Origin of the sequence: Vibrio taketomensis (genome assembly GCF_009938165.1) — a bacterium.
In the GTDB taxonomy this organism is placed as follows: Bacteria; Pseudomonadota; Gammaproteobacteria; order Enterobacterales; family Vibrionaceae; genus Vibrio; species Vibrio taketomensis.
On the sequence record NZ_AP019649.1, the window covers coordinates 1 to 57,671 of the forward strand.

Consider the following 57,671-nt stretch of genomic DNA (forward strand, 5'->3'; position numbering starts at 1 on the left):
GAACTGACCTCTGGTATTCAAGAAAAGTCGGACAGATAAAAGAGCGATATTCTACCCATTTTCTAGACGATAGAAAAATGCTTTTGTGCTTTTTAAGTTTAGGGGAGTAAGTAAATATATATAAGATTCATATATATGATCTCTTTATTAGATCTACTATTAGGATCGGTGCGATCTGTGGATAAGTGAAAAATGATCAACAAGATCATGGTTCTTCTTTGGATCATATCATGTGATCTTGTTTTGATCTGATCGAGGATTAGCTGGGATCAAAATGGCTAGTTATGCACAGGGTGGATCGAGCTTCAAAGTTATTCTTTGGATAACTATAGGTTAGTCACCGGATAAACGCTAAGTTATACACAGATGGTTTGCTGGTTTTTTGTGCAAACAGTTTTCACTTTGTTGGTTTTTTCTGTCCACAAGTCAAAAAATAGGCCAGCAATGCTGACCTAATCGACGTTAATCACTTATTTAAGATGAGTTGTTGGCGCTATTTTGGTATTAAAAACGCTCAATATTTGCCAGTAACCACTCTTCTGCGGCATCTTCTGGCACTGAATGGGCTAATACATCAACAGTCAAACAGTCACTGATTGGTGTGGCACCAATATCTTCTAGTAGCTCAAACGCATGTTTGCCTGCTGCACAGAAGGTGTCATAACTTGAGTCACCAATCGCAATGACAGCAAATTTTACTTCAGACATGCGCGGTGGCGTATCTTGCAGCGCTTGGATAAATGGCTTGATGTTATCTGGATAGTCACCCGCACCATGGGTCGATGTGATGATCAACCACGTACCTAAAGCGTCGATCTCATCGAGGCTTGGTTGGTTATAAATGGTGGTTTCAAAGCCTTTTTCGACCAGCAGATCGCTAAGATGATCGCCAACGTACTCCGCACCGCCTAACGTGCTGCCTGTAATGATATGAATCATACTGTTTTGATCCCTCGCTGATTCTATTACTGATTTTTAATCGATAAAAAACGCGCACCGATGGCGCGCGTTTGATAGTTATTTGCCGATACAGAAAGAAGAGAAGATTCGGCCGAGTAGGTCGTCAGAACTAAACTCGCCGGTAATTTCATTGAGGTGTTGCTGAGCAATGCGTAACTCTTCCGCTAAGATTTCACCCGCCATATAGCCTTCAAGTTGTTGCTGACCGATATCAAGGTGCTCTGATGCTCGTTCTAGTGCCTCTAGATGGCGTCTACGCGCCATAAAGCCGCCTTCATGACCACCAGCAAACCCCATACACTCTTTTAAGTGGCTGCGCAGAGCATCGACACCTGCGCCAGTCTTGGCTGACAGGCGGATCAGGGTTGGTGAGTTGACATGGCAAATGCCCAGCTCTTCACCGGTTTGATCGGCTTTATTGCGGATCACAGTCATGCCAATGCTGTCAGGCAGACGATCAACGAAGTCTGGCCAAATCTCTTTTGGATCGGTCGCTTCAGTGGTCGTGCCATCAACCATAAACAGCACGCGGTCAGCTTGAGCTATTTCATCCCACGCGCGCTCAATACCAATTTTTTCCACTTCATCTGATGCATCACGTAGACCTGCTGTGTCGATGATGTGCAGTGGCATGCCATCAATATGGATGTGTTCACGCAGCACGTCGCGCGTGGTACCGGCAATATCGGTTACGATGGCTGATTCTTTACCTGATAGGGCATTGAGTAAGCTTGATTTGCCTGCGTTCGGACGACCGGCAATCACCACTTTCATCCCTTCACGCATAATTGCGCCTTGGTTGGCTTCTTTGCGCACCGCATCGAGGTTGTCGATGATGGCTTGTAGATCGGCTGACACTTTGCCGTCGGCAAGGAAATCAATCTCTTCTTCTGGAAAATCAATCGCGGCTTCTACGTAGATGCGTAAATGAATTAGTGATTCCACCAGCGTATTGATGCGTTGTGAGAAGGCACCTTGTAGCGACTGCAGTGCTGATTTTGCCGCTTCTTCTGAGCTAGCATCAATCAGATCGGCAATGGCCTCTGCTTGGGCTAAATCGAGCTTGTCGTTTAAAAAGGCACGCTCTGAGAACTCACCAGGACGCGCTGTGCGAATGCCGTCGATTTTTAGAATACGCTTGATCAGCATATCCATCACAACAGGACCGCCATGACCTTGCAGCTCAAGCACGTCCTCACCCGTAAATGAGTGTGGGTTAGGGAAGTAAAGTGCGATGCCTTGGTCAAGTTGATTGCCCGCTTCATCACTAAATGGCAGATACTCTGCATAGCGAGGACGCAGTGTTTTGCCGGTCACCTCTAGCGCAACTTTTTCTGCTAGCGGACCTGAGACGCGGATAATACCGACACCGCCACGACCGGGTGCAGTAGCTTGGGCGACAATGGTATCTGTAGTCATAAAGAGTGTGCCTATGATTGATTGGCTCTATTGAGCTAAATAATGCGATTAGCTGAATTGTAATCAGCTCCAATAAAAAAGGCGACCTTTTGGTCGCCTTTGTGCTTTATTCGAACTTACTTAGTTTTCGTATGTAAGCCTTTTTTCTCCAGAGACTTGTAGATTAGCGTCTGCTGGATAAGCGTTACGATGTTCGATACCAACCAGTACAGTACTAGGCCTGATGGGAAGAACAGGAAGAAGAAAGTAAACATAACCGGCATAAAGGTCATGATCTTCTGCTGCATTGGGTCAGTAACCGTTGTTGGGCTCATCTTCTGAATCATGAACATCGACGCACCCATCAGTAGCGGCAAGATGTAGTATGGGTCTTGCGCTGATAGATCGTGAATCCAACCGAAGAATGGTGAGTGACGAAGCTCAACCGATTCCATTAGTGCCCAGTAAAGAGCAATGAAGATTGGCATTTGTAGAAGTAGAGGTAGACAGCCGCCTAGCGGGTTTACTTTCTCTTTCTTGTACAGTTCCATCATCTCTTGGCTCATGCGTTGACGGTCATCGCCGATACGCTCACGCATTGCTTGCAGTTTAGGTTGCAGCATGCGCATTTTCGCCATAGAGGTGTATTGCGCTTTCGTTAGTGGGTACATTGCACCACGAACAACGAATGTTAGCAGGATGATTGCTAGACCCCAGTTGCCGACAAAACCGTGAATGGTTGATAGCAACCAGTGTAGTGGTTTCGCGATAAACCATAGCCAGCCGTAATCCACAACTAGGTCTAGGTTTGGAGCTACTGCAGCCATTTGGTTTTGCAGTTTTGGACCAACCCATAGCGTTGCTTTCATTTCAGCAGTGTCGCCAGTCGCGATAGTTTGGTTTGGCATACGAACACCAATGTCCGCTAGGTTGCCAATGACGCGAGTGTATAGGTTTGTACCAGGTGCTTCACGTGGAACCCACGCACTTGCGAAGTAGTGTTGGATCATCGCCGCCCAACCTTGACCGTCAGTCAGGTTGATATTTAGGTTGCGATCTTCCATATCTTCGAAGCTGTATTTCTTGTACTTAACGTCTTGCGTTGAGTATGCACCACCACGGTATGTTGGCATGGTGATGCTGCCGCCATCATCCATTACGTTTTGGCGTAGGTGTGCGTACATACCAAACGTTGCGTTGCTGCCAGAGTTGTTGACTACATTGTATTCAACATCGACTGCGTAGCTGCCACGTTTTAGAACGAACGTCTTGATGTACTCGATACCGTTTGCTGCGTAAGTCATTGGTACGCGTAGTTCATCTTGACCATCAGCGAGCGTAAAGCTGTCTGCGCTCACAGTGTAGTGAGGGCGGTTTGCACTGCTCAGATCGATGCCTTGCGGACCCACTAGGCCACTTTGAGCAATAAACTGGTGACCCGGTTCATTTTTCAAAAGCTCAAACAACGCTGGAGAATCAAGTTCTGCAGTGTATTTGTTTAGGTCAGCCTGAACGACGTCACCACCAACCGTATCAATAGACAGAGTTAATACATCCGTTGTTACAGTAATCGCTTTCGCTGTAGCTTGTTGAGTTGGCGCTGGGTCAAGCTCATCGGCTAAAGATGGTGCAGGTAGGGAGCTGCTTGATTGTGCCTGTTCAATCGCTTGCGGAGCTGGGTTCTTAGCTACATTCCATTGTTGGTAAAGTAGGAATGATACCAATGCCAAAGCGATTAACAGGATATTACGTTGAGAATCCATCGTTATTTATCTCTGTCTTGTTTTTGAACTGGTGGAACGGGGTCGTAGCCCCCTTCATTTAGAGGGTGGCATTTTAATAGACGTTTGCTAGATAACCAACATCCTTTTACAAAACCGTGAGCTTTCAGAGCTTCTACAGCATAAGTTGAGCATGTTGGTTGAAAACGACAACGTGGTCCGATAAGAGGACTAATAAGGCCTTGGTAAAGTCGGACTACACCGATTGCTAGCCACGCGAGGGGCGAGACAGTCGTTGCCATAGCTTGTCAAACAATTTGAACATTTCATCATTGCTTAAATCTTGAGCGCTTTTCTTAGCGATCACAACAAAATCTTTGTTTGGAAGGTTATGTTGTTGATTACGGAAACTCTCACGAGCAAGACGTTTAAAGCGGTTGCGACCAACGGCCGTTTTGATTTGCTTTTTAGGGACAGCTAAACCTAGTCGAGGATGAGTTAGGTTATTGTTGCGTGCAATGATGGTAAAATGGGGTGAGCCAGCTCGATGAGCTTGCTTGAAGACATTTTGATAATGCTCGGGAGTTAACAAGCGTAACTCCCGATTGAACGCGTACGTATTCAAAATAAACTAGTTATTATTTTGATAGGCGCGCACGGCCTTTAGCACGACGTGCATTAATTACTTTACGACCGTTCTTAGTTGCCATGCGAGCACGGAAGCCGTGAGTACGCTTGCGCTTTAGAACTGTAGGTTGAAAAGTGCGTTTCATGATAATTACCTTACTGATCAGTAGTTTTAGGTTCTTTCGTTAACCCGGCGTGGGCACAAAGTCTTCTTATATATAAAGAGGACAACCGACGCCTCTCAACAAAGAGGCGGAATTGTAATCACACTCACAAATTGTGTCAACGACTCATGTGTATGAAATTCCGCGTCGGGCGATTATACGTAGTGTGAGCAAAATCTCAAGGATCAAGCGATCCTTATGTTGGATCTTTAGTCAATTTTCACTCGACACCAACTTGATTGAGGAATTTTTTTAGTCTTGGATCTTGTGGATTTTCGAAAATTTCCGCTGGCGATCCTTGTTCGACGATATTTCCCTCTGCCATGAAGATCACTCGGTCAGCGACTTCTTTGGCAAATTGCATTTCATGAGTGACGACCAGCATGGTCTGGTGCTGGGTTGCTAATTGCTTCATTAGGTTCAGCACTTCGCCCACCCATTCTGGATCCAAGGCCGACGTCGGTTCATCAAATAACAATAATTCTGGCTGCAGTGCCATTGCGCGGCCAATGCCGACTCGCTGCTGCTGGCCACCGGACAGGGCCGCAGGGTAGCTGTCTCCTTTGTCGCCAAGGCCAATGTCATCTAAGATTTGTTGCGCTTTTGCTAGCGCCTCGGCTTTATTCCAACCACGAACGGTAATCAAGCCTTCAGCAATATTCTGACGAGCGGTCATATGGGCAAACAAAGCGTAGTTTTGAAATACAAAGCCAGTTTTACGTCGCAGAGCGAGAACTTCAGCTTTGGTGTGCTGCTGCGTATTAACGCTGACATCATCAATGGTAATGGTACCTTGGTTGGCTTGCTCTAAAAAATTGACGCAGCGCAGTAGGGTTGATTTACCAGTACCGCTAGAGCCAATAATGACAATGATCTCACCTTTTTTTATCTCAAGATCGATGCCTTTTAAGACTTCGCTGTCGCCAAAGCTTTTGTGAATGTTATCTAGTTTGATCATCGTACATATGCCTTATTGAGTTTGGCTTCAGCCCAAATTTGCATGCGTGTCAGTATGACCACCACACCCCAGTAAATAAGAGCTACTGCAAGGAATGCTTCAAAAAAGCGGAAACTCGAAGAGGCTTCCATTTGTGCTTTGGCCATTATCTCTGGCACACCAAGGGTAAATGCTAAGGAGGTAGATTTAATCATGTCGATGAAGTAATTCATCAATGAAGGCAGTGCAACTCGAGTTGCTTGCGGCAAAATAATGCGGCGCATGGCTTGGCTGGTCGTCATACCTACCGACAAACTCGCTTCCATTTGGCTGCGGTCAATACCGATAATTGCAGCGCGAATGCTTTCTGCCATGTAAGCAGCAAAGTGTAAGGTTAAGCCAATAATGGCGGCACTAAACGCATCAATGCCGACCATGATAGGGAATACTTGCGGTAGGCCGTAGTAGAGTAAGAACAGTTGAACCAGCAGCGGAGTGCCACGAAAAAAGCTGATGTAGAGTTGGCTAAGCTGATCCAATACTGGAATACGAAAACACGAATATTGGCAAGAACAAGCGCTAAAATCAGCGAAAAAACCAAACCTAGAAGTGCCATTTCCATGGTGGTGCCCAAATATTTGAGCAGAATTGGCATCAGTTCCAGCATGTAATTAAAATCAAAGCCCATAGTGCCTTCTTAGAAAAGAAAAGGTGGAAACAAATTCCACCTTGGTAAAATTGATTGGTTTAATTTTAGTTGGTGATATCAGCACCAAACCATTTTTCAGAGATGCGCTGTAGAGTGCCGTCAGCACGCATTGCTGCTAGCGCTTTATTTACTTCCGTTTGTAACTGTTTACCACGAGCGTTATCAACAAATGGCCACGCATTTTCAATCGTTTCAAATGGTTTGCCAGCTAGTTGTAGTGGTAATCCGGTCTTTTTAATCAGTTCCAGCGCAGAAAGACGGTCCATGATGAATGCATCTGCACGACCAAGAATCACATCTTGTTCGATGCCGGTATCGTAAGTTTTGATATTAATTTTGCCGTCTTTATCGTGTTTGCGCAGTAATTGTTCAAAGTTAGAACCTAAGTTAACCGCGACGGTTTTTCCTGCTAAATCTGTCACCGCTTGGATCGAGTCATTGCCCTTGCGTACGGTAATTTGCGCGCCATCGATAACGTAAGGATCAGCAAACAAAAACTTCGCTTTGCGTGCATCAGTGATGGTGATTTGGTTAGAAATCGTATCGATGCGACCTGTCTCTAATAGACCAAATAGGCCAGAAAAGTTCGCAGTCACATATTCGACCTGATAGTCATTGCGCTTGCCTATTTCATCCCAAAGGTCGACCTCAAAACCTTGCAGCTTGTCCTTTTCTACAAATGTGAATGGGAAGTAACGGCCAGACATTCCGACTTTTACTTGGTCAATTTTACTTTCAGCAGCTGCTTGTGTGGCAGACACCGATGCCGCAAGGGCAATTGTAGTAACGAAGGTTTTTATCCAGCTTTTCATATTACATCCTCATAAATTTATGGTTACAAATACTACATACTGGAAATTCGTTAGATAAATAACAAAGGGTGATAATTTATTCCCAAGTGACATCAAGAGGCTGAATTCAGCGCGTTTAGTCATCAGTTTATAACTTATGAGAGTGACTCGATTCATTTCATAAACTTGTGGATAAGCCATGCAAAAAGAGAATCATTCACAGAGTTATCACCAAATGCTGGATCTGTCGAAAAATGGTCATTTGTGGATCAATGTGTGGGTAATAGCGGGATTGAATGTGATGATCTATCGAATAATGACAAAAAAATTGTGAATAACTTAGATCTTATTCACTGGATCCTCGATCAATTGCTGGCGATCTCGGTTATCAACAGGTAAAATCTGTACTCTTTTCCGATCAATTATCTCGAGTGGGGTTTCCGTGTCATCTTCGCTTTGGTTGCAATGCTTGCAACAGCTTCAAGAAGAGTTACCAGCTACAGAATTCAGTATGTGGGTACGTCCGTTACAAGCGGAGCTTAATGACAATACACTCACCTTGTTTGCCCCAAACCGCTTCGTATTGGATTGGGTTCGCGATAAGTATCTAAATAGTATCAATCGTTTACTGCAAGAATACTGCGGTAATGATATCCCAAACCTTCGTTTTGAAGTGGGTAGCCGTCGTGTGGCTGCGCCAACACCTGCACCTAAGCGTACGCCAGCAGATGTGGCAGCGGAATCTTCAGCGCCCGCGCAACTGCAAGCGCGTAAACCAGTACATAAAACCTGGGATGACGATCCACAAGCGATGGCAGACATTAACCACCGCTCAAATGTGAACCCAAAACATAAGTTCAATAACTTTGTGGAAGGTAAGTCAAACCAACTTGGTTTAGCGGCAGCGCGCCAAGTAGCAGACAACCCTGGTGCGGCATATAACCCACTGTTCCTCTATGGTGGTACCGGTTTAGGTAAAACTCACTTGCTACACGCGGTAGGCAATGCGATCGTCGATAACAAACCAAATGCAAAAGTGGTGTACATGCACTCTGAGCGTTTCGTGCAAGACATGGTTAAAGCGCTGCAAAATAACGCAATTGAAGAATTCAAACGCTACTACCGCAGTGTGGATGCTCTGCTTATCGATGATATTCAGTTTTTCGCTAATAAAGAGCGTTCTCAAGAAGAATTTTTCCATACCTTCAATGCGTTGCTTGAGGGTAACCAACAGATCATTCTTACCTCTGACCGCTATCCAAAAGAGATCAGCGGGGTAGAAGATCGTCTAAAATCGCGCTTTGGTTGGGGTCTAACGGTTGCGATCGAGCCACCTGAATTAGAAACGCGCGTGGCGATTTTGATGAAGAAAGCTGAAGATCACCAAATTCACTTGGCCGATGAAGTGGCATTCTTTATCGCGAAGCGTCTACGTTCGAATGTTCGTGAGCTTGAAGGCGCACTGAACCGTGTTATCGCTAATGCGAACTTTACTGGTCGTCCGATCACGATTGATTTTGTACGTGAAGCACTGCGAGATTTGCTTGCTCTGCAAGAAAAGTTGGTGACGATTGATAATATTCAAAAGACAGTCGCAGAATACTACAAAATTAAAGTGGCGGATCTGCTTTCAAAACGTCGTTCGCGTTCAGTTGCTCGTCCACGCCAATTAGCTATGGCGCTAGCAAAAGAGCTTACTAACCACAGCTTACCTGAAATTGGTGATGCGTTTGGTGGTCGTGACCACACCACGGTATTGCATGCATGTCGTAAGATTGAGCAATTACGCGAGGAAAGCCACGATATTAAAGAAGACTACTCGAACTTGATTCGTACCCTTTCTTCTTAATTCACTGTATTCTTATCCGTTGCTAGTATTGGCGAATAACTATTACGCCATCCAGAATTCAAATAAGAGCGCACTATGAAATTTTCCATTGAACGCAGTCATCTACTGAAACCACTTCAACAAGTGTCGGGTGCATTAGGCGGCCGACCAACGTTACCTATTCTCGGTAACCTATTGATTAAGGTTGAAGATAATACCTTATCTATGACCGCTACCGATTTGGAAGTAGAACTGATTAGCCGCGTAACCCTAGAAGGTGACTTTGAAGCAGGCAGCATTACCGTGCCTTCGCGTAAGTTCCTTGATATCTGCCGTGGCTTGCCTGACGATTCAGTGATCACTTTCGTGTTAGAAGGTGATCGTGTTCAAGTGCGTTCGGGTCGCAGCCGTTTCTCATTGGCGACACTTCCGGCTAACGATTTTCCAAATATTGAAGATTGGCAAAGTGAAGTTGAAGTTTCACTGACTCAAGCCGAATTACGTGGTTTGATTGAGAAAACTCAATTCTCAATGGCTAACCAAGATGTTCGTTACTATCTCAATGGTATGTTGTTTGAAATTGATGGCACCACATTGCGTAGCGTAGCGACGGATGGTCACCGCATGGCGGTATCTTTGGTTGAGCTTGGTGCCGACTTTGCGACCAAACAAATCATTGTGCCACGTAAAGGGGTTCAAGAGTTAGTTAAGCTATTGGATGCGCCAGAGCAGCCAGTCGTACTACAAATTGGTAGCTCGAATGTGCGTGCTGAAGTGAATAACTTTGTGTTTACCTCTAAGCTGGTTGATGGTCGTTTCCCTGACTACCGCCGCGTTATGCCACAAAGCACGACCAAAACGTTGGAAGCGAACTGTGATGAACTGCGCCAAGCATTTTCACGTGCAGCGATTCTTTCTAATGAGAAGTTCCGTGGCGTGCGAGTGAATCTCGCAGATAACGAAATGCGCATTACAGCCAACAACCCTGAGCAAGAAGAAGCGGAAGAGATGTTGGATGTCAGCTTTGACGGTGATGCGATCGAAATCGGCTTCAACGTCAGCTATGTGTTAGATGTACTTAACACTCTACGCTGTGAAAAAGTGCGAGTGTCGATGTCAGATGCCAACGCCAGTGCGTTAATTGAAAACGCTGACGACGACAGTGCGCTTTACGTGGTTATGCCGATTCGATTGTAGAATGCCACTATCTCGCCTGATAATTAACCAGTTTCGCAACATTAAAGCCTGTGATATTCACCTATCAGCAGGCTTTAACTTTCTTATCGGCCCTAATGGCAGCGGTAAAACCAGTGTACTGGAAGCGATCTATTTACTCGGTCATGGACGCTCATTTAAGAGCAGTCTCACGGGACGAGTGATCCAAAACGAGTGTGACGAGCTGTTTGTACATGGCCGTTTTTTGAACTCGGATCAATTTGAGCTACCGATTGGGATTAATAAGCAGCGTGATGGGTCAACAGAGGTTAAAATAGGCGGTCAATCTGGGCAAAAGTTAGCACAACTGGCACAGGTATTACCGTTGCAACTGATTCACCCGGAAGGGTTTGATTTGTTGACTGATGGACCTAAACATCGCCGCGCATTTATCGATTGGGGTGTGTTTCATACCGAATCGGCATTTTATGATGCATGGGGGCGTTTTCGTCGACTGAATAAGCAGCGTAACGCGTTATTGAAAACGGCACGTGACTATCGAGAACTCAGTTACTGGGATCAAGAAATGGCACGGTTGGCAGAAAATATTAGCCAATGGCGAGCCACCTATGTTGAACAAATGAGTGCAAAGGCACAGCAGATCTGTGGCGTGTTTTTGCCCGAATTTGATATTCAATTGAAGTACTATCGAGGCTGGGATAAGGACACGCCTTATCAACAAATTCTCGAGAAGAACTTCGAGCGTGATCAGGCGTTAGGCTACACCTTTAGTGGGCCAAACAAAGCCGATTTGCGGATAAAAGTGAACGGTACACCAGTAGAAGATGTGCTTTCACGGGGTCAGTTAAAACTGATGGTGTGTGCGTTGCGCGTGGCGCAAGGGCAGCACTTAACCGAAATGACCGGAAAGCAATGCATTTACCTAATTGATGACTTTGCATCGGAATTAGATAGTCAACGTCGCAAGCGCCTAGCGGATTGCTTGAAAGAGACGGGGGCTCAAGTTTTTGTAAGCTCTATTACTGAGGGTCAAATTGCCGATATGTACGACGATAAAGGCAAGATGTTCCATGTGGAACATGGCACAATAGAGCAACTATAAATAGCGGAAGATAACTCATGTCTGAAAATTACGATTCATCGAGTATTAAAGTACTGAAGGGTCTGGACGCGGTTCGTAAGCGCCCAGGTATGTACATCGGCGACACGGACGACGGCACCGGTCTTCACCACATGGTCTTTGAGGTGGTGGATAACTCAATTGATGAAGCGTTAGCAGGTCACTGTAAAGACATCATTGTGACAATCCATGAGGATAACTCTGTTTCTGTTAGTGATGATGGCCGTGGTATTCCAACCGAGCTACACCCAGAAGAGAAAGTGTCAGCAGCCGAAGTTATCATGACGGTTCTACACGCAGGTGGTAAGTTCGATGACAACTCATACAAAGTATCGGGTGGTCTACACGGTGTAGGTGTTTCTGTAGTAAACGCACTGTCTGAGAAAGTGGAACTAACGATTTATCGTGGTGGTCACGTTCACAAGCAAACCTACCATCATGGTGAGCCTCAAGCACCACTAGCGGTTGTGGGTGATACTGACAAGACTGGTACCACCATCCGTTTCTGGCCGAGTGATCAAACCTTCACTAATGTGGAATTCCACTACGACATCCTAGCAAAACGTCTACGTGAGCTATCATTCCTAAACTCAGGTGTGTCTATCAAGCTTTCTGATGAGCGTGAAGAAGACAAGAGCGACCACTTCATGTACGAAGGTGGTATTCAAGCGTTTGTTGACCACCTAAATACCAACAAAACACCGATCCATGAGAAAGTGTTCCATTTCAATACTGAGCGTGACGATGGCATCTCGGTAGAAGTGGCCATGCAATGGAACGATGGTTTCCAAGAAAACATCTACTGTTTCACTAACAACATTCCACAACGCGATGGTGGTACGCACCTAGCAGGTTTCCGTGCGGCGTTAACTCGTACACTGAACACCTTTATGGATAAAGAAGGCTTCTCGAAAAAAGCCAAGACTGCGACATCGGGTGATGATGCGCGTGAAGGTCTAACTGCCGTTGTTTCGGTAAAAGTACCGGATCCAAAATTCTCAAGCCAAACCAAAGACAAGCTTGTTTCATCTGAAGTTAAATCTGCAGTTGAGTCGGCGATGGGCGAGAAACTGTCAGAGTTCCTAGCAGAGCATCCGTCAGAAGCGAAGATGGTTTGTTCGAAGATCATTGATGCAGCGCGTGCTCGTGAAGCGGCGCGTAAAGCGCGTGAAATGACTCGCCGTAAAGGTGCGTTAGATCTTGCAGGCCTTCCAGGTAAACTTGCTGACTGTCAGGAAAAAGATCCTGCACTGTCTGAACTATACATAGTGGAGGGTGACTCTGCGGGTGGTTCAGCGAAACAAGGTCGTAACCGTAAGAACCAAGCTATCCTGCCACTAAAAGGTAAGATCCTAAACGTTGAGAAAGCACGTTTTGATAAAATGCTTTCTTCACAAGAGGTTGCAACGCTAATTACCGCACTGGGTTGTGGTATCGGCCGTGACGAATACAACCCTGATAAGCTGCGTTACCACAACATCATCATCATGACCGATGCTGACGTCGACGGTTCGCACATTCGTACGCTACTGTTGACCTTCTTCTACCGCCAAATGCCTGAGCTGATTGAGCGTGGCTATGTATACATCGCTCAGCCACCACTATACAAAGTGAAAAAAGGCAAACAAGAGCAGTACATCAAAGACGAAGATGCGATGAACCAATACCAAGTGGCATTGGCGCTAGATAACGCTGCTCTGCACGTCAATGCACAAGCTCCAGCGCTAGGTGGCGAAGCGCTAGAGAAGCTTGTTCAACAATACAATGCAGGTATTAAGCTGGTGGATCGTATGAGCCGTCGCTACCCACGTGCATTGGTGCATGAATTTATCTATGTACCACGTCTAACGTCTGAGCAATGCCAAGATGCAGCAGCGGTCGAAGCGTGGACAAAACAGCTTGTTGAACAACTTAATGCTAAAGAAGTGGGCGCAAGCCAATACAGCTTTGAAGTCGAGCAGCACGCAGAGCTAGGTATTCATCTACCGAAAATCATCGTACGTACTCATGGTGTGACTTACGACTACGCACTAAGTGCCGATTTGCTTAACTCGAAAGAGTACAGCAAGCTGGCTGATCTATCTGAAGCTTTGGATGGTCTAGTGGAAGAGGGTGCTTACATTCAACGTGGTGAGCGTACTCAACCAGTATCAAGCTTTGTCGACGCACTAGAGTGGTTAATCAAAGAGTCACGTCGTGGTCTAAGCCTACAACGCTACAAAGGTCTAGGTGAGATGAACCCAGATCAGCTTTGGGAAACCACGATGGACCCAGAGACTCGCCGTATGATGCAAGTAACAATTGAAGATGCCGTAGGTGCAGACCAATTGTTTACTACATTGATGGGTGACCAAGTTGAGCCGCGTCGTAACTTCATTGAAGAGAACGCCCTCAAGGTAGCCAACCTAGACGTTTAATCACTGCGATGCGTCGTTATTTCGCATGATTTCTGCGTTAGGCGTACTCACATACACTTGTATGCTGCGTGCGCCTTGCTTGAACTAATGCGAACTAACTTAGCCTCGAGCCATTAAAATGTCATTGTAATTGGGTTATAAAAGCACTGCCTTCGGGTGGTGCTTTTTTATTGGCTGAGGGAATGATAAAGGGATCCGTCCTACGGATGTTGCTGCGCTTTTTTTCGACATGCGGAAGGTGTGTAAGGCATTGAAATGGCGTGGATCTAAAAAATTTTTCAGATGATCCCTTGAAAGGGGTTTGATCGGTCCATATATCTATCTGTGAAGAGGGATAGCTGTCTTGCTCAACAAGAGAAGAAACACAACCTCTGAAATCGCCAATAAAGTATCGCTCATGAGAGGATAGATTTAGCGGCATATTTAAACTTGGTTTTGTTTCAGTAAAGCAAAACCGACGATTCAAAACTATGTCCCCGAGTTGACCATCGAGGTAACCAGAGGAATGGCGATGAATCCCTTAGTCGGCAGCCTTTTATCAAAAGTTAAATGGTAAAGGCGATGCAAACTCACGACTAAGACTATTGCTTACTAAGAGGATAGCATTATGAGAACTGTAGATTTCACTCCTTTATACCGCAGCGCAATTGGCTTTGACCGTCTATTCAACATGATGGAAGCGTCATCAGCGAAAAACTCATCTGGCGGTTACCCTCCATACAATATTGAGCAAAAAGACGAGCACAATTTCCGTATTACTATGGCAGTTGCCGGTTTTGCTGAAGACCAACTCGATCTGACTCAAAAAGATAATATGCTAATCGTAAAAGGTGAGCGTAATGTTGAAGAGGGTAAAAACTACGTTTACCAAGGTATTGCCGAGCGTGACTTTGAACGTAAATTCCAACTTGCGGATTACGTGAAAGTGGTTGGTGCAAGCATGGAAAATGGTCTTCTACACATTGACCTAGAACGTGAAATTCCAGAGGCAATGCAACCACGCAAGATTGCGATTAATGGTAATAACCTGCTAGAAGGCTAATTAAATCGCCTTAATATAAAGAGTGAAAGAGCACCTGATGGTGCTCTTTTTTATTGTTTGGAAGTCTTGATTAGATGAGTGATTGAGAGCGGCTATTATGCTTGTTGGTACGCTTTCGCCACTTCTTCTGCGATCACTGCAATGCCTTTTTGCATCATGTCATCATTTTGTACGTAGTTCATACGCAAGCATTGATGAGCATGATCCCATTCATCTTCTTGGCCAATAAAGAAATATTCTCCTGGCACAATCAGTACCCCACGATCTTTGAGGCGCTTATAGAGTTCCATGGTGGTGATCGGTAATTCATCGAACCATAACCATAAGAATATAGCGCCTTCAGGTTTATGAATTCGAAAACGTGTGTCAGTAATCGCTTGTTGCAGCAGTTCCACCGCTCGCTGTGCTTTGTGCTTATAAAACGGTTTAATCACATTGCTGCTGAGTGCCAGCAGATCACCTTGCTCAATCATGTGTGCAGCGTAAGTTGGGCCGACGCCACTTGGCGCCAAGCTGATGATGCCATTCATATTGGTCATCGCTGCGGTAATCGCTTCGCTGGCAATCACAATGCCACAACGCACACCAGGCAGACCCAGTTTAGACAGGCTCATGCACAGAATGGTGTTTTCGTTCCAGAATGGCTCAACGTCTTCAAAAATGATATTTGGAAATGGTAGACCGTAAGCGTTATCCAGAATTAGCGGAATATTATGTTGGCGAGCCAGTTTATCTAACTTACGAATTTCTTCATCCGTTAGTACATTACCGGTTGGGTTCGTTGGGCGAGAGGCGCAAATTGCCGCAATTGAGTCATCCACCGTTAGTTGTTCAAAATCGACGTAGTATTTGAACAATCCGTTTTCGAGAATCTCAATCTCTGGGCGATAAGAGACAAAAATATCTTCATCAATCCCCGCATCACCATACCCAATATATTCTGGAGCCAGTGGTAGCAGTACTTTTTTATGTGAACCGTCAGGCTGCTGACCTGCAAATAGGTTAAACAAGCTAAAGAAACCACTTTGGCTGCCGTTGGTTAGGCTGATGTTCTTTTCACTGATGTCCCATCCGTAAGTCTGCTTGAGCAGTTTAGCCAATGCAGAGACAAAGCGGTCATTGCCTTGTGGGCCATCATAATTGGTTAATGCGGCTACCAGCTCTCCATTGGCGAGCATGGCCTCACTGGCTTGGCGAAAGTAATCAAGCATGGCTGGAATCGGGGCTGGGTTACCGCCACCGAGCATGATGGCACCAGGCGTGCGTAGACCATCATTTAAGTCATCCATTAACTGTGTAATACCGGAATACTGATTGAATTTTTCACCAAATCTTGAGAATTGCATGTGCTGTTAACCTAATACATTGTGTTTGCTTTCATGTGTCTGAAGTCAGTACGTTGCTGACAAATCGAATAATCCTTGAACATACCGTAATGGGATTGAGAGGCAAAGCACAAATTGGAAAATGGTTAAAAATAAAGCCCAACTTTTTCGAGTTGGGCTTCGTTATTGCGCATTACCATCTAGGGATAGATGGTAAGAAGATTATTTCTGCAGTAGAGAAATATCTGCGATCTGTAGGAACAGGTTACGTAGGTTGTTTAGTAGCGTTAGACGGTTAGTCTTCAGTGCTTCATCATCAGCCATAACCATTACGTTGTCGAAGAACGCATCTACAGGCTCGCGTAGGTCAGCCAGTTTGCTTAGTGCTTCTTGGTAGTTACCTGTTGCAAATGCTGGTTCAAGCGCTTCCGTCATCACTTCCACGTTTTCAGCCAGTACTTTCTCGGCATCTTCTTGTAGAAGGGCAAGATCGATTTCAGCAGCCAGTTCACCGTCGAATTTCGCTAGGATGTTACCGACACGTTTGTTCGCCGCTGCCAGTGCTTCTGCTGCTTCCAGTTCACGGAAGTGAGAAACCGCTTTAACACGTTGGTCAAAGTCCGCAGGTTTTGTTGGACGACGTGCCAGTACTGCTTGAATGATGTCTACGCTGAAGCCTTCATCTTGGTACCATGCACGGAAACGACCCAGCATAAACTCAATCACTTCTTGCTCAACGTTGTCGTTAGTCAAACGATCGCCAAACAGTGATTTCGCTTTCGCTACTAGGTCAACAAGGTCTAGGTTGTAGCCGTATTCAACGATGATACGCAGTACACCTAATGATGCACGGCGTAGTGCAAATGGGTCGCTGCCTTTAGGTGCTTGACCGATACCGAAGATACCTACGATAGTGTCTAGCTTGTCTGCCATCGCAACTGCAGCAGATACACCGTTTGATGGAAGGTCATCACCAGCGAAACGAGGCATGTATTGCTCGTTTAGTGCGACTGCCACTTCTTCTGCTTCACCGTCGTGGCGAGCGTAGTGCATGCCCATAACACCTTGAGTATCAGTAAATTCAAATACCATTGATGTCATTAGGTCACATTTTGCTAGTAGACCAGCGCGTTTTGACTTCTCAACGTCCGCACCGATTTGCTTAGCAATGTAGCCAGCCAATTCAGTGATGCGATCGGTTTTGTCTTTAATCGTACCCAGTTGCTGTTGGAAAATCGCATTTTCTAGCATTGGTAGACGATCGATCAGCTTGCTCTTACGGTCGGTGTTGAAGAAGAACTCAGCGTCAGCAAGACGTGGACGAACCACTTTCTCGTTACCTTCAATCACGTAACGAGGCTCTTTTGATTCGATGTTTGATACGAAGATGAAGTTCGGTAGTAGCTTCTTGTTCTCGTCGTACACTGGGAAGTACTTTTGGTCACCTTTCATGGTGTAAACCAAAGCTTCAGCTGGCACTTTTAGGAACTCTTCTTCAAACTTCGCGGTCAGTACCACTGGCCATTCAACCAGAGACGTTACTTCTTCAACTAGGTCATCTTCTAGATCAGCGATACCGCCGATTGCTGCTGCCGCTTTTTGTGCATCAGCAAGAATGATGGCTTTACGTGCTTCATAATCTGCCATCACTTTACCGCGCTCTTCTAGGATCGCTGGGTATTGCTCTGCAGAATCGATAGTGAACTCACGCTCACCCATAAAGCGGTGACCACGGATAACGCGATCAGAGGCTACGCCTAGGATTTCACCTTGGATAAGGTCAGAGCCCATTAGCATAGTCAGCGTTTTTACTGGGCGAATAAACTGAGTCGTTTTGTTGCCCCAACGCATAGGTTTTGCAATTGGCAGACCTGCTAGCGCTTTTGCTGCTAGTTCAACTACGATATCCGAAGTTGGTTGGCCTTTTACTTCTTGTTTGAACAGTAGCCATTCGCCTTTGTCTGTTACCATGCGTTCTGCTTGGTCAACAGTGATACCACAACCACGCGCCCAACCTTGAGCCGCTTTAGTTGCGTTGCCTTCAGCATCAAACGCTGCTGATACCGCAGGGCCACGTTTTTCAACGATTTTGTCTGCTTGGTTTTCTGCTAGTGCTGCCACTTTCAGTGCTAGACGGCGAGGTGCAGCGAACCATTTTACGCCTTCGTGCGTTAGCTCAGCATTTTTCAGTTCAGCTTCAAAGTTTGCTGCGAATGCTTCAGCCAGAGTACGAAGTTGCGTTGGTGGTAGCTCTTCTGTACCTAGCTCGATTAGAAATTCTTTTGCCATGATTACTCTACCTCTTACGCTTGTTCTTTCTTACACATTGGGAAGCCTAGTGCTTCACGCGATGCGTAGTATGCTTCTGCAACTGCTTTAGTTAGGTTACGGATGCGCAAGATGTAGCGTTGACGTTCCGTTACTGAGATCGCTTTGCGAGCATCCAGTAGGTTAAACGCGTGTGCTGCTTTTAGAATGCGCTCGTACGCTGGAAGCGGAAGTGGCGTTTCAAGAGCAAGTAGGTTTTGGCACTCTTTCTCACACTGTTCGAAGAAACCAAATAGGAATTCAACGTCAGCGTGTTCAAAGTTGTAAGTTGATTGCTCAACTTCGTTTTGGTGGAAGATGTCACCATAGGTTACTTTGCTGCCATCTGGTGCAATGTTCCAAGTCAGATCGTAAACCGAGTCTACTTCTTGGATGTACATTGCTAGGCGCTCGATACCGTAAGTGATTTCACCGGTAACTGGTTTACATTCAAGACCGCCAACTTGTTGGAAGTAAGTAAACTGAGTTACTTCCATGCCGTTTAGCCATACTTCCCAGCCTAGACCCCATGCGCCTAGTGTTGGGTTTTCCCAGTTGTCTTCTACGAAACGAATATCGTGAACAAGTGGGTCAATACCAAGTACTTCTAGAGAACCGAGGTACAACTCTTGGATATTGTCTGGTGATGGTTTTAGCGCTACTTGGAATTGGTAGTAGTGCTGTAGACGGTTAGGGTTTTCACCGTAACGACCATCTGTAGGACGACGAGAAGGTTGTACGTAAGCTGTAGACATTGGCTCTGGGCCAAGCGCTCGTAGACAGGTCATTGGGTGAGAGGTACCCGCACCTACTTCCATATCTAGCGGTTGAACAATGGTGCAACCATTTTGAGCCCAATAATCCTGCAGCGCGAGGATCATTCCCTGGAAGGTTTTGATATCGTATTTTTGCATAAGTCGGTTCGCGCGATTCTCTAATTACTTCTTGGCGTTTGAGCGAGGAATTCATGCCTCAAAGCTCACGTCGGGGAAGTAATGACGGTTGAATAAAATAACAATCAAGTATACCCAGATATTGGGCATGGGAGTAGCGCTAATCTTGTTTATTTCATAGCCAGAATAGCTAAGTTTGCCCAATTATTGGCATATTTAGCTATTAGAAGTTGAAATTGCACTTTTTGGCGGATTTTTGCTTACAAAACCGGACTTGAGCTGGCTGGTGGATATGGTTAGAATTGCGCCGTCTTCGGGGAGTAGCTTACTTGATTCACATCCCAGTGAATGAGTTTGTTCGTCAACATAATTGGTGCAACATCACCATGGCGTCCAAGACTTACCACCTCTGGTAAGTTTAGCAAGACCTTAGACAAATCATCACGAACCGGGGTGGGGCGTGAGGTTTGTCTATGGTTATAAAATAATAACCCCCGCCTCATATTGAGCATGTTGTGAGTGTATTAGCACTATCTTTAACCACGGTTGCGATCGCTGAGATCGGCGACAAGACTCAGTTATTGTCTTTGGTTCTCGCCAGCCGTTATCGCAAACCGATTCCCATCATTCTCGCGATTTTATTCGCAACTTTAGCCAATCACGCTCTAGCCGCTTGGCTTGGTGTTGTCATTGCCGATTACCTTTCACCAGAAATTCTGCGTTGGGTGGTGACGATCAGTTTCTTGTTAATGGCGGGCTGGGTGTTAATTCCCGATAAATTGGATGATGAGTACACTGTTTGCGGACGCAGTGCCTTTGTCACCAGTTTTATGGCATTTTTTGTCGCTGAAATTGGAGATAAAACTCAAATCGCCACCTCTATCTTAGGCGCGCAATACGCAGATGCATTGTTGTGGGTGGTGATCGGCACCACGCTTGGCATGATGGTCGCCAACGTACCTGTGGTGTTGATGGGTAAAATCTCCGCCGATAAATTACCTTTGGCGTTAATTCGTAAGATTAGTGCGGTGTTATTCTTAGGATTGGCGATAGCTTCGGCGCTGTTTTAATCCAATTTTGGTTATTGCGAGCAAAGGAAATTTTAATTTGCTCGCAAAAATCGAATGTGTCGCATATGTGTAATCAACCCATCAAGTGTTGTAATTTTTCGTCATTAACTGATGGATTTTCGACTCGTGTCGAGATTCTGTGTCGTGATTGATCATTTCGCTGGTTGTATAAATATCAAACGAACCGAGGCTGATAACAAAAGATTAACTTACTGTTTTTCTGTGTTTTTTATTGCCGTTGATGCTTTTTTAACAACTGGTTATTTTGTGTGCGTGTCCATTGATAAGGAAACGTCATGAAAACGACTTTACTGTCTGCAGCCATTGCTGCGACTCTCACTATTTCTACTCAAACTGTCGCTGCGGATTTGGATAAAATGTCACAAGTGACCATTATTCCAAACCATAACCCAACCTTAATTCGCAACTTTAACCCTTATGCGGTTTCTCGTTTGCATACTGCTCGTGACTTCATTTATGAGCCATTAGTGGTGTTTAACGAGCTGAAAGGTAACGTGCCTGAGTTTCGTTTGGCGACTGGCTATGAAATGAGTAAGGACCTATTGAGCATCACGTTTGATTTACGTGAAGGTGTGAAGTGGTCAGATGGTGAAACATTTGATGCTGATGACGTAGTGTTTACTTTCGATATGGTGAAAAAGCACCCGAACATCGACGATCGTGGTATCAACAGCAAGATTAAATCGGTAGAAAAATTGGGTCAGTACCAAGTTCGCTTCCACCTAAACGAAGTGAATACCAATATTAGTTATGAGATTACTTTGGTGCCAGTCGTTGCTGAACATCAATGGAAATCTGTTGAAGACCCAGCATCATTTATGAACCCAAATCCAGTGGGTACCGGGCCATTCACCGAGCTACCTCAGTTTACCTCAACGCTATTCTTGCAATGTCGTAACCCACACTATTGGGATAATGCTAACTTAGAAGTGGATTGTTTACGTGTACCGCAAATGAACCACAATGACCAAGTATTGGGTGAGTTAATTAATGCTCGTGTTGACTGGGCGGGTTCATTTATTCCGGATATTGATGAAACCTTCTTAAAAGCATCGGCAGATCATGGTTACTGGTTCCCACCAGCAGGCACACAAGCATTCGTGTTTAACTATGAATCGAAAGACAAAGTTAAGCATGAAGTGATGAATGACATTAACTTCCGTCGTGCTTTCTCAATGGCGATTGATCGTCAAACTCTGATTGATATTGCAAACTACGGTAACGCCGTACTCAACGACTTTGCTTCAGGCTTGGGTTATGCATTTGAAACTTGGTCAAATGAAGAAACTCACAATAAATACAAACCATTTATGACCTACTCGCCAGAAAAAGCCAAAGCTCTGCTAGCAGAAGCCGGCTTTGAAGATACCAATGGCGACGGTTTTGTTGAGTCTCCATCTGGCGCAGAGTTTGAGCTTGCGATTCAGTCACCACAAGGTTGGACTGACTTCAACAACACGGTCATGTTGGCGGTTGAACAATTGCATGAAGTGGGTATTAACGCCAAAGCTCGTACGCCAGACTTCTCGGTTTATAACAACTCGATGATTGCTGCTGACTACGATATTGCATACACCAACTATTTCCATGGTCCAACGCCACACACCTACTGGAATAGTGGTTACCACTCTCGTATGCAGCAACCAGAAGGTATGCCACGCTTTGCGATGCACCACTGGCAAAATGCTGAACTAGATAAACTGCTAGATAGCTTCTACAAAACCGCTGATAGCAAAGAGCAGCTAAAAATTGCGCATAGCATTCAAGAGATTATTGCGTCAAACCAAGTCACGGTACCGGTATTGTCTGGTCCTAACTTCTATCAATACAGCACTAAGAACTTCACTGGTTGGTGGACAAAAGACAATCCAAAAGGTCGTCCAATGATTTGGGAAGGCACACCAGAGCGTTTACTACACGTACTGGATCTAAAACCTCGTAGCTAATTTTACCCTTAACGATTTTGGCTCTAATCTTGTGGTTAGAGCCTTTTTTGTGTTTGCGAGAAATGTCATCAATGGGTTGTGAATCGAATCAAATATCGACGGTAAAATTGGTGGAATGCGTGACCGTTGACATATAAGTGTCACGATTGTCATGCTAATTTAACCTTAACAATGAGTGGCGGAGGGCAAGAGTATGCTGACACGTTACATGGGCATGAGCCCAAAGAGTCAAAGTTATTTGTTTACCTTTGGGTTGGCGTTAACTTTGTTGGGAATGGTGTTAACCGACATGTGGCTGCCAATGGTTGCTGGGGCTATCGTTTTAGCCGGCCTCACTGTAGAGGCATGGATTCGCGTTGCGCATATTATTCCAATGCATGAAGAAATGCGCTCGATGCAAAAACAGATTCGCAAACTGCAATCTGAAATACGCACACTCGAATACGACGAATAAACAAAACGGCAGCCTCAGGCTGCCGTTTTCCATTCTGCTTAAAAGCTTTCAGCTGCGTACGAGCAACAGCCCTACCTTAGCTTAACCCTTTCTTGATCAAGTACAGATACGGTACTGATTCTGTTTGCGCGCCAATCAACTGGTGATCCATAAAGCGGCAAAAGCTTGGAATATCGCGGGTAGTTGATGGATCATCTGCTTTAACAAGTAATACATCCCCATCTTGCATGTTTCGAATTGTCTTCCTGACCATCATTACTGGCTCTGGGCAGCGTAGTCCTTCTGCCTCTAATGTATGCGTAGCCTGGTCTAGATTGATTGTCATGGTCATCACTTCATTGCCTTTTCAGGCGGTAGATAATACTAGTGAAGAAAAAATATTCAATAATCGCTTGGCAAAATGATCATTTTGTTTTAATTTAATTAACAAGTTGGTAACAAATAAATCTATCGGGAAGGAGAAGACACCGATTAAGACAACTTTTCTCGAGAACAGGTTTGTTAACGCGCTTGTTTTCTGTTCTGGTTGCACAACGTAGGGCGATAGTTGAAAGACGATTGTAGGGATTGTATTTCATTATTGCCACAGGTAAACGGGTTTAACGTTGTGGAACAAGCTCTCGCAGACAAGGGCATCTCCATTCAACACATTCCGACACTATCCCCAGTTTTCTTGGGCTTCCCCGCCGAAAGGCGGGATTTTTTTGTCTAGCGTTTGTGGCCAATTTCCATTAGAGACTAAGCACAGTGTTGAACTTGTGATGAGTCGGGTATAGTACACTTAGCATGTCATCTTATTACCGAGAGTGTTGATGGAATTAGAAGAGATCTACCGACGCGATTTAAATCTGCTTGTGGCTCTGAGGGTGCTCATTGAAGAGTGCAGTGTCAGTAAAGCGGCAACCCGATTAAACCTCAGCCAATCGGCGATGAGTCGCGTATTGGGACGCTTACGCAGCCTATTGGGTGACCCTTTATTTACTCGCCAAGGGCAGCAACTGATCCCGACTGAAAAAGCGTTAGAGATTGATGCTCAGCTTGGGGTTCCGTTGGAATCATTGCGCCAAGTATTGGCTCCCGCTGAATTTGACCCTAAACGGTGCGAACAAACTTTTACTATCGCCACGACCGATTATGCGATGCAAACCATTTTACCATTTGCGATTCCTCGTGTTTATCAAGAGGCGCCTTTGGTGTCGCTCAATTTTATTCCGTTGCATCATGATCGCTTAGCCGATCAGCTTACCTATGAAGGTGCTGACATTGCGATTTGTCGCCCGATTGGTCCTGTAGAGCCGCTTCGCAGTGAAGTTATTGGTCGAGTTGGGGTATTTTGTCTCTTGTCGCAACATCACCCTTTGGCAGACAAAGAGATGAGTCTTGATGACTATCTTGCGTATCCGCATGCAATGATTGCGGTCAGTGATGGGGTAAAAGCACTCATCGAACAAGCACTGGTTGATTTTCCACAACGTAAAATGGTGTTACGAGCTTATCATCTGGAAGCGGCGTTAGCGATTGTGGATACCATGCCGCTAATTATTACCGTGCCTGCAGATTTAGCTTATCTGGTCGCTGAGCGTTACGATTTGGTGGTAAAACCATTGCCGTTTCATTTTACGCCATTTGATTACTCACTGATTTGGCATCCACGTTGTGAGCATTCTCCTGCTCAAGAGTGGTTGCGAGGAATTGTGCGTGAAGAGTGTAGTCGTCTGATTGCTAAGCGGATTGAAGATATGGGGCTCGATTAATTGCCAGCTTCTTGTTAGTCGTTCCGTGGTTACTGAATCGATACGAAAAGAGCCAGCAATGCTGGCTCTTTGTTATTCTTACTAAGCGATTATAGCTTGATCACAACGCGGCCAGTTACTTGACCGTTAGTGATGTCTTCTGCGTATTTTGGTGCTTCTTGTAGGGTTGCTTCTGTACACGCTTGCTCGAAGTAGCTGTCTGGTAGTAGCTCAACCAGTTTTTCCCACGCTGCGATACGTTTTTCTGTTGGGCAACTAACTGAGTCCACACCTTGTAGGCGCACGTTACGTAGGATAAATGGCATGACTGTGGTTGGTAGGTCGAAACCGCCCGCTAGGCCACATGCTGCAACTGCGCTGTTGTAATCCATCTGTGCTAATACTTTCGCCAGTACTTTGCTGCCTACCGTATCAACAGCACCTGCCCAAACTTGTTTCTCAAGCGGACGAGCTGGCTCTTCAAACTCAACGCGGTCGATGATGCGGCTAGCACCAAGTTTTTCTAGTAGTGGACCGTTTTGCTCTACACGACCAGTCACAGCCGCTACTTTGTAACCTAGCTGAGCCAGTAGCGTAACAGCAACAGAACCTACGCCGCCGCTTGCACCAGTTACTAGGATTTCGCCCGCTTCTGGTTTGATATCAGCATCCAGCAGTGCTTGCACACATAGCATCGCCGTAAAGCCTGCTGTGCCGACCATCATTGCTTTCTTGCTGTCTAAGCCTTTTGGTAGTGGTACTAACCAATCTGCATTTAGACGAGCACGCTGCGCCATGCCACCCCAATGGTTTTCGCCAACGCCCCAACCAGTCAGAACCACTTCATCACCTGCTTGGTAACGAGCGTCTTCAGAGCTAACTACTTTACCTGCTAGATCGATACCCGGAACCATAGGAAAGTTACGAATGATTTTGCCTTTACCAGTGATCGCTAAACCATCTTTGTAGTTAAGTGATGAGTAATCCACTTCAATCAATACATTGCCTTCAGGCAGTTGTGCTTCGTCGATCTGTTCGATTGACGCGATAGTACGTTTGTCTTCTTGATTTAGAATTAGAGCGTTAAACATAAGGGTCTCCGCATAAGTGCAGCAATTAACTGCACTTATTGTAGTATTGATAGCACTATGAAAAATGAAACTTTAGCATTTAATTTATGCAATAAACGCATAAATTACTAAAAATCAATGTATTAAGAATAGAACAAAGCCAGCAGAATCGCTGGCTTTCGTGGTGTTATTTGACTAATTATTGCGGTGGAGAAGAGAGGAAAAACTGATAAGACGGGTTACCAGTCTCATCTTTCCACTGATAGCCTAGCTCTCTTAAATGCGCTGAAAAGCGCATTAGATCGCTGTCTTCCAATTCAAATCCACACAGTACGCGCCCATAATCAGCACCATGATTGCGATAGTTGAATAGACTAATATTCCAGTGGGTACCAAGAGTGCTCAAGAATTTCAGTAGTGCTCCTGGGTACTCTGGAAATTCAAAGCTATATAAACGCTCTTTGAGTGGTTTGGATGGTTTACCACCGACCATATAGCGAATGTGGAGCTTAGCCATTTCATCATCAGATAGGTCGACCACCGGATAGCCGCCTGATCGTAAATCTTGAATGATTTGGTCGAGTTCTTCTTGGCCGCCATTGATGCGGACACCAACAAAAATATTAGCCAGTGAGTCATCGTTATAACGGTAGTTAAACTCGGTTACGGCACGACCACCAATTAAGTGGCAAAAATCAAAGAAAGCCCCTTGCCGTTCTGGAATTGTCACCGCCAACAAACCTTCACGTTTTTCACCTAATTCACAGCGCTCGGAGACATAACGTAAACCATGAAAGTTGGTGTTAGCGCCCGATAACACGGTACCCAGTTGTTTGCCGCTTAACTGATGTTTGTCAGCAAATTTCTTAAGCCCCGCTAAAGCTAGTGCTCCAGAAGGCTCGGCAATGGCACGGGTGTCTTCAAAGATATCTTTAACCGCCGCGCAGATTTCATCACTAGAGACCGTAATATGACCATCAAGGTATTTCTGACATAAACGAAAAGTCTCATCACCAATGCGTTTGACTGCCACACCATCAGCAAACATGCTGACTTGGTCGATCACTACTGGTTCACCCGCATCGAGTGCTGCTTTAAGGCAGGCTGAATCTTCAGGCTCAACCGCAATCACTTTAATTTCTGGCATCAGTTGTTTGACTAGCACTGCTACGCCAGCGGCCAGACCACCGCCACCAACTGGCACAAAGATATAATCTAAGTGACCATTTTGCTGCAGCATCTCCATCGCAATGGTGCCTTGACCTGCAATCACCAGTGGATGGTCAAATGGCGGTACAAAGGTGTAGCCACATTTAAGTGCTAGGCGCTCCGCTTCCGCTTTGGCTTCATCAAAGTTATTGCCATGCAGCACCACTTGACCACCAAAGCCACGTACCGCTTCAACTTTGATGTCAGGGGTGGTTTTTGGCATCACAATTGTGGTTTTTATTCCCAGCTTAGTGCCAGATAACGCCATACCTTGGGCATGATTACCCGCTGATGCGGCGATTACACCAGCGGCTTTTTGTTCTTCGCTGAGGCTCGATACCATGTTGTAAGCACCGCGCAATTTAAACGAGTGTACTGGCTGGCGATCCTCACGCTTGAGTTGCACTTTATTGCCAATGCGAGCCGATAGCCTCGGCATCGCTTGCAATGGGCTGATGATGGCGACTTCATACACTGGAGCACGCAGCACTTGGCGCAGATAATCTGCGCCAGATTGGGGTTGTTCAACGTCGCAAAGGGCTTCACTCATGGCTTAACCCTCGAGTTTACTTTTATCGCGCACCGCACCTTTGTCGGCACTAGTTGCCATGCTGGCATACGCTTTAAGTGCGAAAGAGACTTCACGTTGGCGATCGACTGGTTTCCAACCCAACTTGTCTTGCTCAGTGCGACGATCAGCCAACTCTTGTTCAGAGATTTCGAGTGAAATAGTGCGGTTAGGAATATCAATCGCAATCGTGTCGCCATTGCGCACCAGACCAATCGCACCGCCATTTGCGGCTTCTGGCGAAGCATGACCAATAGAGAGGCCAGAAGTGCCACCAGAAAAACGGCCGTCAGTCAGTAGCGCACACTCTTTACCTAGTCCCATTGATTTGAGGTAAGTGGTTGGATACAGCATCTCTTGCATACCCGGGCCGCCTTTTGGTCCTTCATAGCGAATGACCACCACATCGCCCGCTTTAACTTTGCCTCCTAAAATACCATCGACCGCATCTTCTTGGCTTTCAAACACCACCGCAGGGCCGGTGAATTTGAGAATGCTTGCATCGACGCCCGCAGTTTTAACGATACAGCCATCAAGGGCGATATTACCTTTGAGTACGGCAAGGCCACCATCTTGGCTAAAGGCATTGGCTTTGGTGCGAATACAACCTTCAGCGCGGTCATTATCAAGCGTGTCCCAGCGGCAATCTTGTGAGAATGCTTTGGTAGTTCGAATTCCAGCTGGACCAGCACGATAGAAGGTTTGTACCTCTGCTGAATCGGTCAGCATGATATCGTATTGTGCTAACTGTTCTTCCCAAGTGAGGCCGAGTACGGTTTTGGATTGATTGTGCAGAAGACCAGCACGATCAAGCTCACCCAAAATACCAACCACACCACCAGCGCGGTGGACATCTTCCATGTGATATTTCTGCGTTGATGGCGCCACTTTACATAAGTGTGGAACTTGGCGAGACATGCGGTCGATATCGGTCATATCGAAATCAACTTCACCTTCTTGTGCCGCTGCCAATAAGTGCAATACGGTGTTGGTTGAGCCTCCCATTGCAATATCCAGCGCCATGGCATTTTCAAACGCTTGTTTGGTTGCGATATTGCGTGGTAATGCGCTGACATCATTTTGTTCGTAGTAGCGCTTAGTCAGTTCGACGATGCGTTGACCGGCACTGATAAATAGCTGTTTACGATCGGCGTGGGTTGCCAGTAGTGAACCATTACCAGGCTGTGATAAACCGAGCGCTTCGGTTAAGCAGTTCATTGAGTTAGCGGTAAACATCCCTGAACAAGAGCCACAGGTTGGGCAAGCTGAACGCTCGATTTGCTCACTTTGTTCATCAGACACTTTTGGGTCAGCGCCTTGGATCATCGCATCCACCAAGTCGAGCTTGATGATCTGATCAGAAAGCTTGGTTTTACCCGCCTCCATTGGGCCGCCAGAGACAAAAATGACGGGAATATTAAGGCGCATGGAGGCCATTAACATTCCCGGGGTGATTTTGTCACAGTTAGAGATACACACCATCGCATCTGCGCAGTGGGCGTTAACCATGTATTCAACTGAATCGGCAATCAATTCACGTGATGGCAACGAGTAGAGCATGCCGCCGTGACCCATAGCGATACCATCATCGACCGCAATGGTGTTGAATTCTTTGGCGATACCGCCTGCTTTTTCAATTTCTGCCGCCACCAATTGACCGAGATCTTTTAGGTGTACGTGGCCTGGTACAAATTGGGTGAATGAGTTTACTACGGCAATTATCGGCTTACCGAAATCTTCGTCTTTAACGCCAGTGGCACGCCATAATGCGCGTGCGCCTGCCATGTTACGTCCGTGGGTGGTGGTGGCCGATCTATATTTAGGCATTTCCTTGTCCTCTACTACTTTGCTGCATCTTGTGGGTAAACGTAATCTAACCAACCCCACTTATCTTCGGTGGTGCCATTAAATAGACCAAAGTATGCATCTTGAATTTGTTTAGTGATTGGCCCGCGTTTGCCGCTACCAATGTCAATTTGATCGACGGTACTTACTGGAACCACCTCAGCGGCGGTGCCCGTCATAAAGATTTCATCTGCTAGGTATAACGCCTCTCGAGCGATGTTGGCTTCACGGACTTCTAGTCCCATATCGCGTGCTAATGTCATGATTGAATCACGAGTGATGCCCGGCAGAATTGCACTGGTTGCTGGCGGTGTAGAAAGGACGCCATTCTTCACGACAAAGATGTTTTCACCCGCTCCTTCAGATAGGTAGCCATCAACGCTAAGCGCAATGCCTTCGGCATAACCGTGGCGGCGAGCTTCGCCACCAACGAGTAGTGATGATAGGTAGTTACCGCCAGCTTTAGCTGCGGTTGGTATGGTATTCGGTGCAGCGCGATTCCAACTGGAAACCATGGCAGCGACACCATTTTCTAGCGCTTCTTCGCCTAGGTATGAACCCCAAGGGAACGCGGCGATGATTAAATCCAGTTCAGTATCGCTTGGCGGGCATACGCCAAGGCCCACATTACCGACAAACGCCAGTGGGCGAATATACGCATCATTGAGTTGGTTTTGACGCAGAGTTTCACGCGTTGCTTCCATGATTTGCTCAACAGAGTAAGGAATAGGGAAGCGGTAAATCTTGGCAGAATCTTTTAGGCGCTGAGCGTGCTCGCGATGGCGAAACACAATCGGCCCTTTTGGTGTGTTGTAACAACGTATCCCTTCAAAGACAGATGTGCCGTAATGCAAAGCGTGAGACAGAACGTGCACGTTCGCTTCCGCCCACGGCACCATTTCACCATTGAACCAAATGTATTCTGCTGTTTTTGTTGCCATTTGTTGCCGTCCTTATGCACAAATCTTCTGTTGTAAGTTGTTGTTCGGTAGCTGATCGCGAGCGATTTTAGTTACTTCAACCGTTCGTACGTCCCAAAGCTTTTCAATTTGATTGGTGATGAATGAAATTGGACGATCGCTATCAACAATGATTTCAACGCTTGCCACATGACTTTCATGATTTTGCGTCGCTGCTACTTGCTTAATGATGAAGCCACGATGGCGAATCACACGCAGAACACGCTCAAGTAATACCGGTTTATCGTCGGCTTTAATATCGAGTAAGTATCTTTCCATGTTATGTGTTCTCCAGCATGTCACTGTTTGACGCACCGGGTGGAACCAGTGGCCATACGTTTTCTTCTTCATCAATTAATACGTGCAGTAGATAAGCGGTTTTGCTGGCAAGCATCTCTTTGAGTGCTGGCTCGACTTCTTCTTTGCGTGTGATGGTTTTACCCGGAATATCAAATGCTTTAGCCAGCATGATGAAATCTGGGTTGTCATCAAGAATGGTTTCGCTATGGCGGCCATCAAAAAACAGTGATTGCCATTGGCGCACCATGCCTAACCGTTGATTGTTGAGTAACACCATTTTGACCGGAATTTGGCGACGTTTAAGGGTACCAAGCTCCTGAATATTCATCATAAATGAGCCATCACCAGTGATAAGGATTGATTGGTCATCTGGGCGTGCAACCGCCGCACCCATCGCTGCGGGTAAACCAAACCCCATCGTGCCTAGGCCTGCTGAAGTGATGAAGTTTTGTGGCTCACGCGGCTGAATATGTTGTGCTGCCCACATTTGATGCTGGCCAACATCTGTTGAGACAATCGATGAATTTGGCATCATATCAGACAGTTGTTTTAGCAGTTTTGGCGCGAAAATGAGTTCACCCGGATGGTCGTAACGCCATTTGAACCCACTGCGTAGACTCTCACTATGTTTGAGCCATGGCGTGATGTCTTGTGACAGTTCAAGTTGTGGCAGAATCACGGGGATTTCACCGCGCAGTGGCGCATTCGCTTGGCGCAGTTTGTGGATTTCAGCGGCATCAATATCGATATGAATCACTTTGGCATTGGGAGCGAAAGTATCAAGTTTGCCGGTAACTCGGTCATCAAAACGCGCACCTACTGCAATCAATAAATCACATTCTTGAACGATCAGGTTAGCCGCTTTAGTACCATGCATACCTAGCATGCCAAGGTAATGCGGATCGTGGCGCTCGATGGTGCCTAAGCCTTTAAGAGTACTTACCGTCGGCATTGGGTTAAGGCGCAAAAACTCTCGCACTGCTTCGGTAGCATGGCCCAACTGAACGCCACCGCCGACATAAAGCACTGGGCGTGAGCTGGCAGAAAGTAGCGTTTGTGCGTTAGTTATTGCGTCTTGGTTAGCCACTGGCATCGCTGGTGGGGCGAATTTAGGCAGCACAGTGACGGGTGCTGGTGCCAATTGCACATCTTTGGCGATATCGACAATTACCGGACCAGGACGACCCGTTTTCGCCACTTCAAATGCTTCCGCTAAAGTTGGGGCAAGCTCATTGATATCTGTAACGAGATAGCTGTGTTTGGTACATGAGAGTGACATACCAATGACGTCCATTTCTTGGAACGCATCGGTGCCGATGTGAGAGCTGGCGACCTGCCCTGTGATAGCGACAACAGGGATGGAGTCCATAAAGGCATCAGCCAAACCAGTGACTAAGTTGGTGGCACCAGGGCCAGAAGTAGCAAGACAAACGGCGACTTGTTGAGTTGAACGCGCCATACCGATGGCGGCCATTGCAGCACCTTGTTCGTGGCGACAGAGGATATGCTCGACACCACCATCGTAGAGGGCATCATAGATTGGCATGATGGCACCGCCTGGGTAACCAAACACGGTTTTTATCCCTTGTTGCTGCAATGCGGCAACGACCAATTGGGCTCCTGTCATTGTCCGCCTCCTTTGCTACACGTGTAGCATTCCTTGTCTTGTTTGCACTTCATGTGCGCTCCCATACTTCCAGTAACGACTTGCTTGAGATCCGTAAGCGAGTTGTTGTGATATAAAAAATTTTTGCTACATACTAAACATTCAAAAAGGTTGTAAAAAAACCCCCGAACTTTTCAGCGCGGGGGTTTATCTAATTCTTGGCTATCTTTCGCCCACTAGACCCCGCGCGCTCTAATAATGACCACGATAATCAGGGTAATCAGTGAATGGGCGTTCAAGTTCATAGTTAATTCTTAAATGTTGTGTTTGCGTAATATGATACGTCTAAGTTTTCACCACTAGTGGTATCACAGATTTCCGTTAATTGACAAGCAAAAACTCATTCTTTTTTCACATTATCTCAGCATGTCTCCAAGCTATATAACAAAGGCGAGTAAATATTCAGCGCGTTTACGCAGCCGATCAGTTGGGGAAAATATGGGATTAGCAGTAGTTTATAGCCGAGCATCAGTGGGTGTCGAAGCGCCGTTAGTGACGGTGGAAGTACATATCAGTAATGGTATGCCGGGTTTTGCTTTAGTTGGGTTACCTGAGACAACGGTGAAAGAGTCACGTGACCGAGTGCGCAGTGCGATTATTAATTCTGGGTTTGAGTTTCCGGCTAAACGTATTACGGTCAATTTGGCTCCTGCTGATCTACCCAAAGAAGGTGGGCGCTTCGATTTGCCTATCGCGCTTGGCATTTTGGCCGCGGCGCAACAGTTGCCACTACAAGCGTTGAGTCAGCGTGAATTTGTCGGCGAGCTCGCACTATCGGGTGAGCTGCGCAGTGTCAAAGGAGTATTACCTGCCGCGCTTACAGTGCAACAGCAAGGACGCAGTTTGGTGGTGCCTCATTGCAATGGCGATCAAGCAGCGCTGGTGGGCAAAGAGTGCCATTATTCCGCCCAGAGTTTGTTAGAAGTGTGTGCTGATCTCTGCGGTCAGCAAAGATTAAGTTTGCATCAAACTCAGCAACAGCAGACGGCCCCTGAAAGCGAACGAGACTTACAAGATATTATTGGTCAGCAGCAAGGTAAGCGTGCGTTGGAAATAGCGGCAGCCGGTCATCATAATTTACTTTTTCTCGGCCCCCCGGGGACTGGGAAAACCATGCTAGCGTCGAGGTTACGTGATTTGTTGCCTGAAATGTCCGATCAAGAGGCATTGAGTTCTGCTGCAGTCGCCTCTTTGACTCAACAAGAAATCAATCAATTTAATTGGAAGCAACGACCATTTCGCGCTCCTCACCACTCGAGCTCAATGGCGGCATTAGTCGGCGGCGGTTCAGTACCGAGACCAGGTGAAATTTCATTGGCTCATAATGGTCTATTGTTTCTTGACGAGATGCCCGAATTTGAGCGCAAGGTGCTTGATGCGCTGCGTGAGCCGCTTGAGTCAGGTGAAATTATTATCTCTCGAGCACAGGGGAAGACACGTTTTCCGGCTAGGTTTCAATTGATTGGAGCACTTAACCCTAGCCCGAGTGGGCATTATGATGACAAACAGCTTGGTGGTAATCCTCAGGCAGCGCTGCGTTATTTGAGTCGCTTATCGGGTCCGCTTTTGGATAGATTTGATATGTCTTTGGAAATCCCAGCCTTGCCGAAAGGTACCCTAGCTGAAGGTGGTGATAGAGGTGAGACAACCACCATTGTCAAACAACGTGTCGCTCAGGCTCGAGAATTAATGCTTTGTCGCAGTGGTAAAGCGAATGCATTACTCGAAAGTCGCGAAGTAGAACGTTATTGCCAGTTAGAAAAAGCAGATGCGCAGTTTTTAGAACAAGCGTTGCATCGACTTGGCTTATCGATTCGCGCTTATCATCGCATTATTAAAGTGGCGCGTACCATTGCAGATTTAGCTGGTGAAGAGAAGATTCATCGCACTCATCTAGCTGAGGCTCTGGGATATCGCGCAATGGATAGACTGCTGAAACATTTGCATGCTCAAGCGGTGTAAAAAAGCCCATCGAATGATGGGCTTTGATTAAAGAGGTGAGGTTAGAACTGGTAGTTCATACCCACTGACATAATGAGTTCGTTTTTATCGTAGAAATCGATGTTTGAATCGGTGCTACCAAAACCTGCAAACGAGATAAATGACCAATCTTGCCAATCCATAAAGTTCTCGTATTCGTATGCTGCGAATAGACTCATTTCATCATCTTCACGCGTGGTGTTATTGAAACGGATGTTTCCAGCGTCGTAATCGCGGGTATCAAAACCTGCAGTTAGTGCTAATTGATGACGACCTAGGAACTTAAAGTAGCTGAGTTCAACACCGTAGCCTTTGAATGAGTTCGCATCGCCATCTGCGTCTGAACTGACGTAAGATAGACGTGGTTTTAGCATTGTGGTTTGATCGACCATGTATTTGTAGTCGGTCTTGAAATAGAACGCTTTAGCATCGCGGCGCAGTGAGTTTCTCTCTGCTAGGTTTTGGGTGAATTCAAAACCTGACTGTTCTTTTTCTACATCTTTGGTTGCGTATGCCATGTCTACAGAGAATTTAGAACCGGCGATGTTTTCAATTTTCAGACGGTACGCATTACCTTCTTCGTCTGTTGTTGAGCGTTTGCCTTGCGTTTGGTATGGGTCTTTCCAAACTTCACCAGACATAATGGTTGGCAAAATCGAAGCATCGATAATAGTGCCTGAAGCTAGTTGGTATTTGTAGCCCATTTCGAATGCGAGAGTACCCGTCGCGATATCTTCGCGTGATGTACCGACATAAAATTGCTGGTTAAGGTCACTGCCAAAAGTGTATTTCAGATTGCCCAGTGGGAGTAGCAGACCACCGCTAACCGCATCGTTGGTACCATTGATGTCATCAAGTTGTTTGTTGTCATCGTTGGTGTTTAGGTTTGACTCTACCGAGTAAAAACCAGTGCTCAGAGAGATTTCACCAGAAAAACCGGCAGTGTCAGCTAGTTGAGCATACGCTGAGCCACTCATTAGTGCTAACGCCACTAGAGAATATTTAACTTTCATGATTCCTCGATTATGTTTGCAATTGCCCACATCAACGCGAAGGTAAGTTGTGAAAAACATCTTAAGTCGTCAAAACAACATATCTGACCAATTGACTAAATGTTTCAAACTTTGGTTGTGTTTGTATAATTGCATATCGTTTTTTATTCGGTGCGAATTTTAACCTGATTTATTATGTTGGCGTATCTATTATTTTTCATCAATGTATCGCTAGTCATTATCAATTCTGCCGTGATGTCGTTAGTGATTTGTGTGCTCGCGATATTTAAGTTGATAGTGCCAATGAAAATGTTCAGACACTGGATAACCTATAGTGCAAATCGAGTGATGTGGTTATGGGCGACCGTCAATGGTGTGATCTTGCGAGCAACAAATGATGTTGAGTGGGATATCAAAGGCGTACAGGGTTTGAGCCAAGATGCTTGGTATTTGATGTTTTCTAACCATCGCAGTTGGACTGATATTGTGGTGCTTTGCTGCGTGTTTAAAGATCGCATTCCGATGCCCAAGTTTTTCCTCAAACAGCAGTTACTGTATGTACCTTTTATCGGTATGGCTTGTTGGGCATTAGATATGCCGTTTATGCGTCGTTATTCGAGAGAATTTTTGTTGCGTCATCCTGAAAAACGAGGCCAAGACTTAGCGACAACTCGTCGTTCTTGCGCCAAGTTTAAACGCGTACCGACCACTGTGGTGAATTTTGTTGAAGGTACCCGTTTTACTCCAGATAAACAGCGTAACAGTGCCAAGCATTATCAACATTTGTTGACGCCAAAATCGGGTGGCATTGCCTACACATTGGCCGCTATGGGTGAACAGTTTGATGGCATTATCGATGTGACGTTGGCGTACCCAGCAAACCCTGACTCTCCATTTAAAGATTTGTTGATGGGCAGAATGCAGCGGATTGTGGTGGAGGTCAGACTTTTGCCAGTGGATGAGCAAGTGAGAGGCGACTACTTCAATGACAAGAAGTTTAAACGTCAATTTCAATTGTGGTTGGCGAATGTTTGGCAAAATAAAGATGCGCAATTGGCAGCGGTTTATACCTCGAGACAGCCTGATGAAGCATTGGAAAAAGAAGTGTCGTAAATAACAAAAAAAGAAGCCGAAGCTTCTTTTTTTGTTGATGTTGAGTGCTTATTTGAGCGTCAGTAGGTAGTTGACCAATGCATAATACTCATCAGTGCTAGTAATGAGCTTCGCATCAACAAGGTATTTGTTGTTCACGATAACAGCCGGTACGCCAGTTAAGCCACTGTCATTAAATTGCTTGTCGAAACGACGTACCATTGAATCAACCGCAAAGCCATTGAATGTCGCGTCAAATTTCTTCGCATCTACACCTTCATCGATAAAGATTTGGCGCAGTTCTGCATCATTTTTCGGTGCTTTGCGCATGGTTTGAATACGGTTAAATAGCACTGGCGCCATTTGGTCTTCAATTTTTAGCATAATCATGGTGGCGTAAGCTTTGCTTAGCGATTCGCCCATTGGACCACCCATGAAAGAAACGTGGTTTTTTTGTAGTTTTACACCTTCAGGTAGCTTGGTTTTAAGCTGACGAATAATAGGTTCAAAGCTGCGACAATGTGGGCAGAAGAAAGAGAAGTACTCATTAACTACTGGTTTAGTAGATAGCGGCAAATCTAGAACTTTATAGTAATCGCCTTCGGTAAACTTCGCAGCATGAGCGGCAAAGCTCAGTGATACAGTAATAAATAGGGCAAACAGCTTTTTCATTATTTTCTCCATGTAATCATTATTGCTGACATTACCATTGTGGCATCAGTGATAGTGGCGGTTCATTGAGCACCGCAATTTGTTCTTTAAACGCCAAAACCTGACCTTCCCAATATTTGGGATCATCAAACCAAGGGAAAGCGGCTGGGAATGCCGGATCTTGCCACCTTTTTGCTAACCACGCCATATAATGCACCATACGTAGACCGCGCAAAGGTTCAATTAGTTTCAACTCGCTCATATTGAAGTCGTTAAATTCCTGATAAGCTTCAAGAATGATGTCGAGTTGCATCAGTTTATCGGCGCGTTCGCCATTGAGTAACATCCATAAGTCTTGGACAGCCGGACCATTGCGTGAGTCATCGAGATCGACAAACATTGGACCGTCACGCCATAAAATATTGCCCGGGTGGCAATCACCATGAAGACGCAAAATCTGGTTTGGTTGTTGCCAGTGTTGTTCTAACTGACCAATCAACATATCCAAATCATTAAAGAAAGCATTCTCTAAATGCATCGGAATAAAAGTGGATTGTTGCAAGATTTGGCGTGGTTGGTAGAGATACTCATCTAAGCTGATCGTTGGGCGATGAGTAAATGGCTGACGAGCACCAACTTTATGTATGCGACCAAGAAAGCGACCCACTCCTTCAAGTTGTTCTAAGTTGTCGACTTCGAACTGACGTCCACCCACACTGCTAAAGAGCGCAAACAAGTAACCTTGATACTCATGGAGTGTTTGCCCATTGATTTTGCATGGAGGAGCGACCGGGATTTCTGATTCGATCAGTTCAAGGGTAAAATCATGCTCTTCTTGAATTTGCTCTCGAGTCCAACGTCCTGGGCGATAAAACTTCACCACATAACGTTGTCGCTCTTCATCGCTGAATTGATAGACACGGTTTTCATAGCTATTAAGGGCTAAAAAACCGGATTCAGCACGTACACCAATGCTTTCTAGGGCATACCACATAAAGTCTGGCGTTAACGCATCGAAATTAAATGCTGTTTCTGACATAGAAATAAAAGGGCTCATTACTGAGCCCTTTTCCGTATTCATAATGGTTAGATCAGGCTATAACTTTTTGATAAACCTGCTTTCTACCGTGACGGTAAATTGTTCACTGTCTGAGAGTATAAACTGAATTGTTGAAACCGCAGAGTCGAGATTGTCAGGTTGTACACCCAAACTCAGCGGTAAGTTGAGAACTTCCCCTGGTTTGACTTGGACGCTTTGCTTGCCATACCAAGAGACATCATCTAAACCACTTACACTCAATTGATAAGTTTGTGGTTGTTGGGTTTTATTGATGATTTTTAGGGTGTAGGTGTTTTCAATTTCGCCGGAACTGTTTTCTCGAGAGAGTTGATTACGGTCACGCAGTACATTCATACCAACGGGGTCGACAGTGGCAATTTGCGCGAAAAACAGGGCGATAATCACCAGTAAAACCGCACCATAACCGAGCAGTTTTGGCCGCAGTACTTTGGTTGTATGTCCTGACAATCGATGTTCGGTGGTGTAATTGATTAGACCTTTTTGATAACCCATGCGATCCATCGTTTGGTCACAGGCATCGATACAGGCTCCACAGTTAATACATTCATATTGCAAACCATCTCGAATATCGATGCCAGTAGGGCAGACTTGCACACACAAATTACAGTCGATGCAGTCACCTAATCCCAGCGTTTTTGGATCGGCTTTGCGTGAGCGGGCGCCACGAGCTTCACCACGTTTTGTATCGTAACCGACAATAAACGTATCTTTATCGAACATCGCGGATTGAAAACGCGCGTATGGACACATGTGAATACACACGATAGAACGCATCCACCCTGCGTTTCCGTAAGTACAAGCGGTAAAAAAGAGCACCCAGAATACCGGCCAGAAATTGGCATTAAACGTGAAAAAGTCGATAACTAGTTGGCGAATAGGAACAAAGTAGCCGACAAAAGTAAAACCAGTGAGCAGTGCGATTACAATCCAAGCGGTGTGTTTTAGGCCTTTCCGCCACATCAATGCAGGGGTTAGCTTACCTGTGTCTTGTTTACGCCGTTTGTTAGCGCTCCTTCTAATTTTTCTTCAAACCAAATGTAAATAAAGGTCCAAACGGTTTGCGGACATAGATAACCACACCATACTCGACCAAGAAAGGTGGTAATAAAAAACAGACCAAATGCCGCGATGACAAAGAGCGTCGCCAATAGCGTTAGATCTTGTGGGTAGAGCGTCGTTCCAAAGAAGTTGAATTGTTGCTGGCCAATATCGAGCAAAATGGCTTGGCGTTCTCCAAACGGAATCCAAGGTATTAACCCGAACAGTAATAATAAAAACCAGCCACCATATCGGCGTAGTTTTTGGAACTTTCCCTTACTCTCGCGAACATAGATGCGATTACTGGGATTAAAGCGGTCACCTTGTCCTTTATGCGTTTTGGGGTTAAAGGTTTTGGGCGTCACATCCTTTACGTCAATTTTGTCCTGACTCATATCGCTTCCTTTAGGCGTTCATGGCGCATTTTCTATCGTAGCGCTCAGTGAGTTTGACGAAGTGCTGATTGTTGTTCAAACAATGGTCGTGATGAGGGGGTAGCAATCAATAACTTCGAATATTACTTTTTGTATTGGAGGAGAAATTATACAGTCAATAACAATTGCGTTTCTTTATCGTTATCAACCTTTAACAAGATTTTTCGCTATATCAAGTTAGTGTTAGCCATAGATTGGTTATAATCAGATAATAAAAAGCAGCCATTGGCTGCTTTTTTACTGTTTAAATCGATTATTTGATGATGCCGCGCGCTCTTAGAATCGCCGTTTTGAAATCATCTTCTTGGTCTTTTTTCAGACCAGGGATCATTTCATCTTTTGCGCTGTTACGCATTTTAAGATGGTAGATCAGTACATCGTCAGTAAGCTCAGCAAGGTTGCCTTGATAACCGGCTTCACCCGCTAGTTTTACAATAAACTCTAGTAAGTTAAGCTCTTGATCTTTTTGCCATTCAGGGCCAATAAGCTCAAGTAGCTCTTCAATTCGATGACAGTTCATCTGCTTTCTCCGTAATAATTATAATGTTTTATCGCCAAAGGTAACAAATAGGCATAGTGAATGGCAATCAGTAAGCGATGGCTGATGAATCGTCGGTAAGAAAAAAGCGCAGTAAGTACTGCGCTTTTTGATTATGCCGCTTTGATTTCTTCGGTAGGAGCTGTAACCAAAATGGTGTTTTTCTCAACCAAAGAAATGGTCGGCGCAAGTTTTGGTGCGACGAACGCTTTGGTAAAACCACTGCGGCGACGCATTGCACTACGGTTTGTGTGCGAAAACCTGACGGTTGTTGGGCGCATCAATTTACCTAACTGTCAGGCACATCCATTGCCAAAATAATGGCCTTATCAATCATGAGTTGAGCTTCATTACTGAAGTTTGGCTCTTCTGGCTCTCGCCAATCCAAATGATTGAAAAGGGATCGTGATATGAACAACATATCAACGTTAGGTTAGCATTACGGACATAATTGGTCGATATATAATCATGATATTAGTTGAATAAATCACTACAAAAACTAGGGGTATATCAAGAGTTGTGGTGATTTTGTGAACAAACACCAAGCTTTGTTGGTACAAAAAACGATCGGGTCTAGTCGCAATAGCGAATATATGAGAAGGTCAGTGGAGATAATTCAAACGCGACAACTAAAATAATAAGGTTGGAGAGCGTTTCCTCAATCGTGTTTCAAGGAGGATTATGATGTCGTTTTTTAAGAAGACCCTAGCCAGTTTTGGTATTGGATCAGCACAAGTTGATTCCGTCTTGCAACAAGAGGTGGTTTATCCTGGCCAAAAAGTGAATGTCACTATTCATGTCTATGGTGGAGCAAGCGAGCAGGCGATCGATAATATCGAGTTGAAGCTGCGCTGTCGTTACATCAAAGAAGTGCCAATGAATAACAATAACCCACACGACAACGGTCCCAAGCGAAGAGCCCCACAGAGTTATGTCTTGGCTGAGTGGAATCTACCCTATGCGTTTACGATCAATCCCGGCGAAACCAGAGATTTTGAGGTAGAGCTTGATGTGCCGTGGAACACGCCAATTACTATTGGTGATTCAAAAGTGTGGCTGGATACGGGATTAGATATTGCGCTAGCGAAAGACCCTACTGATAAAGATATTCTCACCGTACGCCCAGATCCGTTGATGGATGGCATTTTATCTGCGCTTGAGTCACAAGGGATGCGAATTCGCCAAGTCGAATGTGAAGCCGTTGATGGCTTTGCCTTACCTTTTGTTCAAGAGTTCGAGTTCGTACCGACTACCGGGCCTTATCACGGCCGCTGGCGTGAGCTGGAGTTGGTGGCTTATCGTCAAGCGGACGAACTACAACTGTGGTTTGAAGTTGATCGTCATCGAGAAGGGGCCAAAGGCATGCTCGCCAGTTTGCTTGGCGTTGGTCAGTTGAAGCGTCAATTAACGCTACCGATTAAGCTGGCACCGAAAGATGCTGGGCAGCAAGTGCTAGAGTACCTCGAAAATAGTTGTTAACAGAAGTGATATTAATTTTAGCTTACACGTGTAAGCTAAATGTGCCATACTCGAGAACGAAATAACTTTCTTTGCCGAGTAAGGATTCATGTCAGCTGATAGCTCTACCTCTAGTTATAGCGTTAAAGAAGAAATTGCTAACACCATTACTCATGCAGTAGGAATGGTGTTAGGGATTGTTGGTTTGGTCTTATTGTTGATTAAGGCGACCAATCACCATGCTGATGCGCTCACCATCACCAGTATGAGCATCTATGGCGGCAGCATTATCATTCTGTTTCTTGCTTCTACTCTATATCACGCAATCCCATACAAGCGTGCCAAACGAGCCCTCAAAACTTTTGATCACTGTGCAATCTATCTGTTGATAGCTGGCAGCTATACGCCATTTTTGCTGGTGAGTCTGCGGACACCATTAGCGATTGGTTTGATGATCGTGATTTGGGCGATAGCCTTGGTTGGTATCATCATGAAATTGGTGTTTGTCTACCGCTTTAAGAAACTCTCACTGGTGACCTATTTGATGATGGGCTGGTTGTCGCTGATCGTGATTTATCAGTTAGCGATGAATCTCGCTTGGGAAGGGCTGACCTTATTGGCCGTAGGTGGGTTGATTTACTCGCTCGGGGTCATTTTCTATGTGGCGAAACGCATCCCATACAATCATGCGATTTGGCATGGCTTTGTGTTGGCGGGATGCGCCTGTCATTTCTTTGCCATCTACTATTTTGTGCAGCCAGTGTGACCACTGGCTGTCACGCTAACGTTTCCAGAATGCTGGGAAGAACAGCACTAAAATTGTCAGAATTTCCAAGCGTCCCATTAACATACCAAAACTTAATAACCACTTGGCCGCATCTGGTAACGATGCAAAGTTACCGGTTGGGCCAATGTAGTCACCCATTCCAGGTCCAACGTTTGCCACGGCAGTAATTGAGCCGGAAATGCTGGTGACCGGGTCAAGCCCTAAACCACTTAATCCCGCCGCTATCACAATGATAGTAATAAAGTAAGTTAGGCAGAAGGCTACTACTGAACGCACGATATCATCATTCACTGGGCGCTGATTATAGCGCTGAATAAACACCCCAGATGGGTGAATGAGTTTCATGATTTGCTTGTTTAGTAGCGTCATCGCAATCTGAAAACGGAAGATTTTCATCCCGCCAGAGGTAGAGCCTGAACACGCTCCCACCATTAGCAAGAAGGCAAACAGCGTTGCGGGTAATGCGCCCCAAGCGGTAAAGTCTTCGAGACCGAAACCCGTTGTTGTCACTACTGAGATGATGTTGAACAGCGATACTCGCACAGCATCTAATATGGTGTAGTCATTGTGCAGCACCAACCAACTACTGATGATGATACAGCTGACCAAGACCAAATAAGTAAAGCCTCTTACCTGAGCATCATTGAGTAGGATTGCCAATTTGCGTTTGGTGAGTGCTGAAACAAACAGCAAGAAGGGCAAGCCACCAAGGAACATAAATAGAGTTGCGTTCCAGTGAGCCCCATGAGAGAAGTGGTTCATTGAGCCATCAGAGGTGGAATAACCACCGGTCGATAGCGTCGTAAACGAATGGTTTATGGCCTCAAACAAGTTCATGCCTGAGAGCAAAAAGCCAATCATGCAAAGTAGGGTAAGGGTCAGATATACCAATACGATGTTTTTCGCGACGGTTTTTGCGCGTGGGCTGCTTTTATCTGACCAGTCGGAAGACTCGGTTTGGAATAGCTTCATACCACCGACGTTAAGCATCGGCAGTACCGCTACCGCCATTACGATAAAGCCAATACCACCTAACCATTGCAGAATCGAGCGCCACAGCAGAATACTTGGTGCCATATTATCGAGACCACTTAACACCGTCGAACCCGTGGTGGTAATGCCGGACATGGTCTCAAAGTAGGCGTCAGTAAAGCTAATGTGGTTGATAAATACAAACGGCAATGCGGCAAACGCACTGGCGATAGTCCACACCAGGCTAGTGATCAAAAACATGTCACGCACACTGAGCTTAAAGTTCTCAGTGCGGCCTACGGTTAAGCAGGCAAACGCCGCAGCGTGAGTGATAAGTACTGATTGACCAAATTCAATAAAGCCAGAAGTACCGGAGAAAAATGCGACTAATGTAGGTACGTACATAAATAGGGCGAGTTTAGACAGTACTAACCCTATGACGAACAGTACAGGACGAAAGTTAACCATGTAAAACCATGCCTTATAGGAAGAACGGGCTCGGTTGGAATAGCGCCTCAACATCAGGCACGTATTTTTTATCCACCAAGAACATCACCACGTGGTCGTCTTGCTCGATAACCGTACGGTCATGAGCAATCAAGACTTCTTCACCACGCACAATTGCACCGATAGTCGTACCTGGCGGTAGGCGGATCTCACCAATCGCTCGGCCAACGACTTTGGATGTGCTTTCGTCGCCGTGAGCAATCGCCTCGATTGCTTCTGCAGCGCCACGGCGCAGCGATGACACGTTAACAATATCGGCACGACGCACGTGAGTCAGCAGTGCTGAAATCGTGGCTTGTTGTGGTGAAATCGCTACATCAATCACGCCACCTTGCACTAAGTCTACGTAAGCGCCACGTTGAATGAGCACCATCACTTTCTTGGCACCCATACGTTTTGCGAGCATCGCAGACATGATGTTGGTTTCGTCTTCGTTAGTCAGGGCGATAAACACATCAACTTGGTCGATGTTCTCTTCGGTAAGCAATTCTTGGTCGGCGGCATCACCACAGAAAACGATCGTGTTCTCTAGTTCTTCCGATAGGCGCTCTGCCCGTTGATAATTACGCTCAATCAACTTTAGGCTATAGTTTTGTTCTAGACGTTTTGCCAGACTTGCGCCGATATTACCCCCGCCCACAATCATGATGCGGCGATAAGGTTTTTCTAAGCGTTGTAGTTCACTCATCACTGAGCGAATGTGGTTACTGGCGGCAACGAAAAACACTTCATCATCGGCCTCGATGATGGTTGTGCCTTGCGGACGAATCGGTCTGCCTTGACGGAAAATTGCCGCAACACGAGTATCGATATGTGGCATATGTTCACGCAGCGCAGAAAGAGCATTGCCCACCAAAGGGCCACCATAGTAGGCCTTAACGGCTACTAAACTGACTTTTTGCTCGGCAAAGCTAACAACTTGGAGTGCGCCTGGGTATTGAATTAAGCGCTCAATATAGCTTGTCACCAATTCTTCTGGAGCGATGAGGTGGTCGACAGGCACGGCACCTGATTGGAACAGGGCTTCTTTTTCAGCGAGGTATTGAGGGGAGCGAATACGGGCAATGCGGTTTGGTGTATTAAATAGTGAAAACGCAACTTGGCAAGCAGCCATATTGGTTTCATCCGTGTTGGTTACCGCAACCAACATATCGGCATCTTGTGCGCCAGCTTCACGTAGTACGTTAGGATGGCTTGCATAGCCATTTACAACACGTAAATCATATTTATCTTGTAGTTCGCGCAAGCGGTCGCTGTCTCTATCGACGATGGTGATGTCGTTGTTTTCACCGACGAGGTTTTCTGCCAACGTACCGCCAACCTGACCTGCGCCAAGAATGATGATTTTCATATTCTTATCTCATTTTGTGGCTGATATACCCTGCAAGGATGATTGAACGCAGTCGATAAAAATTGCGTTTGCAGTGGTATAGAGCCTTTTCCAATGCACTGAAAATAATAGCGAAATTTACAAAGAGCAAGTTTCGCTTAATTACTATGCGCGATATGCCACTATGCTTGTTTCGTGATCACCGCGTAGTAGAAGCCATCCATATCTTCTTCACCAGGTAGGATTTGACGGCCAGGATTATTGATATCAGAGCCTTGTAGCGTTGCATTCGCTGTACGCTCAAGGAAGGCTTTTACCTGTAATTTGTTTTCTTGTGGCGTGATTGAGCAAGTGGCGTAAACCATGGTGCCACCCGGTTTTAGTTGCTGCCACATCGCATCGATAATTTCGCTTTGGAGTTCAGCCAGCGCAGCAATATCGTCGGCGCGGCGTAGCCATTTAATATCTGGGTGACGACGAATAACGCCAGTAGCAGAACATGGCGCATCTAAAAGAATGCGGTCAAACTGTTCGCCTTGCCACCAATCTGTTGGTTTACGTGCATCACCACAGATAACTTGCGCTTGCAGGTTTAGGCGTTGCAAGTTGTCATGGACACGTTTGAGACGCGTGTCATCACAATCGATTGCGACCACTTGTGCGTCTTTGGTGCGCTCAAGAATATGCGCCGTTTTACCACCAGGTGCGGCGCAGCAATCAAGGATGAGCTCACCGTCTTTTGGCGTTAAATAATTAATCGACAGTTGTGCGGCGGCATCTTGTACCGATACCCAACCTTGCTCAAAGCCCGGTAGTTTAGTGACATCACATGGCGCGCTCAGTTTGAGTGCATCCATGGCTTCGCTGTGTGCAATGCTCTCGATACCTTCGTTAATCAACAACGCTTGGTATTGATCGCGACTATGGTGCTGATGATTCACACGCAACCACATTGGTGCTTTGCTATTATTTGCTTCAACAATCGCTTGCCACTGTTGTGGATAAGCGTCTTGTAGCAACTTCAGTAACCAGCTTGGGTGCGTATATTTACCAGCATTATGGCTAACTGCCATTTGATCCAGTTGTTCTTGGTTACGTTGGTAATTACGTAAAACGGCATTGATTAAGCCACGCAGACGTGGACCTTTTAGATCTTTGGTACCTTCCACGGTTTCACCAACAGCAGCGTGAGCAGGAATGCGCATAAAGCTTAGCTGGTAAATGCCCACCAAAATTAAGTGGTGAAAAACGCGCTGTTTCCCTTTTAGGGGCTTGTCCATCAACTCATTCGCGATTGATTCAAGACGAGGTAGGTAACGTAGAGCGCCGTAGCAAATCTCTTGTAGCAGTGCGTGGTCACGCGGACGAATCTGTTGTTGGGCTGCCGGTAGGGCATTAGAGAGAGACTGACCTTGGTCAACCACTTGGAAAAGGACGTTAGCGGCGGCTGCGCGAACATTCATGATCAATACCTTAAAATAACGAGGGCGTCTCTGCCCTCAAAAAGTTCTTATGTTGTCCTCTCAACCTCAGGCTGAGAGGGGAGCTTGAGCTAAGCCAGTTGGCTACCAACTTCAAACCAAGCAGCGCGAGAGTTAAGAATATCTTGCACTGCCATCGCTTTTTTACCTGGCACTTGTAGTTGCTCTAGTACCAGTACGCCATTACCTGTTGCAACATAAATACCTGATTTATCCGCTTGGATAATGGTACCCGCAGGTTTATTGCTGGTTTGCTCTGCAACACGGCTTTGCCAAACTTTGATGCTGTTTTCAGCCACTTCAAAATGGCTCATCGGCCATGGATTGAAAGCGCGAACGCAGCGTTCAATATGCGCCGCGTCGTTATTCCAATCGATACGTGCTTCTTCTTTGCTGAGCTTTTTCGCGTAGTTTGCTAGCTCATCATCTTGCTTAACAGGTACGGCAGTACCTTGTGCGATGTCCGCTAAGCAATCAACCAGCGCCACAGGCCCAAGTTCTGCAAGTTTCTCGTACATAGAAGTGCTGGTGTCAGTCGCTTCGATTGGTAGCGTAGCAATCTTCAGCATGTCGCCAGTATCAAGACCAATATCCATCTGCATGATAGTGACGCCAGTTTCTGCATCACCGGCCCAAATTGAGCGTTGAATCGGCGCGGCACCACGCCAGCGTGGCAGAATTGAACCGTGAACGTTAATACAGCCAAGTTTTGGTGTATCAAGCACGACTTGTGGTAGCAGAAGTCCGTAAGCAACCACAACCATAATGTCAGCATTTAGAGCGGCTAACTCTTGTTTAGCTCCATCAGACTTAAAGTTTTCTGGTTGATAAACCGGGATGTTGTGCTCAAGTGCGATTTGTTTTACCGCACTCGCGGTCAATTTTTTACCGCGACCCGCCGGACGATCTGGCTGAGTGTAAACGGCAATAACTTCATGCTCCGAAGACAACAACGCCGCCAAGTGACGGGCGGCGAAGTCCGGAGTACCAGCAAATACAATACGTAATGGTTTGCTCAAGGTACGTTCCTTATTTGTTCTTTTCAGCGCAAAAATTAGCGCTGTTTTTCATTAAAGCGTTTGATCTTCGCTAATTTTTCTTGAATACGCTTACGCTTTAGTGGCGACAAGTAATCAACAAATAGCTTGCCTTCTAGGTGATCAAGTTCGTGCTGAACACAGATTGCTAGTAGGTCATCCGCTTCAAAGGTGTACTCTTCACCTTCGCGGTTTAATGCTTTAACGGTTACTTCTGCTGCGCGTGGCACAAGAGCGCGAGCACCAGGAACTGACAGACAGCCTTCTTCAATACCGTCTTCGCCACGTTTTTCTAGAATCTCTGGATTGATCAGCACCATAGGCTCATCACGAGTTTCAGAAACGTCAATTACCACGATACGTTGGTGAATATCGACTTGTGTTGCCGCTAGGCCTACGCCTTCTTCGTCGTACATGGTTTCAATCATGTCGTCGACGATTTTTTGAATCTCTGGAGTCACAGCTTCCACTGGTTTAGCAACCGTGCGAAGGCGATCATCTGGGAATGTTAATACTTGTAATACAGACATATACACTCGAAATTTTGAATTGTGCCGAATCGAGACTAACCTCGTTGGCTCAATTCTAGACATTTTAGGCGTCAAATGACAGCATCAATGTACTTTTAGCATTGTTTTTCTGTCGAGAAAGTAAGCATCTTTTCTATCTATTTTCCGATATATGAACATAAGGATTCCGTTATGAATCGGATTATTACTAGGTCATTACTTGTTTTTGTTAGCACAATCTTACCTTCGCTTTCTTTTGCCGAGTCGACTCTGGCAATTAAAGCGGATGCCCCCAAAACATACACGGTAGTTAAAGGGGATACGCTTTGGGATATCTCTGCGATGTATCTTGATAGTCCATGGTTGTGGCCAAGATTGTGGCAAGCGAATGACTATATTGAGAACCCACACCTTATCTATCCGGGTGATAAACTAAATTTGATTTGGCTCGATGGTAAGCCTGTCTTAACTCTTAAACCTATGGTGCGCTTAGGTCCTAAAGTGCGCGTGCAAAATAAAGAAGCCGTGACGGCGATGGCTGATTCATTATTGCTACCCTATTTAGAATTTAACCGCTTAGTCAGTGATGATGACCTAAAGCATGCGATTCGAGTTCTAGGTTCTAGCAATGGCAACAAATACCTTTCTGCGGATGCGTTGCTTTATATCAGTGGTCAGCATAAACAAACTGACTGGGGTATCTTCCACCCAGAGCAAAGTTTTACCCGCGACAATCGTAAAGTAACGGTGCTTAAACAAGTCGCATGGGCAGAGTTGAAGTCTACTGGAACGGATACGACCGGGTTACAGGTGACTAAGCAGTTGCAGGAAATTATGGTAGATGACATTGCATTGCCACTCGCAGATAAAAATGTCACAGAATCCAGTTTGATTTTCTATCCTCAGCCAGCCCCAAGCGATATGGAAGTGAAGATCCTGGGCTCGATTGAAGGTACTCAATACGTTGCTGAGAATCAGGTGTTGGTTATCGACCGAGGTGCTAGCGATGGTTTAGTGCAGGGCAGTACCTTCTCGTTATTTGAGCAAGGCAATGCAGTGCGCTCTATCGATGGTCAATCAAGTCAGGTTAAACAAGCGGCTGAAAGTAAAATACAATTGCCTGATTACCAAATTGGTAGTTTGATGGTGATTCGTGATTACGACTTTTTCAGTTTAGCGATTATCACCGAGAGCCTACAACCAATAGGCCAGAAAACGTTAGTAAGAGCGCCAGTGGCGGTTAATGAGTAATGCAGCATTAGTCGCTTGGCTAACCTTATATTCCGTTCCTCGTTTAGGAATTAAGGGCTTACAAAAGTTATTGGCAAAAGCGTCTCCTGAGCAAATCGTTGCTTGGGAGACGATGCAGTTGCAGGCATCCGGCCTGACAGCTGCACAAGTGAAGGCGATAACCCATCCGAACCAACGTTATTTAGAGAGTTGCCTACAATGGCAAGCTCAATCCCCTCACCATCATATTTTGACGCTAGACGATTCGAGATACCCATTTCGTTTAAAACAGATTCCTGATCCGCCACCGTTACTTTTTGTACAAGGAGATCCGAGCAAGTTAAGTCTGCCGCAAGTTGCAATGGTGGGTAGTCGTCATGCATCAATTGATGGGCTAAATAGCGCTCAATATTTTGCCGCTGCGATTGCAGAGCAAGGGTTGGTGGTGACTAGCGGTTTAGCGCTGGGTGTTGATGGACATGCTCATGATGGTGCGCTTAAGGCCGGCGGCGATACTTTAGCTGTTTTAGGCTGCGGTCTTAATACGATTTATCCGGCTCGACATCGACAACTTGCCACGCGCATTGAGCAGCAAGGCGCACTTATTTCTGAGTTTCCGCCTGATATCCTTCCGAAAGCCGCCAATTTTCCACGCCGTAATCGTATTATTAGCGGCCTCTCTTTAGCCGTATTAGTCGTGGAGGCGACCGAAAAAAGTGGCTCGTTGATTACCGCCCGTTTTGCAGCGGAACACGGCCGAGATGTCTTTGCATTACCTGGCTCGATTCATACGCCTCAAGCCAGAGGTTGTAATCAGTTGATCAAGCAAGGCGCCTGTTTGGTACAAACCCCGCAGGATATATTTGATGAAATAGATAGCCTAATTCGCTGGTCTGATTCGTATATAGCTTCAGAGCAAAATCAAAATTTGCTGACAAAAGAAACGAAAGAACAATTGCCATTTGCCGAGCTTCTAGCTAATTTAGGCACAAAAGTGACACCTGTTGATATTCTTGCTCAAAGGACCAATATTCCTGTGCAAGAAGTCATGATGCAGCTTTTAGAGCTTGAGCTCTCTGGGCATGTTGTTGCGGTTTCCGGTGGCTATATTCGTAATGGGAGGGGCTAGCTATGATGATGGATATCCTTATGTATCTATTTGAAACTTACATCCATAGCGATGCTGAGTTACAGGTCAATCAAGATGAGTTAGAAGATGAATTGCTTCGTGCTGGTTTTGATCAAAAAGACATTTACAAAGCCCTTGTCTGGTTAGAAGAGCTGGCGAATCTACAACAAGGTGAGCTTGATTCTGCGATCTCAGTCAGTGGTATGGCTTCTACTCGAATCTACACCGATCAAGAGATGAATCGTCTTGATATTGAGTGTCGTGGTTTCCTGATGTTCTTAGAACAAGTCAGCGTACTAACCACTGAAACGCGTGAAATGGTGATTGACCGTGTGATGGGGTTAGAAACGGATGAGTTTGAACTCGACGATTTAAAATGGATCGTCTTAATGGTGCTATTTAATGTGCCGGGCAATGAAAATGCCTACACGCTTATGGAAGAGCTATTGTACACCAAAGAGCAAGGTATTCTTCACTAAGCGTTTTTCAAGCTATGAGTCATAAAATCGACCCTCAATTATTTTCAGCTCAAGGTCATGCGCTTGAGCATCAAGCGTGCCCACAATGTGCCAAAGCTCAGCGTGATGGTGAATTACAGTTGCGTCATGGTAAGCATGGTCCGTTTCTCGGTTGCAGTTTGTACCCTGAATGCGATTACATTAAGCCACTGCACCAAAATGATGGCCATATCATCAAAGAACTCGGTGTGCCTTGCCCCGAATGCGGCAATGAATTGGTATTGCGCCAAGGTCGCTACGGTATGTTTATTGGTTGTAGTGATTATCCACAATGCCACCATATCGAGTCTCTTGAGCAAACTGAGCCAGAAGCATGTGAACATGTGGCGTGTCCGGAATGTGCAAAAGGTCATTTAGTTGAGCGTAAAACCCGCTTCGGTAAGCTGTTCTATGCCTGCGATAACTATCCTAAATGTAAGTTCGCCGTCAATCAGGTGCCAGTTATCGGTAAGTGCCAACAGTGTGGCTATCCATTATTGGTGGAGAAAAAGTTAGCCAGCGGTGTGAAGTTGCAATGCGCTGATCGCAAATGTCATCATACTCAAGATGATGAATAATCAAAAAAGCGGCTTCCATCAGCCGCTTTTGTTTTATTACTTGAGTCTATTGCTATTACTGTGCGTACTTTTTGGCAAATTCATGAATGGCTGGAAATGCTTCGGCATCTAATACTGACGCGAGCGCACAAAGTCTACGTTGTAGTTCACCACTATAGCCGCCGCAAACATTGATGTGACCCATCTTACGTCCCGCACGTTTTTCCTTGCCGTACCAATGAATATGACATCCCGGCATGGAAAGAATCGCATCGGGTAGCGTGTCTTCACCAAGAATGTTGACCATTGCGGTTTCACGGACTAATTGCGTTCCACCCAGTGGTAGACCACATACAGCACGTAAATGGTTTTCAAATTGACAGGTTTCTGCGCCTTGCTGCGTCCAATGTCCGGAGTTGTGCACGCGTGGTGCAATCTCGTTGACCAGCAGTTGACCATCAAGATCAAAAAATTCGAGAGCCAATACACCCACATAGTTAAGGCTTTCTGCCACGGCGCTGAACATTTGCTGTGCTTGTTCTTGTAACGCAGGATCGGCAATGGCTGTTGATAAGCTCAGTACGCCATTGGTGTGAACGTTTTCCGCAAGTGGATACACTGCAATTGCGCCATCTTTGCCACGAGCACCGACAAGCGAGACTTCACGTTGAAATGGAATAAACTCTTCCGCCACAATCGCTTGGTTATCGCTATCTGCAATGCATTGCGCCATTTGCTGCCAGATTTCATCGATTTGGCTTGACTCTTTGAGTCGCCATTGGCCCTTTCCATCGTATCCGCCAAGGGCACTTTTCAGCACCATTGGCATACCCACGTACTCAATGGCTTGAGTAAAATCTTCACGGGTCGTGACCACTGCGTATTTGGCGTTGCGTACCCCAGCGTTGTCCAACAAAGCTTTTTCTAGACGACGGTCACCACCTGCCTTGATTGCCTGAGTCGATGGAAGGAACTTGCCACTTTTTTCACACACCTCAAGGATAGGGTGGGGAATGTGTTCGAACTCTGCAGTAATAACGTCAGCGTGCTCAATCGCATTTTCTAATCCGTGCCCAATCACCGCTTGAGTAAGTGGGTGAACAATATTGCCACTGGTAACATCGTAGGCCGAAATTTCAATATTCAGTGGTGCTCCCGCCAAGGACATCATACGTGCTAATTGTCCGGCACCTAGAACCAATACATGCATCATTTACTCCTCGGCTGGATCTGAGTTCTCAAGTACGGTTTCGGTTTGTTGAGCACGGAACGCTTCCACTTTCGCCATCACTTGTTGATCGTGAATGCCGATGATTTGCGCCGCTAAAATACCGGCATTTGCTGCACCGGCTTCACCAATAGCTAGCGTGCCAACTGCAATCCCTTTTGGCATCTGCACGATAGAAAGTAACGAGTCCATACCTTTGAGCGCACGTGACTGCACGGGTACCCCAAGCACCGGCAAGCTAGTGAAAGCGGCTGCCATACCTGGCAAGTGCGCTGCACCACCGGCTCCAGCGATAATCACACTCAGGCCACGCTCTTTCGCACTGGTGGCGTATTCAGCAAGAAGTTGAGGAGTGCGGTGAGCCGAAACCACTTTGGTTTCATAGCTAACCCCAAATGTGTCGAGCATTTCTGCTGCGAGTTTCATGGTAGGCCAATCTGATTTAGAACCCATGATAATACCGACTTTCATCTCAAACTCCTTGAACTTGCTTGTTGGGTGAGCAACTGAATTTGAGCGCATTATACGAGTATTTTTACCTCAAGCAAACGTTTGCGTGGGTAAAAGGTAAATGAAATACTTTATAAATAAATTGCTTTAGTCACCAAGGCGGAATGTTAGTACACTGAACAAAAATGTTAATGAAAAAGCGAAAGGAAATTGGAGTGAATAACTTCGAGCAAGCTCTAAGCGCATTACAGCAAGGAGAAGTGATTGCATACCCAACAGAAGGTGTCTTTGGTGTGGGGTGCGATCCTGATAATGCCCAAGCGATTCAGAAATTACTGGAACTCAAACAGCGTCCGGTAGAAAAAGGTCTCATACTTATTGCAGCTAGCTATGAGCAATTACTGCCTTACATTGATGAATCGCAGTTAACCATTGAACAACTAGAGACAGTGAAAGCCACCTGGCCGGGTCCTTACACTTGGATTATGCCAGCCAGCAATAAAGTCTCTAATTGGGTTTCTGGTCAATTTGATTCGATAGCGGTACGAGTGACCGATCACCCATTGGTACAGCAAATGTGCCAAGCCTTTGGCAAACCGTTGACGTCGACCAGTGCCAATTTAACCGGCTTACCACCATGTATGACCACCGAAGAAGTCGAAGCACAACTGGGCGATCAGTTAGTGGCGATTTTACGTGGTGAAACCAGTGGCCGTGACAAACCAAGCGAAATTCGTGACGCCAAAACCCTAGCAGTATTAAGACAAGGATAATAAAGGAAGCGAACATGCCAACATCAGTAGATAAACAAGCGGTAAAACAATTTTTAATGACGTTGCAAGATGAGATCTGTAGCCAATTAGAAAAAGTTGATGGCAAAGCGAGTTTTGAAGAAGATGCGTGGCAGCGTCAAAGAAGTGGGCGTCTTGCTGGTGGTGGTCGAACTCGCGTGATGACCAATGGTGCGGCGTTTGAACAAGGTGGGGTTAATTTCTCCCATGTAACCGGTGAAGAGATGCCTGCTTCAGCCACGGCGCATCGCCCGGAATTGGCTGGCCGTCGCTTTGAAGCGATGGGCGTATCACTAGTGATGCATCCGCATAACCCTTATGTACCTACCTCTCATGCTAATGTTCGTTTCTTTATTGCCGAAAAAGAAGGCGAAGAGCCGATTTGGTGGTTTGGTGGCGGCTTTGACCTCACGCCTTTCTATCCGTTTGAACAAGATTGTGTTGATTGGCACCAGAGCGCAAAAACATTGTGTGCGCCATTTGGTGATCAAGTGTATGCAGAGCATAAAGCATGGTGCGACAAATATTTCTATCTACCACACCGCAATGAGACACGGGGTGTCGGTGGTCTGTTCTTTGATGATCTCAATCAATGGGGGTTTGAACAGAGCTTTGCTTATATGCAAGCTGTCGGTCGAGGTTTTACCGAGGCCTATTTGCCTATTGTTGAGCGTCGCAAAACCACGGCTTATGGCATGCGTGAGCGCCAATTCCAGCTTTACCGCCGTGGGCGTTATGTTGAATTCAATCTTGTCTTTGACCGAGGCACCTTATTCGGTTTGCAAAGCGGTGGGCGTACTGAATCAATTTTGATGTCGATGCCACCGATGGCTCGTTGGGAATATGGTTATCAACCTGAGCCTGGTTCTGCGGAAGCAGAGTTGTACGAGCATTACCTCAAACCAAGAGAGTGGTAACACTTTCTTCACCATGTAGATAGTGATAGGGTCATTATATGACCCTATTTTGTTTCTGGTAATAAGGATATGACTCAGCACATCGACCGCTATGCGGTATTCGGTAACCCCATTGGTCACAGTAAATCGCCCTTTATACATACTTTGTTTGCTCGCCAAACCGGTCAAGCCTTAACTTACGCAGCAGAGCTTGCGCCAGTCGATGGGTTTACCCAAGCGGCAGAAGCGTTTTTCGCTCAAGGTGGGCGAGGCTGTAATATTACTGTGCCGTTTAAAGAAGAGGCGTTTCGTTTTGCCGACAAACTGACAGAGCGAGCAGAACTAGCGGGTGCGGTGAATACCCTGAAAAAGCTTGATGATGGCATTATTATTGGTGATAACACCGATGGTGCCGGCTTAGTCCTTGACTTGCTCAACTATCAAGTGCCTTTAGAAAGTGCTCGCATCCTGATTATTGGGGCTGGTGGTGCAACGCGCGGTGTGATTAAGCCTTTATTGGATCAAAAACCTCAGCAACTGGTGATTGCCAACCGTACTCAAAGCAAAGCACAACAATTGGCAGAGATGTTTGCATCATTTGGTCCGGTTCAAGCTTGCGAGATGGAGCAAGTGTCGGAAAGCTTTGATGTGGTGATCAACGCCACGTCGGCAAGCTTAAGTGGTGAGTTACCCGCTATCTCTTCCACTATATTTACGCCAAGCACCATTGTCTATGACATGATGTATGGCAAAGGGCGTACCGCTTTCAATCAATGGGCGCTCGAGCAAGGTGTGGCTCAAGCTTATGATGGATTGGGTATGCTGGTGAGCCAAGCGGCAGAGAGCTTTATGTTGTGGCGTGGCCTTAGACCGGGCACAAAACAGATTTTGCGTGAATTAAGAAAGAACCTAGAAGGTATGTAATGAATCAATCGATTCTATTTCCCGATATCCAGTCTTGGGACGAAGAGTTATCGGCAGTGAAGTTTCCCGCACAGCAATCGGGCGCTTTGATTGAATGTGTAGCGCCGCTCAGTTACTTGAGTCAGTTTGGTGAGCAAGTGACAAACGCAGAACAGGCACTGGCAGTATTTAATGCCAATCGATTTGAAATTGAAGAACTGGCTGAACAACTCATTGAAGATGAAGAATACAACCAGCTCGGAATGATTGAACTTAACAGTTAATGTCTTTTACCTGTTCTAGGTAGTCATTTTTGTTTTGCACATAATTATTGGCTGACTTTAAGAGAAAGGCGCGTTCTTGCTCACTGAGCGGGCGCGCTTGTTTCACCGGACTGCCCACGTAAAGATAACCACTCTCTAATATTTTACCTGGCGGTACTAAACTACCTGCACCGATCATCACTTCTTCTTCTATTACTGCACCATCAAGCACAATGGTACCCATCCCAACTAATACCCGATCTTTAATCATGCAGCCATGCAGCATGACTTTGTGTCCGATAGTGACATTATTACCAATAATCAATGGATAGCCATTTGGGTTCGCTTCATTTTTATGCGTGACGTGCAATACGCTGCCATCTTGAATGTTGGTGCGAGCCCCGATGTGAATATGGTTTACATCGCCGCGAGCAGCAACCAACGGCCAAATACTCGAATCTTCACCAATTTTTATATCACCGACTAAAACTGAGCTACTATCTATATAGACGCCGTGACCAATAATAGGAGAGATACCTTTATAACTGCGTAAACAACTCATTTTTGTCCCTCGATACATATCTAACCCTGAATATAGCTGCATTTTCCTATAGAAAAGTGGAAAAAATAGGCGTTTGTGATTATAAAGTGCGCAAGTGACAAAAAAATCAAAAAAAATGGCAAAAAGGGCTTGCCAATGTGACGGTGATCTCTATAATGCGCCCTCGTTGACACGGCAAAGCTTCGAAAGAAACGAGAGCCGAGTTAGCAAGGTTACTTAGCCAAGCCAAGCGCTTGAAAGAAAGTTTGAAAAAAGTGGTTGACACTAAACTTTATCTCGCTAAAATGACCGCCTCTTCCGAAGTGATGTGAGTCACAAAGAAGAACGCTCTTTAACAATATAAACCTATCAATCTGTGTGGGCACTCGTTGATGATAATCCAATTAGAAGCTTAGGCTTCAAATTGATTTCAATGAACTGAGTGACCAATTCGATACTTAGTATCGGCACAGTCAATTCAACATTACTATGTAATGTAATCAGTATTCATTGAGTCACAAAATCTTAAATTGAAGAGTTTGATCATGGCTCAGATTGAACGCTGGCGGCAGGCCTAACACATGCAAGTCGAGCGGCAGCGACAACATTGAACCTTCGGGGGATTTGTTGGGCGGCGAGCGGCGGACGGGTGAGTAATGCCTAGGAAATTGCCCTGATGTGGGGGATAACCATTGGAAACGATGGCTAATACCGCATGATGCCTACGGGCCAAAGAGGGGGACCTTCGGGCCTCTCGCGTCAGGATATGCCTAGGTGGGATTAGCTAGTTGGTGAGGTGGGCTCACCAAGGCGACGATCCTAGCTGGTCTGAGAGGATGATCAGCCACACTGGAACTGAGACACGGTCCAGACTCCTACGGGAGGCAGCAGTGGGAATATTGCACAATGGGCGCAAGCCTGATGCAGCCATGCCGCGTGTATGAAGAAGGCCTTCGGGTTGTAAAGTACTTTCAGTCGTGAGGAAGGTTCATGCGTTAATAGCGTATGGATTTGACGTTAGCGACAGAAGAAGCACCGGCTAA

General features: G+C 45.8%; 52 protein-coding genes, 1 rRNA gene and 2 pseudogenes (1 of these 55 running past the window's edge). 22 read left to right on the forward strand and 33 right to left on the reverse strand.

Annotation, left to right across the window (positions count from 1 at the left end):
• Positions 1-504: 504 nt before the first annotated feature.
• The 9 genes and pseudogenes from mioC to Vt282_RS00045 all read right to left on the reverse strand — a co-directional run bounded on the left by mioC (position 505) and on the right by Vt282_RS00045 (position 7,328).
• Positions 505-939 (reverse strand): FMN-binding protein MioC, encoded by a 435-nt coding sequence (mioC, locus tag Vt282_RS00005; protein WP_162045244.1) that lies wholly within the window; start codon positions 937-939, stop codon positions 505-507.
• A gap of 78 nt (positions 940-1,017) precedes the next feature.
• On the reverse strand, positions 1,018-2,379 hold the full coding sequence (mnmE, locus tag Vt282_RS00010) for a tRNA uridine-5-carboxymethylaminomethyl(34) synthesis GTPase MnmE (protein WP_162045243.1): 1,362 nt from the start codon (positions 2,377-2,379) through the stop codon (positions 1,018-1,020).
• Between the two features lie 116 nt (positions 2,380-2,495).
• A complete protein-coding gene (yidC, locus tag Vt282_RS00015) occupies positions 2,496-4,121 on the reverse strand; it encodes a membrane protein insertase YidC (RefSeq protein ID WP_162062242.1) in 1,626 nt (541 codons plus the stop codon).
• A gap of 2 nt (positions 4,122-4,123) precedes the next feature.
• Positions 4,124-4,381 (reverse strand): membrane protein insertion efficiency factor YidD, encoded by a 258-nt coding sequence (yidD, locus tag Vt282_RS00020; RefSeq protein ID WP_162045241.1) that lies wholly within the window; start codon positions 4,379-4,381, stop codon positions 4,124-4,126.
• Positions 4,348-4,671: a ribonuclease P protein component gene (gene rnpA / locus Vt282_RS00025; RefSeq protein WP_232055070.1), complete on the reverse strand. Its 324-nt coding sequence runs from the start codon at positions 4,669-4,671 to the stop codon at positions 4,348-4,350. The genes yidD and rnpA overlap by 34 nt, the downstream gene beginning before the upstream one ends.
• Before the next feature lie 46 nt (positions 4,672-4,717).
• Complete coding sequence (gene rpmH, locus Vt282_RS00030; RefSeq protein WP_005378825.1) at positions 4,718-4,852, reverse strand: 50S ribosomal protein L34; 135 nt, start codon at positions 4,850-4,852, stop codon at positions 4,718-4,720.
• A gap of 238 nt (positions 4,853-5,090) precedes the next feature.
• Positions 5,091-5,828 carry an amino acid ABC transporter ATP-binding protein gene (locus Vt282_RS00035; protein WP_162062243.1) on the reverse strand — a complete coding sequence of 246 codons (738 nt, stop codon included), beginning with the start codon at positions 5,826-5,828 and terminating at the stop codon, positions 5,091-5,093.
• Positions 5,825-6,495 (reverse strand): annotated as a pseudogene (locus Vt282_RS00040) (amino acid ABC transporter permease). Before Vt282_RS00040 ends, Vt282_RS00035 begins: the two are co-directional and overlap by 4 nt.
• Positions 6,496-6,560: 65 nt before the next feature.
• Entirely contained in the window at positions 6,561-7,328 is a 768-nt protein-coding gene (locus tag Vt282_RS00045) for an amino acid ABC transporter substrate-binding protein (RefSeq protein ID WP_162062244.1), read from the reverse strand.
• Between the two features lie 421 nt (positions 7,329-7,749).
• Here Vt282_RS00045 and dnaA point away from each other — a divergent pair, with 421 nt between their 5' ends.
• The 5 genes from dnaA to Vt282_RS00070 all read left to right on the forward strand — a co-directional run bounded on the left by dnaA (position 7,750) and on the right by Vt282_RS00070 (position 14,890).
• Positions 7,750-9,156: a chromosomal replication initiator protein DnaA gene (gene dnaA, locus Vt282_RS00050; protein ID WP_162047498.1), complete on the forward strand. Its 1,407-nt coding sequence runs from the start codon at positions 7,750-7,752 to the stop codon at positions 9,154-9,156.
• A 75-nt stretch (positions 9,157-9,231) separates the two neighbouring features.
• A complete protein-coding gene (gene dnaN, locus Vt282_RS00055) occupies positions 9,232-10,332 on the forward strand; it encodes a DNA polymerase III subunit beta (protein WP_162047497.1) in 1,101 nt (366 codons plus the stop codon).
• Position 10,333: 1 nt separating this feature from the next.
• Positions 10,334-11,413 carry a DNA replication/repair protein RecF gene (gene recF / locus Vt282_RS00060; protein WP_162062245.1) on the forward strand — a complete coding sequence of 360 codons (1,080 nt, stop codon included), beginning with the start codon at positions 10,334-10,336 and terminating at the stop codon, positions 11,411-11,413.
• Between the two features lie 17 nt (positions 11,414-11,430).
• Complete coding sequence (gene gyrB / locus Vt282_RS00065) at positions 11,431-13,848, forward strand: DNA topoisomerase (ATP-hydrolyzing) subunit B (RefSeq protein WP_162062246.1); 2,418 nt, start codon at positions 11,431-11,433, stop codon at positions 13,846-13,848.
• 607 nt (positions 13,849-14,455) lie between these two features.
• Positions 14,456-14,890, forward strand: coding sequence for an Hsp20 family protein (locus Vt282_RS00070; protein ID WP_162062247.1), 435 nt, complete (start codon positions 14,456-14,458; stop codon positions 14,888-14,890).
• A 95-nt stretch (positions 14,891-14,985) separates the two neighbouring features.
• Here Vt282_RS00070 and Vt282_RS00075 read toward each other — a convergent pair whose 3' ends face one another.
• From Vt282_RS00075 to glyQ, 3 genes are all read right to left on the reverse strand, one after another.
• A complete protein-coding gene (locus Vt282_RS00075) occupies positions 14,986-16,236 on the reverse strand; it encodes a valine--pyruvate transaminase (RefSeq protein ID WP_162062248.1) in 1,251 nt (416 codons plus the stop codon).
• Between the two features lie 201 nt (positions 16,237-16,437).
• Positions 16,438-18,504, reverse strand: coding sequence for a glycine--tRNA ligase subunit beta (gene glyS, locus Vt282_RS00080; RefSeq protein WP_162062249.1), 2,067 nt, complete (start codon positions 18,502-18,504; stop codon positions 16,438-16,440).
• Positions 18,505-18,518: 14 nt separating this feature from the next.
• On the reverse strand, positions 18,519-19,436 hold the full coding sequence (glyQ, locus tag Vt282_RS00085) for a glycine--tRNA ligase subunit alpha (RefSeq protein ID WP_162047491.1): 918 nt from the start codon (positions 19,434-19,436) through the stop codon (positions 18,519-18,521).
• Between the two features lie 494 nt (positions 19,437-19,930).
• On the opposite strand from glyQ, the gene Vt282_RS00090 reads away from it, so the two are divergent.
• The 3 genes from Vt282_RS00090 (at position 19,931) to Vt282_RS00100 (ending at position 22,906) form a co-directional block, all read left to right on the forward strand.
• A complete protein-coding gene (locus Vt282_RS00090; RefSeq protein WP_162062250.1) occupies positions 19,931-20,485 on the forward strand; it encodes a TMEM165/GDT1 family protein in 555 nt (184 codons plus the stop codon).
• 296 nt (positions 20,486-20,781) lie between these two features.
• Complete coding sequence (locus Vt282_RS00095) at positions 20,782-22,452, forward strand: ABC transporter substrate-binding protein (RefSeq protein ID WP_162062251.1); 1,671 nt, start codon at positions 20,782-20,784, stop codon at positions 22,450-22,452.
• 193 nt (positions 22,453-22,645) lie between these two features.
• Complete coding sequence (locus Vt282_RS00100) at positions 22,646-22,906, forward strand: hypothetical protein (protein WP_162047488.1); 261 nt, start codon at positions 22,646-22,648, stop codon at positions 22,904-22,906.
• Between the two features lie 76 nt (positions 22,907-22,982).
• On the opposite strand, the gene tusA is transcribed toward Vt282_RS00100, so the two are convergent.
• Complete coding sequence (gene tusA, locus Vt282_RS00105; protein WP_162047487.1) at positions 22,983-23,231, reverse strand: sulfurtransferase TusA; 249 nt, start codon at positions 23,229-23,231, stop codon at positions 22,983-22,985.
• 487 nt (positions 23,232-23,718) lie between these two features.
• On the opposite strand from tusA, the gene Vt282_RS00110 reads away from it, so the two are divergent.
• Positions 23,719-24,660 (forward strand): LysR family transcriptional regulator, encoded by a 942-nt coding sequence (locus Vt282_RS00110; RefSeq protein WP_162047486.1) that lies wholly within the window; start codon positions 23,719-23,721, stop codon positions 24,658-24,660.
• Between the two features lie 89 nt (positions 24,661-24,749).
• Here the strand turns inward: Vt282_RS00110 and acuI are convergent, their stop codons facing one another.
• The 6 genes from acuI to ilvG form a co-directional block, all read right to left on the reverse strand.
• On the reverse strand, positions 24,750-25,730 hold the full coding sequence (gene acuI, locus Vt282_RS00115) for an acrylyl-CoA reductase (NADPH) (RefSeq protein WP_162062252.1): 981 nt from the start codon (positions 25,728-25,730) through the stop codon (positions 24,750-24,752).
• A gap of 178 nt (positions 25,731-25,908) precedes the next feature.
• Complete coding sequence (gene ilvA / locus Vt282_RS00120) at positions 25,909-27,468, reverse strand: threonine ammonia-lyase, biosynthetic (protein WP_162062253.1); 1,560 nt, start codon at positions 27,466-27,468, stop codon at positions 25,909-25,911.
• A gap of 3 nt (positions 27,469-27,471) precedes the next feature.
• Positions 27,472-29,313 (reverse strand): dihydroxy-acid dehydratase, encoded by a 1,842-nt coding sequence (ilvD, locus tag Vt282_RS00125; protein ID WP_162062254.1) that lies wholly within the window; start codon positions 29,311-29,313, stop codon positions 27,472-27,474.
• A 14-nt stretch (positions 29,314-29,327) separates the two neighbouring features.
• Entirely contained in the window at positions 29,328-30,272 is a 945-nt protein-coding gene (ilvE, locus tag Vt282_RS00130; protein ID WP_162062255.1) for a branched-chain-amino-acid transaminase, read from the reverse strand.
• 12 nt (positions 30,273-30,284) lie between these two features.
• Positions 30,285-30,569 carry an acetolactate synthase 2 small subunit gene (gene ilvM, locus Vt282_RS00135; RefSeq protein ID WP_162047481.1) on the reverse strand — a complete coding sequence of 95 codons (285 nt, stop codon included), beginning with the start codon at positions 30,567-30,569 and terminating at the stop codon, positions 30,285-30,287.
• Position 30,570: 1 nt separating this feature from the next.
• Complete coding sequence (ilvG, locus tag Vt282_RS00140; RefSeq protein ID WP_162062256.1) at positions 30,571-32,217, reverse strand: acetolactate synthase 2 catalytic subunit; 1,647 nt, start codon at positions 32,215-32,217, stop codon at positions 30,571-30,573.
• A gap of 477 nt (positions 32,218-32,694) precedes the next feature.
• Here ilvG and Vt282_RS00145 point away from each other — a divergent pair, with 477 nt between their 5' ends.
• On the forward strand, positions 32,695-34,218 hold the full coding sequence (locus Vt282_RS00145) for a YifB family Mg chelatase-like AAA ATPase (RefSeq protein WP_162047479.1): 1,524 nt from the start codon (positions 32,695-32,697) through the stop codon (positions 34,216-34,218).
• A 41-nt stretch (positions 34,219-34,259) separates the two neighbouring features.
• Here the strand turns inward: Vt282_RS00145 and Vt282_RS00150 are convergent, their stop codons facing one another.
• Positions 34,260-35,249 carry a DUF2860 domain-containing protein gene (locus Vt282_RS00150; RefSeq protein WP_162062257.1) on the reverse strand — a complete coding sequence of 330 codons (990 nt, stop codon included), beginning with the start codon at positions 35,247-35,249 and terminating at the stop codon, positions 34,260-34,262.
• 174 nt (positions 35,250-35,423) lie between these two features.
• Between Vt282_RS00150 and Vt282_RS00155 the strand changes: the two genes are divergently transcribed.
• Positions 35,424-36,341, forward strand: coding sequence for an acyltransferase (locus Vt282_RS00155; protein WP_162062258.1), 918 nt, complete (start codon positions 35,424-35,426; stop codon positions 36,339-36,341).
• Between the two features lie 48 nt (positions 36,342-36,389).
• Here Vt282_RS00155 and Vt282_RS00160 read toward each other — a convergent pair whose 3' ends face one another.
• From Vt282_RS00160 to Vt282_RS19880, 5 genes and pseudogenes are all read right to left on the reverse strand, one after another.
• Positions 36,390-36,992 carry a thiol:disulfide interchange protein DsbA/DsbL gene (locus Vt282_RS00160; RefSeq protein ID WP_162047476.1) on the reverse strand — a complete coding sequence of 201 codons (603 nt, stop codon included), beginning with the start codon at positions 36,990-36,992 and terminating at the stop codon, positions 36,390-36,392.
• A gap of 31 nt (positions 36,993-37,023) precedes the next feature.
• The gene (locus tag Vt282_RS00165; protein ID WP_162063644.1) at positions 37,024-38,010 is read right to left on the reverse strand and encodes a serine/threonine protein kinase; all 987 of its coding nucleotides are present in this window, start codon (positions 38,008-38,010) and stop codon (positions 37,024-37,026) included.
• A 57-nt stretch (positions 38,011-38,067) separates the two neighbouring features.
• Positions 38,068-39,485 (reverse strand): annotated as a pseudogene (gene ccoG / locus Vt282_RS00170) (cytochrome c oxidase accessory protein CcoG).
• 292 nt (positions 39,486-39,777) lie between these two features.
• Positions 39,778-40,044: a YihD family protein gene (locus Vt282_RS00175; protein ID WP_162047474.1), complete on the reverse strand. Its 267-nt coding sequence runs from the start codon at positions 40,042-40,044 to the stop codon at positions 39,778-39,780.
• Between the two features lie 131 nt (positions 40,045-40,175).
• Positions 40,176-40,343 carry a hypothetical protein gene (locus tag Vt282_RS19880; RefSeq protein WP_167515592.1) on the reverse strand — a complete coding sequence of 56 codons (168 nt, stop codon included), beginning with the start codon at positions 40,341-40,343 and terminating at the stop codon, positions 40,176-40,178.
• Between the two features lie 403 nt (positions 40,344-40,746).
• On the opposite strand from Vt282_RS19880, the gene Vt282_RS00180 reads away from it, so the two are divergent.
• Positions 40,747-41,541 (forward strand): sporulation protein, encoded by a 795-nt coding sequence (locus tag Vt282_RS00180; protein WP_162063645.1) that lies wholly within the window; start codon positions 40,747-40,749, stop codon positions 41,539-41,541.
• 88 nt (positions 41,542-41,629) lie between these two features.
• Complete coding sequence (gene trhA / locus Vt282_RS00185; protein ID WP_162062259.1) at positions 41,630-42,286, forward strand: PAQR family membrane homeostasis protein TrhA; 657 nt, start codon at positions 41,630-41,632, stop codon at positions 42,284-42,286.
• Between the two features lie 15 nt (positions 42,287-42,301).
• Here trhA and Vt282_RS00190 read toward each other — a convergent pair whose 3' ends face one another.
• The 5 genes from Vt282_RS00190 to def all read right to left on the reverse strand — a co-directional run bounded on the left by Vt282_RS00190 (position 42,302) and on the right by def (position 48,164).
• Positions 42,302-43,747: a TrkH family potassium uptake protein gene (locus Vt282_RS00190; RefSeq protein ID WP_162047472.1), complete on the reverse strand. Its 1,446-nt coding sequence runs from the start codon at positions 43,745-43,747 to the stop codon at positions 42,302-42,304.
• 13 nt (positions 43,748-43,760) lie between these two features.
• Positions 43,761-45,137 (reverse strand): Trk system potassium transporter TrkA, encoded by a 1,377-nt coding sequence (trkA, locus tag Vt282_RS00195; protein WP_162047471.1) that lies wholly within the window; start codon positions 45,135-45,137, stop codon positions 43,761-43,763.
• Between the two features lie 161 nt (positions 45,138-45,298).
• On the reverse strand, positions 45,299-46,579 hold the full coding sequence (gene rsmB / locus Vt282_RS00200) for a 16S rRNA (cytosine(967)-C(5))-methyltransferase RsmB (RefSeq protein WP_162062260.1): 1,281 nt from the start codon (positions 46,577-46,579) through the stop codon (positions 45,299-45,301).
• A gap of 89 nt (positions 46,580-46,668) precedes the next feature.
• On the reverse strand, positions 46,669-47,616 hold the full coding sequence (gene fmt / locus Vt282_RS00205) for a methionyl-tRNA formyltransferase (RefSeq protein ID WP_162062261.1): 948 nt from the start codon (positions 47,614-47,616) through the stop codon (positions 46,669-46,671).
• Positions 47,617-47,651: 35 nt separating this feature from the next.
• Positions 47,652-48,164 (reverse strand): peptide deformylase, encoded by a 513-nt coding sequence (gene def / locus Vt282_RS00210; RefSeq protein ID WP_162047468.1) that lies wholly within the window; start codon positions 48,162-48,164, stop codon positions 47,652-47,654.
• A 171-nt stretch (positions 48,165-48,335) separates the two neighbouring features.
• Here def and Vt282_RS00215 point away from each other — a divergent pair, with 171 nt between their 5' ends.
• From Vt282_RS00215 to Vt282_RS00230, 4 genes are read left to right on the forward strand one after another with little or no spacing between them, the layout of a single operon-like run.
• The gene (locus Vt282_RS00215) at positions 48,336-49,394 is read left to right on the forward strand and encodes a LysM peptidoglycan-binding domain-containing protein (RefSeq protein ID WP_232055071.1); all 1,059 of its coding nucleotides are present in this window, start codon (positions 48,336-48,338) and stop codon (positions 49,392-49,394) included.
• Positions 49,387-50,502, forward strand: a complete 1,116-nt coding sequence (dprA, locus tag Vt282_RS00220; protein ID WP_162062262.1) for a DNA-processing protein DprA — start codon at positions 49,387-49,389, stop codon at positions 50,500-50,502. Before Vt282_RS00215 ends, dprA begins: the two co-directional genes overlap by 8 nt.
• Positions 50,503-50,504: 2 nt before the next feature.
• Positions 50,505-50,981, forward strand: coding sequence for a DUF494 family protein (locus Vt282_RS00225; protein WP_162047466.1), 477 nt, complete (start codon positions 50,505-50,507; stop codon positions 50,979-50,981).
• A 14-nt stretch (positions 50,982-50,995) separates the two neighbouring features.
• Positions 50,996-51,577 carry a DNA topoisomerase family protein gene (locus Vt282_RS00230; RefSeq protein WP_162062263.1) on the forward strand — a complete coding sequence of 194 codons (582 nt, stop codon included), beginning with the start codon at positions 50,996-50,998 and terminating at the stop codon, positions 51,575-51,577.
• Positions 51,578-51,632: 55 nt separating this feature from the next.
• Here Vt282_RS00230 and Vt282_RS00235 read toward each other — a convergent pair whose 3' ends face one another.
• Entirely contained in the window at positions 51,633-52,766 is a 1,134-nt protein-coding gene (locus Vt282_RS00235) for a 5-(carboxyamino)imidazole ribonucleotide synthase (RefSeq protein WP_162063647.1), read from the reverse strand.
• A gap of 3 nt (positions 52,767-52,769) precedes the next feature.
• Complete coding sequence (gene purE / locus Vt282_RS00240; RefSeq protein ID WP_162062264.1) at positions 52,770-53,255, reverse strand: 5-(carboxyamino)imidazole ribonucleotide mutase; 486 nt, start codon at positions 53,253-53,255, stop codon at positions 52,770-52,772.
• A 194-nt stretch (positions 53,256-53,449) separates the two neighbouring features.
• On the opposite strand from purE, the gene tsaC reads away from it, so the two are divergent.
• The 4 genes from tsaC to Vt282_RS00260 all read left to right on the forward strand — a co-directional run bounded on the left by tsaC (position 53,450) and on the right by Vt282_RS00260 (position 56,108).
• Complete coding sequence (tsaC, locus tag Vt282_RS00245; protein WP_162062265.1) at positions 53,450-54,007, forward strand: L-threonylcarbamoyladenylate synthase type 1 TsaC; 558 nt, start codon at positions 53,450-53,452, stop codon at positions 54,005-54,007.
• A gap of 14 nt (positions 54,008-54,021) precedes the next feature.
• On the forward strand, positions 54,022-54,942 hold the full coding sequence (hemF, locus tag Vt282_RS00250; RefSeq protein WP_162062266.1) for an oxygen-dependent coproporphyrinogen oxidase: 921 nt from the start codon (positions 54,022-54,024) through the stop codon (positions 54,940-54,942).
• A 69-nt stretch (positions 54,943-55,011) separates the two neighbouring features.
• On the forward strand, positions 55,012-55,845 hold the full coding sequence (gene aroE / locus Vt282_RS00255; protein WP_162062267.1) for a shikimate dehydrogenase: 834 nt from the start codon (positions 55,012-55,014) through the stop codon (positions 55,843-55,845).
• Positions 55,845-56,108, forward strand: a complete 264-nt coding sequence (locus Vt282_RS00260; protein WP_162062268.1) for a DUF1488 family protein — start codon at positions 55,845-55,847, stop codon at positions 56,106-56,108. The genes aroE and Vt282_RS00260 overlap by 1 nt, the downstream gene beginning before the upstream one ends.
• Here Vt282_RS00260 and Vt282_RS00265 read toward each other — a convergent pair.
• Complete coding sequence (locus Vt282_RS00265) at positions 56,098-56,649, reverse strand: gamma carbonic anhydrase family protein (RefSeq protein WP_162062269.1); 552 nt, start codon at positions 56,647-56,649, stop codon at positions 56,098-56,100. The genes Vt282_RS00260 and Vt282_RS00265 overlap by 11 nt on opposite strands.
• A gap of 506 nt (positions 56,650-57,155) precedes the next feature.
• Here Vt282_RS00265 and Vt282_RS00270 point away from each other — a divergent pair.
• Positions 57,156-57,671: ribosomal RNA gene (locus Vt282_RS00270) — 16S ribosomal RNA — on the forward strand; it runs 1,021 nt beyond the window's last position.

Bases quoted from the DNA above. Each gene is read 5' to 3' on its own strand.
- Vt282_RS00145 (WP_162047479.1), top strand. From the start codon at position 32,695: ATGGGATTAGCAGTAGTTTATAGCCGAGCATCAGTGGGTGTCGAAGCG.
- dprA (WP_162062262.1), top strand. From the start codon at position 49,387: ATGAGTAATGCAGCATTAGTCGCTTGGCTAACCTTATATTCCGTTCCT.
- trhA (WP_162062259.1), top strand. From the start codon at position 41,630: ATGTCAGCTGATAGCTCTACCTCTAGTTATAGCGTTAAAGAAGAAATT.
- ilvD (WP_162062254.1), bottom strand. From the start codon at position 29,313: ATGCCTAAATATAGATCGGCCACCACCACCCACGGACGTAACATGGCA.
- ilvE (WP_162062255.1), bottom strand. From the start codon at position 30,272: ATGGCAACAAAAACAGCAGAATACATTTGGTTCAATGGTGAAATGGTG.
- mnmE (WP_162045243.1), bottom strand. From the start codon at position 2,379: ATGACTACAGATACCATTGTCGCCCAAGCTACTGCACCCGGTCGTGGC.
- trkA (WP_162047471.1), bottom strand. From the start codon at position 45,137: ATGAAAATCATCATTCTTGGCGCAGGTCAGGTTGGCGGTACGTTGGCA.
- Vt282_RS00070 (WP_162062247.1), top strand. From the start codon at position 14,456: ATGAGAACTGTAGATTTCACTCCTTTATACCGCAGCGCAATTGGCTTT.
- Vt282_RS00180 (WP_162063645.1), top strand. From the start codon at position 40,747: ATGTCGTTTTTTAAGAAGACCCTAGCCAGTTTTGGTATTGGATCAGCA.
- yidC (WP_162062242.1), bottom strand. From the start codon at position 4,121: ATGGATTCTCAACGTAATATCCTGTTAATCGCTTTGGCATTGGTATCA.
- hemF (WP_162062266.1), top strand. From the start codon at position 54,022: ATGCCAACATCAGTAGATAAACAAGCGGTAAAACAATTTTTAATGACG.
- Vt282_RS19880 (WP_167515592.1), bottom strand. From the start codon at position 40,343: ATGCGCCCAACAACCGTCAGGTTTTCGCACACAAACCGTAGTGCAATG.
- Vt282_RS00160 (WP_162047476.1), bottom strand. From the start codon at position 36,992: ATGAAAAAGCTGTTTGCCCTATTTATTACTGTATCACTGAGCTTTGCC.
- Vt282_RS00155 (WP_162062258.1), top strand. From the start codon at position 35,424: ATGTTGGCGTATCTATTATTTTTCATCAATGTATCGCTAGTCATTATC.
- Vt282_RS00215 (WP_232055071.1), top strand. From the start codon at position 48,336: ATGAATCGGATTATTACTAGGTCATTACTTGTTTTTGTTAGCACAATC.
- recF (WP_162062245.1), top strand. From the start codon at position 10,334: ATGCCACTATCTCGCCTGATAATTAACCAGTTTCGCAACATTAAAGCC.
- Vt282_RS00035 (WP_162062243.1), bottom strand. From the start codon at position 5,828: ATGATCAAACTAGATAACATTCACAAAAGCTTTGGCGACAGCGAAGTC.
- Vt282_RS00175 (WP_162047474.1), bottom strand. From the start codon at position 40,044: ATGAACTGTCATCGAATTGAAGAGCTACTTGAGCTTATTGGCCCTGAA.
- Vt282_RS00150 (WP_162062257.1), bottom strand. From the start codon at position 35,249: ATGAAAGTTAAATATTCTCTAGTGGCGTTAGCACTAATGAGTGGCTCA.
- dnaN (WP_162047497.1), top strand. From the start codon at position 9,232: ATGAAATTTTCCATTGAACGCAGTCATCTACTGAAACCACTTCAACAA.
- Vt282_RS00265 (WP_162062269.1), bottom strand. From the start codon at position 56,649: ATGAGTTGTTTACGCAGTTATAAAGGTATCTCTCCTATTATTGGTCAC.
- glyQ (WP_162047491.1), bottom strand. From the start codon at position 19,436: ATGCAAAAATACGATATCAAAACCTTCCAGGGAATGATCCTCGCGCTG.
- Vt282_RS00100 (WP_162047488.1), top strand. From the start codon at position 22,646: ATGCTGACACGTTACATGGGCATGAGCCCAAAGAGTCAAAGTTATTTG.
- purE (WP_162062264.1), bottom strand. From the start codon at position 53,255: ATGAAAGTCGGTATTATCATGGGTTCTAAATCAGATTGGCCTACCATG.
- Vt282_RS00225 (WP_162047466.1), top strand. From the start codon at position 50,505: ATGATGATGGATATCCTTATGTATCTATTTGAAACTTACATCCATAGC.
- ilvM (WP_162047481.1), bottom strand. From the start codon at position 30,569: ATGGAAAGATACTTACTCGATATTAAAGCCGACGATAAACCGGTATTA.
- Vt282_RS00165 (WP_162063644.1), bottom strand. From the start codon at position 38,010: ATGTCAGAAACAGCATTTAATTTCGATGCGTTAACGCCAGACTTTATG.
- Vt282_RS00230 (WP_162062263.1), top strand. From the start codon at position 50,996: ATGAGTCATAAAATCGACCCTCAATTATTTTCAGCTCAAGGTCATGCG.
- rsmB (WP_162062260.1), bottom strand. From the start codon at position 46,579: ATGAATGTTCGCGCAGCCGCCGCTAACGTCCTTTTCCAAGTGGTTGAC.
- ilvG (WP_162062256.1), bottom strand. From the start codon at position 32,217: ATGACAGGAGCCCAATTGGTCGTTGCCGCATTGCAGCAACAAGGGATA.
- aroE (WP_162062267.1), top strand. From the start codon at position 55,012: ATGACTCAGCACATCGACCGCTATGCGGTATTCGGTAACCCCATTGGT.
- acuI (WP_162062252.1), bottom strand. From the start codon at position 25,730: ATGTTTAACGCTCTAATTCTAAATCAAGAAGACAAACGTACTATCGCG.
- tusA (WP_162047487.1), bottom strand. From the start codon at position 23,231: ATGACAATCAATCTAGACCAGGCTACGCATACATTAGAGGCAGAAGGA.
- def (WP_162047468.1), bottom strand. From the start codon at position 48,164: ATGTCTGTATTACAAGTATTAACATTCCCAGATGATCGCCTTCGCACG.
- Vt282_RS00260 (WP_162062268.1), top strand. From the start codon at position 55,845: ATGAATCAATCGATTCTATTTCCCGATATCCAGTCTTGGGACGAAGAG.
- rpmH (WP_005378825.1), bottom strand. From the start codon at position 4,852: ATGAAACGCACTTTTCAACCTACAGTTCTAAAGCGCAAGCGTACTCAC.
- ilvA (WP_162062253.1), bottom strand. From the start codon at position 27,468: ATGAGTGAAGCCCTTTGCGACGTTGAACAACCCCAATCTGGCGCAGAT.
- Vt282_RS00075 (WP_162062248.1), bottom strand. From the start codon at position 16,236: ATGCAATTCTCAAGATTTGGTGAAAAATTCAATCAGTATTCCGGTATT.
- gyrB (WP_162062246.1), top strand. From the start codon at position 11,431: ATGTCTGAAAATTACGATTCATCGAGTATTAAAGTACTGAAGGGTCTG.
- mioC (WP_162045244.1), bottom strand. From the start codon at position 939: ATGATTCATATCATTACAGGCAGCACGTTAGGCGGTGCGGAGTACGTT.
- yidD (WP_162045241.1), bottom strand. From the start codon at position 4,381: ATGGCAACGACTGTCTCGCCCCTCGCGTGGCTAGCAATCGGTGTAGTC.
- Vt282_RS00045 (WP_162062244.1), bottom strand. From the start codon at position 7,328: ATGAAAAGCTGGATAAAAACCTTCGTTACTACAATTGCCCTTGCGGCA.
- glyS (WP_162062249.1), bottom strand. From the start codon at position 18,504: ATGGCAAAAGAATTTCTAATCGAGCTAGGTACAGAAGAGCTACCACCA.
- Vt282_RS00110 (WP_162047486.1), top strand. From the start codon at position 23,719: ATGGAATTAGAAGAGATCTACCGACGCGATTTAAATCTGCTTGTGGCT.
- Vt282_RS00235 (WP_162063647.1), bottom strand. From the start codon at position 52,766: ATGCATGTATTGGTTCTAGGTGCCGGACAATTAGCACGTATGATGTCC.
- Vt282_RS00095 (WP_162062251.1), top strand. From the start codon at position 20,782: ATGAAAACGACTTTACTGTCTGCAGCCATTGCTGCGACTCTCACTATT.
- Vt282_RS00190 (WP_162047472.1), bottom strand. From the start codon at position 43,747: ATGGTTAACTTTCGTCCTGTACTGTTCGTCATAGGGTTAGTACTGTCT.